The sequence below is a fragment of the Amycolatopsis thailandensis genome (assembly GCF_042723255.1).
In the GTDB taxonomy this organism is placed as follows: Bacteria; Actinomycetota; Actinomycetes; order Mycobacteriales; family Pseudonocardiaceae; genus Amycolatopsis; species Amycolatopsis thailandensis.
Window position 1 is genome coordinate 1 of the sequence record NZ_JBHXJK010000058.1, and the last position, 52,409, is coordinate 52,409.

Annotated in this window: 53 protein-coding genes and 2 riboswitches; of the genes, 26 read left to right on the top strand and 27 right to left on the bottom strand. The window is 69.9% G+C overall.

Annotation, left to right across the window (positions count from 1 at the left end):
- Positions 1–395: 395 nt before the first annotated feature.
- The 3 genes from ACFWMR_RS23100 to ACFWMR_RS23110 form a co-directional block, all read right to left on the bottom strand.
- Positions 396–989, bottom strand: a complete 594-nt coding sequence (locus ACFWMR_RS23100) for a helix-turn-helix transcriptional regulator (RefSeq protein WP_378379840.1) — start codon at positions 987–989, stop codon at positions 396–398.
- Positions 986–3,514 carry a hypothetical protein gene (locus tag ACFWMR_RS23105; protein WP_378379841.1) on the bottom strand — a complete coding sequence of 843 codons (2,529 nt, stop codon included), beginning with the start codon at positions 3,512–3,514 and terminating at the stop codon, positions 986–988. Before ACFWMR_RS23105 ends, ACFWMR_RS23100 begins: the two co-directional genes overlap by 4 nt.
- 93 nt (positions 3,515–3,607) lie before the next feature.
- Positions 3,608–4,135: an EF-hand domain-containing protein gene (locus ACFWMR_RS23110; protein WP_208636109.1), complete on the bottom strand. Its 528-nt coding sequence runs from the start codon at positions 4,133–4,135 to the stop codon at positions 3,608–3,610.
- A 121-nt stretch (positions 4,136–4,256) separates the two neighbouring features.
- On the opposite strand from ACFWMR_RS23110, the gene ACFWMR_RS23115 reads away from it, so the two are divergent.
- Positions 4,257–4,739 (top strand): GNAT family N-acetyltransferase, encoded by a 483-nt coding sequence (locus tag ACFWMR_RS23115; protein ID WP_378379842.1) that lies wholly within the window; start codon positions 4,257–4,259, stop codon positions 4,737–4,739.
- Between the two features lie 57 nt (positions 4,740–4,796).
- Here the strand turns inward: ACFWMR_RS23115 and ACFWMR_RS23120 are convergent, their stop codons facing one another.
- The 8 genes from ACFWMR_RS23120 to ACFWMR_RS23155 form a co-directional block, all read right to left on the bottom strand.
- A complete protein-coding gene (locus ACFWMR_RS23120) occupies positions 4,797–5,372 on the bottom strand; it encodes an LppA family lipoprotein (RefSeq protein ID WP_378379843.1) in 576 nt (191 codons plus the stop codon).
- A gap of 54 nt (positions 5,373–5,426) precedes the next feature.
- On the bottom strand, positions 5,427–7,163 hold the full coding sequence (locus ACFWMR_RS23125; RefSeq protein ID WP_378379844.1) for an alpha/beta hydrolase: 1,737 nt from the start codon (positions 7,161–7,163) through the stop codon (positions 5,427–5,429).
- The gene (locus ACFWMR_RS23130) at positions 7,163–7,480 is read right to left on the bottom strand and encodes a hypothetical protein (RefSeq protein ID WP_378379845.1); all 318 of its coding nucleotides are present in this window, start codon (positions 7,478–7,480) and stop codon (positions 7,163–7,165) included. The genes ACFWMR_RS23125 and ACFWMR_RS23130 overlap by 1 nt, the downstream gene beginning before the upstream one ends.
- A 105-nt stretch (positions 7,481–7,585) precedes the next feature.
- Positions 7,586–8,140 (bottom strand): HPP family protein, encoded by a 555-nt coding sequence (locus ACFWMR_RS23135; protein ID WP_378379846.1) that lies wholly within the window; start codon positions 8,138–8,140, stop codon positions 7,586–7,588.
- Positions 8,137–8,862: a respiratory nitrate reductase subunit gamma gene (gene narI, locus ACFWMR_RS23140; protein WP_378379847.1), complete on the bottom strand. Its 726-nt coding sequence runs from the start codon at positions 8,860–8,862 to the stop codon at positions 8,137–8,139. Before narI ends, ACFWMR_RS23135 begins: the two co-directional genes overlap by 4 nt.
- Positions 8,859–9,476 (bottom strand): nitrate reductase molybdenum cofactor assembly chaperone, encoded by a 618-nt coding sequence (gene narJ, locus ACFWMR_RS23145; RefSeq protein WP_378379848.1) that lies wholly within the window; start codon positions 9,474–9,476, stop codon positions 8,859–8,861. The genes narI and narJ overlap by 4 nt, the downstream gene beginning before the upstream one ends.
- A complete protein-coding gene (gene narH, locus ACFWMR_RS23150; RefSeq protein WP_378379849.1) occupies positions 9,473–11,038 on the bottom strand; it encodes a nitrate reductase subunit beta in 1,566 nt (521 codons plus the stop codon). The genes narJ and narH overlap by 4 nt, the downstream gene beginning before the upstream one ends.
- Positions 11,038–14,727 (bottom strand): nitrate reductase subunit alpha, encoded by a 3,690-nt coding sequence (locus ACFWMR_RS23155; RefSeq protein WP_378379850.1) that lies wholly within the window; start codon positions 14,725–14,727, stop codon positions 11,038–11,040. Before ACFWMR_RS23155 ends, narH begins: the two co-directional genes overlap by 1 nt.
- A gap of 374 nt (positions 14,728–15,101) precedes the next feature.
- On the opposite strand from ACFWMR_RS23155, the gene ACFWMR_RS23160 reads away from it, so the two are divergent.
- The 3 genes from ACFWMR_RS23160 to ACFWMR_RS23170 all read left to right on the top strand — a co-directional run bounded on the left by ACFWMR_RS23160 (position 15,102) and on the right by ACFWMR_RS23170 (position 16,058).
- The gene (locus ACFWMR_RS23160; protein ID WP_378379851.1) at positions 15,102–15,308 is read left to right on the top strand and encodes a hypothetical protein; all 207 of its coding nucleotides are present in this window, start codon (positions 15,102–15,104) and stop codon (positions 15,306–15,308) included.
- An 84-nt stretch (positions 15,309–15,392) separates the two neighbouring features.
- Positions 15,393–15,848 (top strand): ATP-binding protein, encoded by a 456-nt coding sequence (locus ACFWMR_RS23165; RefSeq protein ID WP_378379852.1) that lies wholly within the window; start codon positions 15,393–15,395, stop codon positions 15,846–15,848.
- A gap of 33 nt (positions 15,849–15,881) precedes the next feature.
- Positions 15,882–16,058, top strand: coding sequence for a CsbD family protein (locus ACFWMR_RS23170; RefSeq protein ID WP_093938376.1), 177 nt, complete (start codon positions 15,882–15,884; stop codon positions 16,056–16,058).
- A 45-nt stretch (positions 16,059–16,103) separates the two neighbouring features.
- On the opposite strand, the gene ACFWMR_RS23175 is transcribed toward ACFWMR_RS23170, so the two are convergent.
- Genes ACFWMR_RS23175 through ACFWMR_RS23190 form a run of 4 tightly spaced genes read right to left on the bottom strand, consistent with a single transcriptional unit; the run spans position 16,104 to position 19,504 of the window.
- Positions 16,104–17,135 (bottom strand): cobalamin B12-binding domain-containing protein, encoded by a 1,032-nt coding sequence (locus ACFWMR_RS23175; protein WP_378379853.1) that lies wholly within the window; start codon positions 17,133–17,135, stop codon positions 16,104–16,106.
- The gene (locus tag ACFWMR_RS23180; RefSeq protein ID WP_378379855.1) at positions 17,132–18,715 is read right to left on the bottom strand and encodes a PP2C family protein-serine/threonine phosphatase; all 1,584 of its coding nucleotides are present in this window, start codon (positions 18,713–18,715) and stop codon (positions 17,132–17,134) included. The genes ACFWMR_RS23175 and ACFWMR_RS23180 overlap by 4 nt, the downstream gene beginning before the upstream one ends.
- A complete protein-coding gene (locus tag ACFWMR_RS23185) occupies positions 18,708–19,118 on the bottom strand; it encodes an ATP-binding protein (RefSeq protein ID WP_378379856.1) in 411 nt (136 codons plus the stop codon). Before ACFWMR_RS23185 ends, ACFWMR_RS23180 begins: the two co-directional genes overlap by 8 nt.
- Positions 19,115–19,504 (bottom strand): STAS domain-containing protein, encoded by a 390-nt coding sequence (locus ACFWMR_RS23190; protein ID WP_378379857.1) that lies wholly within the window; start codon positions 19,502–19,504, stop codon positions 19,115–19,117. The genes ACFWMR_RS23185 and ACFWMR_RS23190 overlap by 4 nt, the downstream gene beginning before the upstream one ends.
- Positions 19,505–20,186: 682 nt before the next feature.
- Here ACFWMR_RS23190 and ACFWMR_RS23195 point away from each other — a divergent pair.
- The gene (locus ACFWMR_RS23195) at positions 20,187–20,846 is read left to right on the top strand and encodes a pentapeptide repeat-containing protein (RefSeq protein ID WP_378379858.1); all 660 of its coding nucleotides are present in this window, start codon (positions 20,187–20,189) and stop codon (positions 20,844–20,846) included.
- A gap of 7 nt (positions 20,847–20,853) precedes the next feature.
- Here the strand turns inward: ACFWMR_RS23195 and ACFWMR_RS23200 are convergent, their stop codons facing one another.
- Positions 20,854–21,189, bottom strand: coding sequence for a cupin domain-containing protein (locus ACFWMR_RS23200; RefSeq protein ID WP_378379859.1), 336 nt, complete (start codon positions 21,187–21,189; stop codon positions 20,854–20,856).
- A gap of 71 nt (positions 21,190–21,260) precedes the next feature.
- Between ACFWMR_RS23200 and ACFWMR_RS23205 the strand changes: the two genes are divergently transcribed.
- Together ACFWMR_RS23205 and ACFWMR_RS23210 are read left to right on the top strand one after the other, a co-directional pair.
- A complete protein-coding gene (locus tag ACFWMR_RS23205) occupies positions 21,261–22,199 on the top strand; it encodes a helix-turn-helix domain-containing protein (RefSeq protein WP_378379860.1) in 939 nt (312 codons plus the stop codon).
- Between the two features lie 45 nt (positions 22,200–22,244).
- The gene (locus ACFWMR_RS23210) at positions 22,245–22,592 is read left to right on the top strand and encodes a helix-turn-helix domain-containing protein (protein WP_093938349.1); all 348 of its coding nucleotides are present in this window, start codon (positions 22,245–22,247) and stop codon (positions 22,590–22,592) included.
- A 24-nt stretch (positions 22,593–22,616) separates the two neighbouring features.
- Here ACFWMR_RS23210 and ACFWMR_RS23215 read toward each other — a convergent pair whose 3' ends face one another.
- Genes ACFWMR_RS23215 through ACFWMR_RS23225 form a run of 3 tightly spaced genes read right to left on the bottom strand, consistent with a single transcriptional unit; the run spans position 22,617 to position 25,116 of the window.
- Entirely contained in the window at positions 22,617–23,207 is a 591-nt protein-coding gene (locus ACFWMR_RS23215) for a ClpP family protease (protein ID WP_378379861.1), read from the bottom strand.
- Positions 23,204–23,830 (bottom strand): ClpP family protease, encoded by a 627-nt coding sequence (locus ACFWMR_RS23220; protein WP_378379862.1) that lies wholly within the window; start codon positions 23,828–23,830, stop codon positions 23,204–23,206. The genes ACFWMR_RS23215 and ACFWMR_RS23220 overlap by 4 nt, the downstream gene beginning before the upstream one ends.
- Positions 23,831–23,886: 56 nt before the next feature.
- Positions 23,887–25,116 (bottom strand): serine/threonine-protein kinase, encoded by a 1,230-nt coding sequence (locus ACFWMR_RS23225; protein WP_378379863.1) that lies wholly within the window; start codon positions 25,114–25,116, stop codon positions 23,887–23,889.
- Between the two features lie 118 nt (positions 25,117–25,234).
- Between ACFWMR_RS23225 and ACFWMR_RS23230 the strand changes: the two genes are divergently transcribed.
- A complete protein-coding gene (locus ACFWMR_RS23230; protein WP_378379864.1) occupies positions 25,235–26,797 on the top strand; it encodes a PucR family transcriptional regulator in 1,563 nt (520 codons plus the stop codon).
- On the opposite strand, the gene ACFWMR_RS23235 is transcribed toward ACFWMR_RS23230, so the two are convergent.
- From ACFWMR_RS23235 to ACFWMR_RS23245, 3 genes are read right to left on the bottom strand one after another with little or no spacing between them, the layout of a single operon-like run.
- A complete protein-coding gene (locus ACFWMR_RS23235) occupies positions 26,785–27,654 on the bottom strand; it encodes a polysaccharide deacetylase family protein (RefSeq protein WP_093938354.1) in 870 nt (289 codons plus the stop codon). The genes ACFWMR_RS23230 and ACFWMR_RS23235 overlap by 13 nt on opposite strands.
- On the bottom strand, positions 27,651–28,778 hold the full coding sequence (locus tag ACFWMR_RS23240; RefSeq protein ID WP_378379865.1) for an oxidoreductase: 1,128 nt from the start codon (positions 28,776–28,778) through the stop codon (positions 27,651–27,653). Before ACFWMR_RS23240 ends, ACFWMR_RS23235 begins: the two co-directional genes overlap by 4 nt.
- Positions 28,775–29,389 carry a DUF1989 domain-containing protein gene (locus tag ACFWMR_RS23245; RefSeq protein WP_378379866.1) on the bottom strand — a complete coding sequence of 205 codons (615 nt, stop codon included), beginning with the start codon at positions 29,387–29,389 and terminating at the stop codon, positions 28,775–28,777. The genes ACFWMR_RS23240 and ACFWMR_RS23245 overlap by 4 nt, the downstream gene beginning before the upstream one ends.
- A gap of 501 nt (positions 29,390–29,890) precedes the next feature.
- Between ACFWMR_RS23245 and ACFWMR_RS23250 the strand changes: the two genes are divergently transcribed.
- The 4 genes from ACFWMR_RS23250 (at position 29,891) to ACFWMR_RS23265 (ending at position 33,185) form a co-directional block, all read left to right on the top strand.
- Positions 29,891–30,424, top strand: a complete 534-nt coding sequence (locus ACFWMR_RS23250; RefSeq protein ID WP_093938357.1) for a MarR family winged helix-turn-helix transcriptional regulator — start codon at positions 29,891–29,893, stop codon at positions 30,422–30,424.
- An 80-nt stretch (positions 30,425–30,504) separates the two neighbouring features.
- Positions 30,505–31,347, top strand: coding sequence for a hypothetical protein (locus ACFWMR_RS23255; RefSeq protein WP_378280001.1), 843 nt, complete (start codon positions 30,505–30,507; stop codon positions 31,345–31,347).
- Complete coding sequence (gene fahA, locus ACFWMR_RS23260; RefSeq protein WP_093938359.1) at positions 31,344–32,519, top strand: fumarylacetoacetase; 1,176 nt, start codon at positions 31,344–31,346, stop codon at positions 32,517–32,519. Before ACFWMR_RS23255 ends, fahA begins: the two co-directional genes overlap by 4 nt.
- A 69-nt stretch (positions 32,520–32,588) precedes the next feature.
- Positions 32,589–33,185 carry a QsdR family transcriptional regulator gene (locus ACFWMR_RS23265; protein ID WP_093938360.1) on the top strand — a complete coding sequence of 199 codons (597 nt, stop codon included), beginning with the start codon at positions 32,589–32,591 and terminating at the stop codon, positions 33,183–33,185.
- Between the two features lie 56 nt (positions 33,186–33,241).
- Here the strand turns inward: ACFWMR_RS23265 and ACFWMR_RS23270 are convergent, their stop codons facing one another.
- The gene (locus tag ACFWMR_RS23270; RefSeq protein ID WP_378379867.1) at positions 33,242–34,249 is read right to left on the bottom strand and encodes a prenyltransferase/squalene oxidase repeat-containing protein; all 1,008 of its coding nucleotides are present in this window, start codon (positions 34,247–34,249) and stop codon (positions 33,242–33,244) included.
- Between the two features lie 32 nt (positions 34,250–34,281).
- A riboswitch (cobalamin riboswitch) is annotated at positions 34,282–34,408 on the bottom strand.
- Between the two features lie 110 nt (positions 34,409–34,518).
- Positions 34,519–34,633: riboswitch (cobalamin riboswitch) on the top strand.
- An 81-nt stretch (positions 34,634–34,714) separates the two neighbouring features.
- Between ACFWMR_RS23270 and ACFWMR_RS23275 the strand changes: the two genes are divergently transcribed.
- Genes ACFWMR_RS23275 through ACFWMR_RS23300 form a run of 6 tightly spaced genes read left to right on the top strand, consistent with a single transcriptional unit; the run spans position 34,715 to position 42,473 of the window.
- Positions 34,715–37,450 (top strand): hypothetical protein, encoded by a 2,736-nt coding sequence (locus tag ACFWMR_RS23275; RefSeq protein ID WP_378379868.1) that lies wholly within the window; start codon positions 34,715–34,717, stop codon positions 37,448–37,450.
- Positions 37,447–38,025 carry a flagellar hook-length control protein FliK gene (locus ACFWMR_RS23280; protein WP_378379869.1) on the top strand — a complete coding sequence of 193 codons (579 nt, stop codon included), beginning with the start codon at positions 37,447–37,449 and terminating at the stop codon, positions 38,023–38,025. Before ACFWMR_RS23275 ends, ACFWMR_RS23280 begins: the two co-directional genes overlap by 4 nt.
- Positions 38,022–38,954, top strand: a complete 933-nt coding sequence (locus ACFWMR_RS23285; RefSeq protein ID WP_378379870.1) for an ABC transporter substrate-binding protein — start codon at positions 38,022–38,024, stop codon at positions 38,952–38,954. Before ACFWMR_RS23280 ends, ACFWMR_RS23285 begins: the two co-directional genes overlap by 4 nt.
- Positions 38,954–40,066: an energy-coupling factor transporter transmembrane component T gene (locus tag ACFWMR_RS23290; RefSeq protein WP_378379871.1), complete on the top strand. Its 1,113-nt coding sequence runs from the start codon at positions 38,954–38,956 to the stop codon at positions 40,064–40,066. Before ACFWMR_RS23285 ends, ACFWMR_RS23290 begins: the two co-directional genes overlap by 1 nt.
- A complete protein-coding gene (locus tag ACFWMR_RS23295; protein ID WP_378379872.1) occupies positions 40,063–41,658 on the top strand; it encodes an ABC transporter ATP-binding protein in 1,596 nt (531 codons plus the stop codon). Before ACFWMR_RS23290 ends, ACFWMR_RS23295 begins: the two co-directional genes overlap by 4 nt.
- On the top strand, positions 41,655–42,473 hold the full coding sequence (locus ACFWMR_RS23300) for an ECF transporter S component (RefSeq protein WP_378379873.1): 819 nt from the start codon (positions 41,655–41,657) through the stop codon (positions 42,471–42,473). Before ACFWMR_RS23295 ends, ACFWMR_RS23300 begins: the two co-directional genes overlap by 4 nt.
- On the opposite strand, the gene ACFWMR_RS23305 is transcribed toward ACFWMR_RS23300, so the two are convergent.
- Both ACFWMR_RS23305 and ACFWMR_RS23310 read right to left on the bottom strand, forming a co-directional pair.
- On the bottom strand, positions 42,463–42,825 hold the full coding sequence (locus tag ACFWMR_RS23305) for a hypothetical protein (protein ID WP_378379874.1): 363 nt from the start codon (positions 42,823–42,825) through the stop codon (positions 42,463–42,465). The two genes, ACFWMR_RS23300 and ACFWMR_RS23305, sit on opposite strands and share 11 nt — an antisense overlap.
- 29 nt (positions 42,826–42,854) lie before the next feature.
- On the bottom strand, positions 42,855–43,469 hold the full coding sequence (locus tag ACFWMR_RS23310; protein ID WP_378379875.1) for an SRPBCC family protein: 615 nt from the start codon (positions 43,467–43,469) through the stop codon (positions 42,855–42,857).
- Positions 43,470–43,582: 113 nt separating this feature from the next.
- On the opposite strand from ACFWMR_RS23310, the gene ACFWMR_RS23315 reads away from it, so the two are divergent.
- The 5 genes from ACFWMR_RS23315 (at position 43,583) to ACFWMR_RS23335 (ending at position 48,800) form a co-directional block, all read left to right on the top strand.
- On the top strand, positions 43,583–44,248 hold the full coding sequence (locus ACFWMR_RS23315; RefSeq protein ID WP_378379876.1) for a TetR/AcrR family transcriptional regulator: 666 nt from the start codon (positions 43,583–43,585) through the stop codon (positions 44,246–44,248).
- Positions 44,249–44,647: 399 nt separating this feature from the next.
- On the top strand, positions 44,648–45,229 hold the full coding sequence (locus tag ACFWMR_RS23320; RefSeq protein WP_378379882.1) for a hypothetical protein: 582 nt from the start codon (positions 44,648–44,650) through the stop codon (positions 45,227–45,229).
- A gap of 115 nt (positions 45,230–45,344) precedes the next feature.
- Positions 45,345–45,674 (top strand): hypothetical protein, encoded by a 330-nt coding sequence (locus ACFWMR_RS23325; RefSeq protein WP_093938371.1) that lies wholly within the window; start codon positions 45,345–45,347, stop codon positions 45,672–45,674.
- Positions 45,675–45,969: 295 nt separating this feature from the next.
- Positions 45,970–47,202, top strand: coding sequence for a sodium:proton exchanger (locus ACFWMR_RS23330; protein WP_378379877.1), 1,233 nt, complete (start codon positions 45,970–45,972; stop codon positions 47,200–47,202).
- A gap of 41 nt (positions 47,203–47,243) precedes the next feature.
- Entirely contained in the window at positions 47,244–48,800 is a 1,557-nt protein-coding gene (locus ACFWMR_RS23335; protein WP_378379878.1) for an alpha/beta hydrolase, read from the top strand.
- On the opposite strand, the gene ACFWMR_RS23340 is transcribed toward ACFWMR_RS23335, so the two are convergent.
- Both ACFWMR_RS23340 and ACFWMR_RS23345 read right to left on the bottom strand, forming a co-directional pair.
- Entirely contained in the window at positions 48,764–49,426 is a 663-nt protein-coding gene (locus ACFWMR_RS23340; protein WP_378379879.1) for a response regulator, read from the bottom strand. The genes ACFWMR_RS23335 and ACFWMR_RS23340 overlap by 37 nt on opposite strands.
- Positions 49,423–50,142 carry a sensor histidine kinase gene (locus tag ACFWMR_RS23345; RefSeq protein ID WP_378379880.1) on the bottom strand — a complete coding sequence of 240 codons (720 nt, stop codon included), beginning with the start codon at positions 50,140–50,142 and terminating at the stop codon, positions 49,423–49,425. Before ACFWMR_RS23345 ends, ACFWMR_RS23340 begins: the two co-directional genes overlap by 4 nt.
- A gap of 182 nt (positions 50,143–50,324) precedes the next feature.
- On the opposite strand from ACFWMR_RS23345, the gene ACFWMR_RS23350 reads away from it, so the two are divergent.
- The 3 genes from ACFWMR_RS23350 (at position 50,325) to ACFWMR_RS23360 (ending at position 52,259) form a co-directional block, all read left to right on the top strand.
- Entirely contained in the window at positions 50,325–50,558 is a 234-nt protein-coding gene (locus tag ACFWMR_RS23350) for a hypothetical protein (protein ID WP_378379881.1), read from the top strand.
- 150 nt (positions 50,559–50,708) lie between these two features.
- Positions 50,709–51,542 carry a hypothetical protein gene (locus ACFWMR_RS23355; RefSeq protein WP_244199608.1) on the top strand — a complete coding sequence of 278 codons (834 nt, stop codon included), beginning with the start codon at positions 50,709–50,711 and terminating at the stop codon, positions 51,540–51,542.
- A gap of 15 nt (positions 51,543–51,557) precedes the next feature.
- Positions 51,558–52,259, top strand: coding sequence for a hypothetical protein (locus ACFWMR_RS23360; RefSeq protein ID WP_093933402.1), 702 nt, complete (start codon positions 51,558–51,560; stop codon positions 52,257–52,259).
- Positions 52,260–52,409 lie beyond the last annotated feature (150 nt).

Consider the following 52,409-nt stretch of genomic DNA (forward strand, 5'->3'; position numbering starts at 1 on the left):
TCATCTAGCTTTCCCGGGCCACAGGCGCTTCCTGTCCGCTTGCCAGTACATGATGGCCCCCTTCCTTGCGCTAGGCGTAAGGAAGGGGGCCTTCATGTACTGGGGAAGGTGTGAAGGGCGGGTTTCCTCGGCTGAGCCGCGTGAAGGGGGCCTTCACGCGCGGCCGCTGTGGTTGCTGGTGCGTCTGGGGTGAAAGTGGTGATCACAAGGTCCGTGAAGGCCTCCTTCACTACCTTCAGGGTAGGCAAGGAGGCCTTCACGGACCTCGCAGATCGCCTCAGGTGCGCCGGTAACCACAGCAGTCACGGGGCGTATGTGAAGGCTCCCTTCCTCGCCTCAGCCGAGGAACTCGACCTTCACACCTTCCGCTGTCCGTGAAGGACCTCCTGCCACGCTCAGATCAACCCCGCCCGGATGGCTTCGGCGACGGCTTGCGCCCGGTTCCGCAGCGCCAGCCGCCGCTGCGCGTGGTGCAGGATGTTCTTGATGGTGCGCTGGGAGTAGCCCATCGCCGCGCCGATCTCCGCGGTGTCCTTGCCCTCCGCGATCAGCCGCAGCACACGGATCTCGCGGTCGTGGAACCGCGACGACCGCGCCGGGCAGTCCACCAGCGAGTCGTATCCGGCGGCCAGCAGCCCGGCGGAGGTCTCGGCCGAAGACCGCGCGGCCACGACCTCCGCGATCAGCCGCTCCGGCCGGACGGCTTGATGCGGCAGCAGGCTGCGCACCCCGGAGGTCGCGGCCGAGCGATGCCCGGACGGCGGGAGCGGCCCGGCGATCAGGACGCCGGGCAGGGCGCCTTGTTCGGCGACCGCCAGCCGGAGCACCGGGAGTTCGTGGTCGACCGGGTCTTCGGCGGCCACCAGCACGTCCGCGCCCCGGCCACCGGGCGGCACCACGTCGAGGGCCTGCGCCAGCATGCCGACCAGGCCCGCCCGGGTCAGCGGATCGGCCGCGTAGACGGCCACCCGGGGATCAGGTTCGTTCACGAGGCGTATCGGCCGTTCAGCAGCGCCGTGGCCAGTTCGATCCGGGAGCGGTAGCCGGTCCGTGTGAACAGCAGGCTCAACCGCCCCTCGACACTCTTCTGACTCGTCTGCAACGCCGTCGCCAGCTGTTCGTTCGTCAGTCCTTCGCCTGCCAGGAGCGCCAGCAGGTGCTCGTTCTCGGCGACCGTTTCCTCCTGGCCGCCGGGGATCTCGATCCCGTTCTTCCGCATCAGGCTGCGCACCCGGGCGCGGTGCAGCAGCGCGTCGAGCGAACCGAGCACCTCGTACACCTCGGTGAGCACCTTGGGATCCGTCGCTCCGTGGCGGACCAGGCGTTCGGCCGCGACCGCCAGTTCGTGCGGCTGGTCGCGTTCGCGGGCCAGCCAGAGGGTCTCACCGGCGGGTTCCTGGCCGAGGCAGGCCCGGACCAGGTGGCGATACAGCAGCACCCGTCCGGTCGGCATCGCGGAAGCGAGGTCCTCCAGCGCGTCGAGTGCCTTCTTCGCCCCGGCCCGGTCGTTCCTCCGCAACGCCAGTTCGGCGAGATCCGCCCAGGCGATCTCCGTGCCGACGGCGAGTCCGCAGGTGGCCGCGTGCAGGCGCCGGGCGGCGCGGTCGGTCTCGCCGAGCGCCATGTCGACCCGGGCCTCGGCGATGTCGAGCAGATGCGCCAGCATCGGCGCCGTGGCGCGGGCGGCGGTCAGCAGTTCCCGTGCCGCGCTGAACCGGCCTTGTGACAGCAGGACCGACACGGTCACCAGGTGCATCGCGGCCGAGCCGGTGTCGTAGCCGCGCCGGGACCGGTCGGCGACGCTGCGGTGGGCGAAGTCGACGGCGCGCGAGGGGTCGCCGCGCATCGCCGCGAGCATCGACCGTTCGCCGTCGCGCAGGCCGGTCTCGGGGAAGGACTCGTCGGCGAGCAGCTTTTCCGCGCGTGCCCGTTCGCCCAGCACCAGCAACGCGGTGACGTACGAGGTGATCTGGTCGTTCCGGTGCCGTCTCGCCGTCCTCAACGGCCATCGCTCGCGTTCGGTCAGGTTCGCCCCGAACCGCGCGGAGCGGCCGGCCCAGAGTTCGGCGAGGCCGCCGAAGAGTTCGCCCAGCATCGCGGAAACCGTCGACTCGGTGCGCCAGGAATCGTTCTCCGCCAGGAGTTCGGCCGCTTCCGCCCACCGGTCGAGCAGGCTCAGCGCGATCGCGCTCGACGCCACCGACCATTCCGGCGGGTTCATGGCGATCCTCGCCAGTTCGGCCGTGTTGCCGGAGTTGTGCAGCGCGCAGACGGCGATCGACTGCGCCTCCTGCGCCGCGTCGGCGGAAAGGCGGTCGGGGAATTCCTCCAGCAACCGCCGCGTCCCCGCGAGACTTTGTTCGTGGTCGCCGTTCAGATGGCTCCACATGGTGTGGAGGAGGGTCACCCGCGCCCGCTGCGGCCGGTCTTCGGTCAGTTCGACGGAGGCACGCAGCCACCGCGCGCCGCGGGTGGTCTGGTCGTCGGGCAGGAACGCCGCGTTGTCGAGTAGTTCGGCGAGCGCGCGCCGCGGGTCGATCAGCTTGCCCGCTTCGGCGATCCGGTCGGGAAGGTAGTACGGGGCGGAGGTGTGCGCGGTCCCGTTCCACAACGCGGTGACGGCGGCCGCGGAGAAGCGCCGTCGCTCGAAGGGCCCGAGTTCGGCGATCAGCGCGTAGGCCACCACCGGCACGGTGAACCGCCAGCCGCCACCGCGGTGCAGTACGCCGTCGGCGCGCAGATTCTCCAGTGTCGCAAGGGTTTCCGCGAGATCCTGCGCCAGCAGTTCGCTGATCAGCGACGGCATCGCCTCGCCGAGCGGATGCAGGACGGCGGCCGCCTTCGCGACCGCGAGCCGCTCGGGGTCCAGGTGCATGGACCGCAGTGGCACCATGGTGCCGGGGACGAGGTACGCGCGCCGGTCGACGATCCGGATCGCGCTCTGCGCGCGCAGCAGGTCCAACGCCTGGCGCAGCGCGGCGGGCACCCCTCGGCTCAGCTCGTGCAACCGGTCTCGCAGCGGAGTGCTCGGAACGGCGCCGATCGCCTCGACGACCGCCCCGGTGATCTCTTCGGCCTTCAAGGGCAGCAGCCGCATCGGCTCCACGAGACCGTCGGACCGCAGCCGCCGTACGGTGGCGACTCTTCCGGCCGCGTCCCGGACCGGGGTGCGGGTCGCGCAGATCACCCGCGTCGACGTCCCGCCCAGACGGCGGATCGACGCCTCCAGGACGGCGAGGGAATCGGAGCCCATCCACTGGGTGTCGTCGATCATCAGGACGTGCCCGTCGTCCGTCGCGAGTGAGGGCCACGGATCGACGCCGGGCGCGAGGTCCCCGTCCGGCGTGAAGCGGACGATCGAAATCCCCCGCCCCGAAGCGGAAAGCCGCTCGGACAACCGGGCGAGCAGCGTGGTCCGGCCGACGCCCGCCGGCCCGGTCACCCAGACGCAGGGCGCGCCCGCGCCGGTGACACGCTCCAGGATCCGCTCGGTCACCTCGTCCACGCCTGCCATCCTGTGCCGGGCAGGGTGGCCGCGAGGTCATACTCGGCGCGGTATGGCCCGTATGGCCGCCGGGTCGGCCCGAAAGCCGCGACCGGACGCGCGTCAGGCGGCGAGGGGCCCGAAGACGAGGGTGCCCGGCGCTTCGGCGTCGTCGCCCGCCCAGAACTCCAGCCACAGCGCGGCGAATTCGTCCCGGGACAGCATTCCGTCGCCATCGGAGTCCAGCAGCGGGAAAGTGGCGTCGGTGTCGGTGGGGCGGCCGTTCCAGACCTCGATCAACTGCCGGTACTCCGCCGCGGAGATCAGGCCGTCCCCGTTCTCGTCGATCGCTTCGAACATCGCGTCGGCGGTCGCGGTCACGGCTTCGGGCATGCCCGGCAGCTTGTCCACCACCAACAGGACCTCGTCGAGGGTGACCTTGTCATCGCGGTCGAGATCCGACGCCGCCAGCAACGTCGTCCACCAGCTGAGCATGATCCCGGTCAGGGACTTGGCGTTCGCCGGGCCGCGCCGCCGCGCCCAGCGCTCGGCCAGTTCCTGGAAGTCGTTCTCCTGAAGGAAACCGTCACCGTCGACGTCCATCGCGGCGAAAACCCCCGAGATCTTGCGCCGCTGCAAGTCGCTTGCCATGCGTCCGAACGATAGAACCGGACGCCGGGGCCGGATAGCGGCCATTCAGGGCGGTGGCGAACCACGATCGGGGGACGGCCGCTCACGGGGAGGCGCGAAGGGATCGGGCAGGATGGTCGCCATGGTGGAGATCAGCTTCCTGGACGCATCCGACCGTGCCCAATGGGAAGTGCTGGCCCGCGGCCACGACGCCTACGGCGGGGTCGAGCGCGGCGACGAGGCCTACGAACGGACCTGGCGGCGACTGCTCGACGGCGGGGAACAGGCCATCGGGATCGCCGCACGGCTGGACGGGACCATGGTCGGGATCGCGCATTACGTTTTCCACGCGGGTGTCTGGGGAAACGCGAGGTGTTATCTGGCGGACCTGTTCGTGGACGCGGAAGTCAGGCGGCGAGGGGTCGCGACCGCGATGATCGAGTGGGTGGCGCGAGACGCCGAGCGGAACGGTTTTCCTCGGCTCTACTGGAACACGCTGGTCGATTCCCCGGCTCGCGCGTTGTACGACAAGGTGGCCAAGTTCAGCGAGGGGCTTGTCGTCTATACCTATCGGCGTGAGGCCACGGGAGATCTCGCGTCCGCCAGGAAACGCCACCAGGGGTAGGGGACGCCGAACAGCTTGCCGAGGAGTGCGCCGGAGCTAACGGATTCGTTGTAACCACTAGCTTCCGCTAGGCCGCGGTGTTCCCCGCGTATGTGCTTCTGCCGACAGGTGACAGCCGGTCTTCAGCGTCAGCATGGTGCTGGTGCCGGTTGTCGTGCCGGTTGCGGTCGAGAGTGTCAGGTCGGCGCCGAAGTTGTCGAGGAGATGGAACTCCCGGAACTGGGGCTGATTCACTTCGAAGCCCTTCTTCGTGAAGCCGTGTTTGCCCGCGGCTTCGGTGAGCGCCTGCGTTGTCTTCGCCCAGCTGGCTTCCGGAATGACGTCTGGCAGGCCCCACGTCGTGTAGGCGGTGTACACGTCGTGGACATCGACCGCGCGGAAGGCGTTGCAACCGGGTGACACCTCGGCCACGGTGCCTTGCTGCCACGTGGAGAAGCCAGAGGCCTCCGTGATCTTGGCACGCAGGTCTGCGAGCGCCTGGTCGTACGTTGCCTGGGCTTGCTTGGCGTCCGGCCGCTTGAGGAGTTCGGTGAACTGCTGCTGGGTCGACATGCCGTCCTTGCTGTGGTCGTTGTCGAGGTAGTCCGGGCTGCTGTCGCACGCCGTGCCGGTGAACAGGACGGCGACCGCCATCCCGGCGATCCAGCTGGTGGTTCGAGCAGCGTGCTTCATGTGTTTCACCTGGGCTTACTTCGAGATGGTCAGGTCAGGACGGCCTGCTACGACCGCCGCCATGTTGTACTTGCTGGTGCTGTCGGTGCCATCCGGCGTGGTCAGGGTGTACTCGCTGTGCCCCGAAGAAGGTGCCAGCGGCCGACCGTCGAGCAGCGACGTCGCTCCGTGAGTCGACAGCTGCTTCATACCCTCCATGCTGCCGGGGTCTTCACCGAATCGCCCATGCGTGATGTTGCCTACGTCGGCTACCACGTCACCATCCGCCTCGAGCGTGTAGGCGTGGCCCTCGGGAACATGCAGCCGGTCGATCGAACGGCTCCCGATGCCGTCTCCGTACGGTTGGTCGGAGATGCCGGGTGAGCCGAAGAACACGGCGTCGTCGACACCGGTGTCACTCTGCAGCGCGATGCCGGTGGTCAGCGAGCCGTACGAGTGACCGAGGGCAGTGAGATGCGGGTCATCCGGACGGGACATGTTGATCCCTTGGTCGAAACGGGCCAGCTTCTCGGCGCCTTCCTGCGCGGCGCCGCCGCTGAGGACGTCGACGTAGTCGCCGAGTTTGTCGGTAGCGGGCGGCTCGTAGCCGAGCCACGTCACCGTCGCGACCGACTTGCCGCTGAGATCACCGACCGTGCGGTTGGCACTCTCGCGCACGGTTTGCATGTCGTTCACATAGCCGTCGAGGTTGGTCTCGACCGCCGAGTTCATGCCCGGAGTGAAGACCGCGACATGCTTGGCCTTGTCGACGTCGCCGTTGGCCACCGCGGCCTTCACCTTGTCGCCGCTCATATCGAGCGACATGAGCTGCCGGTTCGGTAGCGGCTTACCGTCCGGGCCCATCGTGAGGCCTTCGACCTTGCCCAGAGCAGCGAGCCGTTCGTCCAGTTTGCCGAGCTTTTCCTGGTAGTCGCGGACAAGCGGCCTATCGCGGCCGAGGTCATCAGGGGCGTGGCGCATGAGTTCGGTGCGCTCGTCGAGCAGCTTCTGCTTCTCGTCCGCCAAGAGCGCGATGTTCGCCGTGCTCCTGGCCCACGCCGCCACACCGTCCCGGTTGCCGACCAAGCCGGGGTGATCCTCGGTCAGGCGTCTTTGCTGCTGTTCCGACAGGGAATCCCACCAGGCGGCGTTGGCCGCGGGGCCCGCGTCGACCGGTGGCGGGGCAGGGATCGACAAGGAGCCAAGGGCCTCGCCGGCGTTCCCTGCCGCGGCAAGACTGGTGCCCTCGCCACTGGCGTCGATGGTGTGCCCGTTGATCGCCGGGTCGAGCACGGCGCAGAAATCGTTGTCGACGTCCTCGGCGGAGAGCAGCGTCTGCTTCACGCGCTCGCCCAGCTCCGAAGCAACGACTTTCCGCTCTCGCTCGACATCCTCGCGCTGCTCTTCCGGGATGTCCGGCGGCAGGCCATGGTCGGTGATGGCGCCGTTGTCCCCGATGGAGAAGTTGTGGGCGCGTGCCAGCTCTTCTGCCTCTTTGAGGCCGGCCAGTACACCGGTGGCGGCATCCGCGACGTCGCCACTTGCTCGGCGGATAGCCGCGATCTCGGCCGCCCACTCCTTGCCCTCTTCGATCAGCCGCCTCGATGCTCCGGCCGCCGCGGTAGCCGCTGTGCCTGACCAACCGCTCGGCATCGCGGCGTCCTCGAAATCTTCGGAGCAGGTGAGCAGCTGCAAGTATTTGCCGTTGAGCGCGGCCGACATGGTCGAAAGGACACTGGGGTTCCAGCGTCGAAGATCGCCCCAGGAGACCATCAGCCAGCCTTCGGCCCGCCGTGGGAAACCATGACATGCAGGTCTCGCTGGGCAGCTGCCTCGTTGGCGCGATAGCTCGCCACGGCCTTGCCCAAGTCGCCGGCGTACGTCTCCCAGGCCCCGGCCCACCGCTGGCCTTTGCCGGACCAGGCGGACTTCAACGCGGCCAGTTTGCCTGCCGATCGCGTGCCGGGAAGTCCGGCATCGCCCTCTGGAACAACACCGGCGGCATCGAGCCCGCGGGCGTCGTCTACCAGCCTCCCCGCGGCCTTGCCCGCTTCGTCGATCTCTCCGAGCACCGCTTCATATCCAGCCATCTGCCACACCCCTCCCAAGGTGACGCGTGTGCTGTCTCCGTGACCCTACGACAGCAATCGGTCACCTGTGAACCACATCCGCCCAGGTCGGGGATTCGTACGCACTTATCGGGGAGTAGATCTACTCATCCGCGGAGAGTCAGTCGGTGCGGGGATCGGAGCCAAAAAACGCCACCAGGGGTAGGGCACGCCGAACAGCTTGTTGATCAGCACCGCCAGCAAGGCGATGAGGACGACGCCCACCAGGACAGCGACGATCTGCGGAGTGGTGTGCAGCAGGCCGAGCGCGATGATCAAGGTGGTGGCACCGGCCGGCGGGTGAGGGATGTCCAGCGCGGCCATCGCGGCGCACGTGAGACCCAGCGCGATCGCGGCCGCCCCGATCCTGGGCCAGGACGGATGCGTCAGGTCCGGGGCGGCGTTGAGCAGCCCGGTGACGGCGAGGCCGGTGAGCCCCGCGACGATACCGGCCAGGTGACCGAAAACGGTGTTCCGCGGGCTCGCGCCGGGTGCCTGCGGGGTGGCGAAGACCAGGAACGCGGTGGGCCCGAGCGAAGGGAACAGCAGCGGAGCGCCGGACAGGATCGCGCAGAGACCGATGAACACGATGCAGCAGAACGAACTCAGCGCGACGTAGGCGGTGCGGCGGGCGCGGGTCATTCCCAGCCACGGCGCGGGTCTCGGGTGCCGACGCTGCCCGGGGCGCGGCGCCGGTAGACCACGTACGGGCGGAGCAGGTACCGCACCGGCGCGCTGAAAGCGTGCACCAGGCGCGAAAACGGCCACAGCGCGAACAACACCATGGCCAGCGCGGTGTGCAGCCGGTAGTCCAGCGGAGCCGAGGCCATCAGCTCCGGCTGGGGATCGAGGAGCAGGATGCCGCGAAACCAGGGCGCGACCGTCTCGCGGTAGTCGTATCCGCCGCGGAGTCCGTTGTCCACCAAGGTGTTCGTGAGCCCGGCGAGCATCACCAGCACGAGCACCACGTACATGTACTTGTCGCTGATCGAGGTGGCGCCCCGGACCGCCGGCACCCGGATCCGCCGCCACAGCAGGAGACCGAGCCCGCCGATCGCGACCAGTCCGGCGACACTGCCCATCACCAGCGAGATCAGGTGGTAGCCGTGTTCGTCGAGCCCGGCGAACTCGGTGACACCCTTCGGCACGAACAGGCCGAGCACGTGCCCGCCGATCACCATCAGCAGCCCGATGTGGAACACGGGGCTGGCCACGCGCAAGAGCCGGGATTCGTGGAGCTGACTCGACCGGGTCGTCCAGCCGAACTTGTCGTGGCGATACCGCCAGATCGTGCCGAAGACCAGCAGCGCGATCGACGCGTAGGGCGCGGCGCCCCACAGCAGCAGGTCCAGTCCGGAACTCATCGGCCACCTCCGGCGCCGGTGGGGAAGGGATCGAGGCCGACCAGCTCGGCCGGGGGTTCGGCGGGAAGCGGCGCGGGGGTGGCGGGCAGGGTCGCCAGCACCGCGGTGACGGCGTCGCGATACGGGGTGTCCATAGTGGACAGATTGCGGTGCAGGAGATCCAGTGCCGGATGGAAACGGGCGAGCACCTGCCCGGCCGCGTCGGCGCCGGCCGCGGCGGCGAACTCGAGGATCACCGGCAGGAAGTCCGGCAGTTCGTTCTCGGCCGGCGCGAATCCGTGGGTGCGGTAGAACCGGCGCAACGCGGCCAGTGTCTCGCCGCGGCGGCGGGTGTCGCCGTCGAGGAACCAGCTCAGATGCAGTGTCCGGCGGGGTTTCCGGTCGAAGACCTCGATGTAGTGCGATGCCAGTTCTCCGGGATCGCCCTGTTCGAGATAGGCCACCGTGCGGGTGAGCTCGTCGTGGCCGGGGCCGGTGGTCTCGTCGAGGCAGGCGCGCAGCAGACCGACCTTGCCGAGGACGGCTTCGTCGGGATATTGCAGGCACCAGCCGGCGATCTGGCGCAACGCCGCGTGATCCGGGACCGGGATCGCCCGGGGGCGGAAGAGTTTCACCGGCTCCGCCCTCGCAGCGTCGGGAAGAGCGCGTCCGGGCGGGCTCCGTCGTCCCAGCTGACCAGGTCCACTGTGGACTCCCCGCCGCCCATGCCGGGACCGCCGTCGACGTCGAGGCTGCACCGGGTGGCGATGCCCTCCAGATCGTGGGCCTGCCCGACGCCCGCCGTGGGGATGACGTAGCGCTCGTCGTACTTGGCCAGCGCGAGCAGCCGGTGCATGGCGAAGATCTGCTCGCCGGTGAGACCCACGGAGGCCGGGATGTCCTCGTCCGTCTCCTGCCCGAGGTTCACCGCCCGCATGTACGACCGCATCGCCGCCAGCCGTCGCAGAGACTGCCGGACCGGCACGGTGTCCCCGGCGGTGAACAGTTCGGCCAGGTACTCGACCGGGATCCGCAGGGCGTCGATGGCCCCGAACAGGTTGTCGCGGTGTTCCCCGTCGTGACCGCTGCCGCTGACCGCGTCGACCACCGGCGACAACGGCGGGATGTACCAGACCATCGGCATCGTGCGGTACTCCGGATGCAGCGGCAGTGCCAGCCGGTAGTCGTGGATCAACTGGTACACCGGCGAACGCCGAGCCGCGGTGAGCCAGTCGTGCGGGATGCCCGCCGCTTCGGCCGCCCGGATCACGGCGGGGTCTTGCGGATCGAGCAGCAGGTCGAGTTGCGCGGGATAGAGGTCGTGCTCGTCGGCGACGGACGCGGCCTCGGTGACCTTGTCGGCGTCGTAGAGCAGGACACCGATGTAGCGCAGCCGTCCGACGCAGGTTTCCGCGCACACCGTCGGCTGCCCGGCTTCCACCCGCGGGTAGCAGAAGGTGCACTTCTCGGCCTTGCCGGTCTTGTGGTTGAAGTAGACCTTCTTGTACGGGCAGCCGGTGACGCACATCCGCCAGCCGCGGCACTGGTCCTGGTCGACCAGCACGATGCCGTCCTCCTCGCGTTTGTACATCGCGCCGGACGGGCAACTGGCCACACAGGACGGATTGAGACAGTGCTCGCAGATCCGCGGCAGGTAGAACATGAAGCTCTGTTCGAACTCGAATTTGATCTTGATCCCGAGTTCGTCACGCAGTTTCTCGGCGATCGGGTCCTTGACGCCGTGTTCGGTGGAGCCGCCGAGGTCGTCGTCCCAGTTCGGCCCCCAGGTGGGCTGGGTGGCCTCGCCGGTGATGGCCGACCGGGGCGCGGCGGTGGGCACGTCGTCGCCGAGCGGGGCCTCGATGAGGGTGGCGTAGTCGTAGGTCCACGGCTCGTAGTAGTCCGCGATCTCCGGCAGTTCCGGGTTCGCGAACAGCTTCGCGAGCTTGGTCAGCCGTCCGCCCGCGCGTAGCCGCAGCCGGCCTTTCGACGTCCGCTCCCAGCCGCCCTTCCAGCGTTCCTGATCCTCGTAACGGCGCGGATATCCTTGCCCCGGACGGGTTTCCACGTTGTTGAACCACGCGTACTCGGTACCCGTCCGGTTGGTCCAGGCCTGCTTGCAGGTCACCGAACACGTGTGGCAGCCGATGCACTTGTCGAGGTTCATCACCATGGCCAGCTGTGCCATGACCCGCATCAGTAACGCACCTCCTGGGAACGGCGGCGGATCACGGTGACCTCGTCGCGCTGGTTGCCGGTGGGGCCCAGGTAGTTGAAACCGAAGGAGAGCTGGGCGTAGCCGCCGATGAGATGGGTGGGTTTGAGCAGCAGCCGGGTCAGCGAGTTGTGCGTGCCGCCGCGTTTCCCGGTGGCCTCGCTGCGCGGCACGTTCACCGCGCGATCCTGGGCGTGGTAAAGGAAAACGGTGCCCGTGGGCATCCGGTGGGAGACGATCGCGCGGGCCACCACGACACCGTTGCGGTTCACCGCCTCGATCCAGTCGTTGTCTTTCGCGCCGATGGCTTCGGCGTCGGCCGGGCTCATCCAGATCCCCTGCCCGCCGCGGGACAGCGTGAGCATGTGCAGGTTGTCCTGGTAGGTCGAGTGGATCGACCATTTGCTGTGCGGGGTCAGGTAGCGCACGGTGACCTCCGCGGAGTCCCCCGGACCGCCGGAGAGGTGCTGCGAGCCCAACGGTGGCCGGTAGACCGGCAGCGCCTCGCCGAGTTCGTGCATCCAGTCGTGGTCGAGGAAGAAATGCTGACGGCCGGTGAGGGTGTGCCACGGCTTGGCGTGTTCGACGTTGATCACGAACGCCGAGTAGCGGCGGCCGCCGCTCTCACTGCCGGACCACTCCGGGCTGGTGATCACCGGCGCCGGACGTGACCGGGTGTCGGCGAAGGTGATCTTCTTGCCTTCGTGTTCGGCGGAAAGATGGGCCAGCTCCGTGCCGACGCGCTTCTCGAGTTCGCGGAAACCCTGGGTTGCCAGCCGTCCGTTCGTGGTGCCGGACAGCGCGAGCACGGCGTCCGCGGCCTTGATGTCGGTGTCGATCAGCGCCTGGCCCTGGGCGGCCCCTGTCGTCGCGACGCCGTTCTTCGCGCGCAGCCAGTTCACCTCCTCGCCGACGTCGTAGGTCAGGCCCTTGCTGGTGGCGCCCAGCTTTTCCAGCAACGGGCCGAGGGTGGCCAGTTTCGCCGCCACGGCGGGATAGTCGCGTTCGACGACGGTCAGCTTCGGCATGGTGACACCCGGGATCGGCTCGACCTCGCCGTCACGCCAGTCACGGACGACCCCGCCCGGCTGCGCCGTCTCACTGGGCGTGTCATGCGTCATCGGCGTGGCGACGAGGTCCTTGCGCACCCCGAGATGCCGTTCGGCGAGTTCGCTGAACCGTTTCGCGATCGTGTGGAACGCCTCGAAATCGGTCCGGGTCTGCCACGGCGGATCGACGGCGGCGTTGAACGAATGCACGAAGGGATGCATGTCCGTCGACGACAGATCGTGCTTCTCGTACCAGGTGGCGGCGGGCAGCACGAGATCCGCGAACAAGGTGGTGCTGGTCATGCGGTAATCGATTGCCAGCATAAGGTCCAATTTGCCGACGGGGGCGGTGTCGTGCCATTTCACGGTTTTCGGCCGCGCGTCCGGCGGCGCTTCCTCGCCGCGCAGGTTCGCGTCGGTGCCGAGAAGGTGGCGCAGGAAGTACTCGTGCCCCTTCGCCGAAGAGCCGAGCAGGTTGGACCGCCACACGGTGAGCACCCGCGGCCAGTTTCCGGGCGCGTCCGGATCGTCGGCGGCGAACCCCAGCTTGCCTTCGCGGAGCTGCTCGGTGGCATGGCGGACGGGGTCGAGCCCGGCTTCGTCGGCCTCGTCGACCAGGTCGAGCGGATTGCGGTCGAAGGTGGGGAACGAAGGCATCCAGCCCAGCCTCGCCGACTGCGCGAGCGTGTCCGCGGCGCTGGTCCCGGCGAGTTTGCCCGCCGCCAGCGGCGAGGCCAGTTCGTCGTTGCGCAGCGCGTCGTAGCGCCATTGGCCGGTGTGCAGGTACCAGTAGGCGGTCCCGATCATCTGCCGCGCCGGGCGCATCCAGTCCATCGCGCCGGCCAGGGTCTGGTGCCCGGTCAGCGGCCGCACCTTCTCCTGTCCGACGTAGTGCGCCCAGCCGCCGCCGTTGCGGCCCTGGCAGCCGGTCATCGTCAGCAGCGCCAGGAAGGACCGATAGATGGTGTCGGAGTGGAACCAGTGGTTGGTGCCCGCGCCCATCAGGATCATGCAGCGGCCGCGGGATGCCTCCGCGGTCTCGGCGAACTCCCTCGCGATCCGGCCGACCCGCTCGGCCGGGACCGAGGTGATCTCCTCCTGCCACGCCGGGGTGCACGGCTCCGCCGGATCGTCGTAGCCGGACGGCCACCGGCCGGGCAATTCGCCGCGCCGTACGCCGTACTGCGCCATCAGCAGGTCGAACACGGTGGTGACCAGCTGCCCGCCCTGCCGGACGGCGGGTACCCCGCGCCGCAGGACACCGTCCGCGTCGAAGCGCGGCAAGAGCACCTCGACGCCTTCGTGACCGGGGTCGGCGAGCAGGCTCAGCCGCGGGACGACCTCGCCGAGGTCGAGGTTCCAGCGGCCCTGGTCGTGCTCGTTCCAGCGGAAGCCGACCGAACCGTTGGGCACGACCGGTTCCCCGGTGCGGTCGTCGACCAGGACGGTCTTCCACTGGGTCTCGGCTCCCTCGTCGCCGAGGTCGGCGGCGGTGAGGAACTTCGACGGGACGTACGCGCCGTCCCGTTCGGTGAGCGTGACCAGGAAGGGAAGGTCGGTGAAGCGGCGGACGTAGTCGGTGAAGTACGGCACCTGCCGTTCGGCGAAGAACTCGGTGAGGATGACGTGTCCCATGGCCATCGCCAGCGCGGCGTCCGTGCCGGGATGCGGGGCCAGCCACTCGTCGGCGAACTTGGTGTTGTCGGCGTAGTCGGGGGAGACCACGACGACCTTCTGACCGCGGTACCGGGCTTCGGCCATCCAGTGCGCGTCCGGCGTCCTGGTCACGGGGACGTTCGAACCCCACATCATCAGATACGCGGCGTCCCACCAGTCCGCGGATTCCGGGACGTCGGTCTGGTCGCCGAACACCTGCGGCGAGGCCACCGGAAGATCGGCGTACCAATCGTAGAAGGAGAGCATCGGGGCGCCGATCAGCGCCATGAACCGGGACCCGATCGCGTGCGAGACCATGGACATCGCCGGAATCGGGGAAAACCCGGCGATCCTGTCCGGGCCGTATCGGGAAATGGCGTGCACATGCGCGGCGGCGGCGATTTCCGATGCCTCGTCCCAGCTGACCCGGACCAATCCACCCTTTCCGCGTGCGCGCTGATAGGCCATTCTCTTCATCGGGTCGTCCATCACCGAAGCCCAGGCGACGACCGGATCACCGTACTTTCCGAGGGCCTCCCGGTACATTTCGACCAGTACGCCGCGCGCGTACGGAAAACGTACCCGGGTCGGAGAATAGGAATACCACGAAAAAGAGGCGCCACGCGGACATCCTCGCGGCTCGTACTCCGGCTTGTCGGGCCCGACGGAGGGATAGTCCGGGTCTTGGCTCTCCCAGGTGATGATCCCGTCGGAGACGTACACGTTCCAGCGGCACGAACCCGTGCAGTTCACGCCGTGGGTCGACGGGACGACCTTGTCGTGGCTCCAGCGGTCCCGGTAGAAAGCGTCGCCCTCCCGGCCGCCGGTGAGATGGACCGAGTGCAGATCCGCCGAACTCTCCGCGCGGGTCAAATAGCGGCCGAGGCGCAGTAGAGCAGTGGTCGCCGCGCCTTCGTCGTGGTGGTTTTCGATGCCGTTTCCGTTGGCTTTTCGTGGCGAGCGCACGCTCGCGACCTCCCGACTGAAGTCGTGAATGAGGCAGACAGCGCGAACTGGACGTGCCGAGTCTGTCCGGGAACGTTCGCAATGCTAGCGGCACCGCGTGCCACCTGTCTTTGTCCGAAGGTGATCATGAGTGCCGATCACTCGAAAAGACCAGTAAGTAAAGGCATTGGTAATGGCGAAGTAATTGTCATGAGAAAAGCGATTAATCCATTCTGTCGGACGATCGAAATATGCGTGGATGCGAATCGGCCCGACCGGCGGTCTCGGTGACACGCGGATTCGGGGCCGGGTAAACCGGAAAACGCGGAACAAGTAACGCCGTACGCTGAACAGGGGCGAAAGTATGTATAACGGCCTACACGCGGAGGCGAAGGATGACAGCCGAAATCGAGCGGGCGGCGCACGCCTACTGCCCCGTCTGCAACCCGGACCCCGGACTCGGTGACCCGGTCACCGCGCTCTGCGGGGCCACCCATCCCTTCTGGGGCCGTCGTGAGCGGCCGGTGAACAACTGCCCGGGGTGTGAAGCCGTTGTCGCGAAAACGGCCTACCCCTGTGGCCATACGGGTGGCGAGCGGTGACAGGTTGCTCGTTAAAGTTCGTGGCATTCGGGGTACTAGCTCCACGCGAGCCCGCGAAGGGCCGTCGAGAACATGGAGGTCCCCGTGCCCACCGATCAGGCCGCGCCCGCCGGTCGAAAGGTCGAAGTCCTGGCCCTCGACGTGGGCTGTGACCTGGGCGAACTGGCCCGGGTCCGTGCTTGGGCGCGTGCGGGACTGGACGACGTCGCCGAAGCAGCCCTCACGGACACGATCCTGGTGCTGGACGAGCTGGTGTCCAACGCCCTGCGGCACGGGGAGCGGCCCCGGCAGGTACGCCTGCTACGGCGGCCTGGCCGTCTGCGCATCGAGGTCGACGACGCCGGCAAGACACCCGCCACCCCGCGTCCGCCCTCGGAGACCGGTGGCCGGGGCCTGGCCCTGATCGGCGCCTGCGCCGCGGCATGGGGCCAGGAGCACCGCGACGGCGGCAAGACCGTGTGGGCGGAACTCGACCTGGCTGAGTCAAACGTGTCGGGTGACACAACGGATCCGCCGTTTCCGGGCCGCCGGACCGGGTAACCGGAGGGCAGCGGACAAGGAATGGAGGCCCTGATGAACGACAAAGCCGAGAACAAGCTCGACGAACTCAAGGGCAAGGCCAAGGAAGCCGTCGGGAACGCCACGGACAACGAGCAGTGGCAGGCCGAAGGCAAGGCCGAGCAGGGCAAGGCCAACGTCAAGCAGGCCGGCGAGAAGATCAAGGACGCTGTGAAGGGCGTTCGCGACTGACGCCGTGAGCCACAAAGGGGTCCGCCTTCGGGGCGGGCCCCTTTTTCACGGGGTGAGAGTGTCGCTCAACCGCGTGTGCGCGGCGTCGAGTATCGCCTGCGAACGCGGGAAGTCGCGCAGCTGCCCGCGCAGGAGTTCCAGCGCGGGCAACAGGGAACCGGGCGGTACGTGGCGGGCCGACAGGATGTCCGCGGTCCAGGCCAGGAAACCGGTGAACAGGTCTTCGTCGCCCACGTACAGCGAGACCGCCAGGTACTCGACGATGTGGGCGATGTCCTCTGCGGCGTGCTGGCGCTGGCGGAGGGTGTACTCGCGCATCGCCGGGACGCGGTCTTCCAAACCCTTCATGACGGACTTCACCAGCCTGCTGGAAGTCCGGGAAACCAGGGTGTACTCCTGATCGGCCAGATGGGGGAGGTCGTCGAGGGGCTGATGCCCGGCCCGGGGGCGGGGCAGGGGCGCGGCCAGGAGATCCGCCGCCGCGCGTGCGTCCGGGGCCCAGGCGTCCGCCCCGAGCAGCCGCGCGTACCGGCCGTCCGGCCCGAACGCCGCTCCGCCCGCGATGACCGGGGTCGCGGCCGCCTGACAGGCCGTGATCGTGGCGTGCGCGGCGGGCAGGCGAGTGGCCAGCGAAGCCGAAAGCGCCACCACGTCGGGCCCGGTGCGGTGCAGATGGGCGACCAGATGCGGGGCGGGCACCTGGGCACCGAGGTAGTCGACACGGAAACCGCGGAACTTCAGCACTTCGGCCAGCAGCCGGGCGGGCATGGCGTGCCATTCGCCGTCGACGCACGCCACCGTGACACGGCCCCGGTGCGCGCGTGGCCGGGGAAGCGCGTAGCCGAAACCGGCGAGCACCCGGTCGTTGATCGCGGTCGCCGCGTGTTCCTGCGCCACGGTGAACCGGTTCGCCGCCCATTCCTGGCCGACTTTGCGCTGCACGCCGCCGATCACGTCCAGCAGCACGCTCTCCGTGTCGATACCCGCGCCGAGCGCCGAGACCACGACATCTCCGGCGGCGTACTCGTCCCCGGCGGTCACCGCCTGCCACAGCCGTTCGAAGTACTCCGTGGTCACGGGGTCTCGGGCCTCCGTGGGGTCCGCGGTGCGCTGATCACCAGCACCGCCATGTCGTCGTGCGGCCGACGGCCGACCCAGTGCGCGGCCAGCATCTGGACGTGTTCGGCGACCGCGTCGGCCGCCATGTCCGCGCATTCGGACAGCGCCGTGTGCAGCCGTTCCTCGCCGAACATCTCGTCGCCTAGCGGGCCGCCCTTGGCCTCCACGATACCGTCCGTGTACAGCAGGCAGCTCTCTCCGGGCGCGAGGAGGATCTCCGCCGTCGTCGTCCGGATCTCGGGGAGCACGCCGATCAGATTGCCGCCGGTGTCCACCTCTTCGACGACGCCGCCGGAGCGGACGACCAGCGGCGGCGGATGCCCGGCGCAGGTGACGCGCAGCCGTACCGCGTCGCCCTCGCGGCGGGCGGAGGCCAGCGCGAGCGTGACGAACCGGCCGTCCTCATGGCTCGTCAGCGACGTGTTCAGCAGGCTGAGCAGCCGATGGTGGTCTTCGGCCATCGGCAGCAGCGCGCGCAGCGTCGTCCGGATCTTCCCGGTCAGGACGGCGGCGTCGAGCCCCTTCCCGCAGACGTCGCCGAGCACCGCCAGCGACTCGTTCCCGGCGGTGTCGACGGCGGAATGGACGTCGTAGAAGTCGCCGCCGATCAGGTCCTCGTCCTGCGCGGGCCGGTAACGCCCGGCGAACTCGACGCCGCCGAGCTGCTCCAGTCGCGGCGGAAGCAGCTCGCGCATGAGCGTCTCGGTCGTCGACGCCTGGTGGGCGAACATCCGCGCCGCCGAGATCGCGGCACCCGCACGGGCCGCGAACAGCCGCGCGAAGATCTCTTCCTGCTCGGTGAAGGCCGCCTGGTCGCCGGTGCGCAAGAGGACCAGCGCCCCGGCGGGCACGCCGTGTCCCGGCAGCGGCGTGACGACGATCGACGTCGCCGGGCCGAAACCGGCGGGCAGGATCCAGGACGGCGCGGCGCCCGGATCGAGCCAGCGTGAGGGCACCGGCGGGAAACCGCGCAGCGCCTCGTCCAGTCCCGGCAGGTCGGCGGGGTCGATGGTCAGCCTGGACAGCGTCACGGCCTCGCCGCGGACACACGAAGCCGCCGGATGACCGCCCTGGACCGGCGGGGCCAGCACCACCGCCGCGGCGGCCAGATGTTCGGCCGCCAGCCGCGCGGCCACTTCGATGCAGCGTTCGACGTTGAGCGAACTCAGCAGCGCCGCCGAGGCATCCGTGAGGAACGCGACGCGCTGCCGTTCCTGCCGCAGCAGGTCGTGCGCTGCTTCCGCGTCGGTCTCGTCGGCCAGCCACCAGGTGACGACGCCGTCGTGCGGTACCGGGGCCGCGGCCCAGGAGCGGTCGCCGGCGACGCCGCGGACGATCTCGTCCGCGCCCGCGTCCGCCAGCCAAGGGGGTGTCCCGTGCCGCAGCGGGAGGCCCGGCCGCGCCTCGGGGAACAAGGCGCGGGCGGCGCCGTTGAGGTCCCGCACGACTCCGTCTCCGTCGACGACCAGGGCGGGTGAGGGCGCGGTGTCCCAGCTCCGCCCGGTCGTCACCGGATCGGCGATCACCGGCTCAGCCATCGGCGTCCGCGACTTCGAACTCCGCCCACACCGTCTTGCCGTCCGGGCGGGCTGTCTGGCCCCAAGCCGTCGTGGCCAGGGCGACGAGCGTGAGTCCGTGGCCACCGGTGCCGGTCGGCGGACCGGGCCTGGCCGGTGTGCCGGACGCGCCGTCCTCGACCTCGACGCGCAGGTTGTCCCCGGTGCGCCGCAGCCGGACCAGGTACGGGGCCTGGCCGTGCCGGAGTGCGTTCGAGCTGAGTTCGTCCACGACCATCACGACGTCCGCGATCGTGTCGGCGGGCAACCCGTCCAGCGTGGTCCGCGTCCAGGCGCGCACCTCGGCGAGGCCGTGGAGGTCCTCGGCCATGGAGAACTCGCTGACCTGGGTGTCCTGGCGGACCGTGGCGTCGGACGAGGTCATGAGCGGGACGCCAGTGCGGTGCGCGCGGCTTCGACGGTCGGGTGGACCGGCATGAGTTCTTCGAGGCGCAGCAGCGTGAGTGGCCGGACGACGGCGTGGACCGACGTGGCGACGGCGAACCGGCCGTCACTCTCGCGCAGTAGCTGGGCCAGGCGGAGGAGGACTTGCAGACAGCTCGAATCGCAGAACCGGACCTCGGTCATGTCCGCGACGGCCAGGCCGGACGACGGCGGGCGCTCTTCGATCACCTGACGGAGCTTGGCGGACACGGCGAAATCGAACTCGCCGGTCATCGCGTACACGGTGAATCCGTCGGAGTCGTAGGTCTCCAGCGTCCAACCGTCTCCGGAAGAGCGGTGGAGGGGCCGCGCGACATCGGTCGTCATCAATGCTCCTGCTCGGGGTGCTGCCAACGAGGGCTGGCGGCTCAACCCCTGTACCGGAATCTACCAGCGTCGCCCCCGGCGGACCGGCTGACCGACAGGGTTCGCGGGCCGAGCTGGTCGTGAGTGGGGATTCGGGTTCTTTAGGGGTAAGGCGCAGATGGCGAGTTCGGCCGCTCGGGTGTTCGGCGGGGCAAGGACCGGGAACAGGCGCCCCGCCAGGCCACGCACCTCGGCTCGGTGCGGTCTGACGGGTCGGCGGTGTCGCGAAAGCCACTTTCACAACGTTGAAGGTTGCGAAAGCCACTTTCGCAACCTTCCAAGCAGACAAGACGGCAAGCGAACAGGACACTTTTCCTCCCCTCGATGACCAGAGTCGCCACTCACGATCCACCCGGGTCGAGCCGGTCCTTCGCTTGCCCGAACGGACGGCACGTGTGTCCAGGCGGACGACACGGGTGATCAGACGGACGGCACGTGTGTCCAGGGGGACGACACTCGGCGACGGCCGAGTCCACCGTGTGCCGTCCGTCTGATCACGCGCGCCGTCCGTCTGATCACGCGTGCCGTCCCATCGGTCACGCGAAACCGCTCGACCCGTAGGTACGCAAGACACGGTTGGCCCTGACCCGAAACGCCACTCACGATCACCTGGGCCGAGTCGCCCTGAGGTAGCGTCCGGATCATGGAGTTCCGGGATTTCGACGGCATCAAGGTGCGGCGCCCCTCGGTCGGGCGGGACGACCTCACCGCCGAACCCGCCGTGTTCGAGGGCTACTTCGATTTCGACTCCGTCCATCTCGACGGCGGCGAGCAGGACGGCGTCCGCGGCGGCGGGGAGATCGTGCGTTCCCTCGTCTCGGAAGTGAGCCTGGCCAACGCCCGCCTCGACAGGCTGACACTGTCCGACGTCGTCCTCGAAGGCGTCGATCTCTCCAACGCGGCCATCCGCGAACTCTCCGCGCGACGCGTCGAAATCCTTCGCTGCCGCGCGATCGGGCTGGGCGTTTCGATCGCGTCGGCTTCCGATCTGTACGTCGAGAACGCGCGGTTCGACTACGCGTCGCTGGCCGTCGAGCGGGCCAAGGGTCCGGTCGTGTTCTCCGGGTCTTCGTTCCGGGAGACGGTGTTCTCCGGCGACCTGTCCCGACTGACCTTTGTGGACTGTGACTTCACCGAAACGGAGTTCGCGGCGACCGGCGCGGCGGACTGCGACCTGCGCGGCTCCCGGTTGTCCGGAGTCCGGGGGCTGCTCACCTTGCGCGGCGCGAAGATCACCGCCGAGCAGGCTGTTTCGATCGCGGGGATCCTCGCGGCCGAGAGCGGGTTGCGGGTCGTCGGGTGACTCCGGATCAGCCTTCGGGGTAGAAGACGAAGAGCGTGCACCCGGTCGCGGACGCCGGCACGTGCCACGAACCGGCCGGGGCGTGCAGGAAGGTCCCCGCCGGATAGTCGCGCGCGCCGTCGTTGAAGGTGCCGGAGACGACGTACACCTCCTCGGCTCCCGGCTCGTGGACGTCGCGATGCGGCCACGAGGTGCCGGGATCCATCTCCAGTACGTTGGCGTGCGCGCCGTCCGGACCTGTCCACAGTGGACGAAGCCGGATCCCGGGGAAGAGTTCGCGGACCGGGGATTCCTTGACGGAGACGGAAGTGTAGCCCGCTTGGGCGAGGATCTCGGGGTGCATGGACTCATCGTGCCGCGATCACCGGGCCGTCGGACAGTGTCCGGGAAGACATCATGGGGTACTTTCTTGCCATGCATCGCGTGATGGCCCTGGTGCGGCCGGTGCAGTCGACGTTCGAGCTCGGGATCGCCGCCGAGGTCTTCGGCACGGAGCGGGCCGGGGTGCCGCGGTACTACGAGTTCGACGTCTGCACGGAGAAACCCGGCCCGGTCCCGACCACCGCCGGGTACGCGATGTCCGTGACCCGGGGCCTTTCCGCGCTGTCGGACGCGGACACCGTGCTCATCCCGGGCTGGTCCCCGGTGGAAGCCCCGCTCCCGGCACCCGTGCGCCGGGCGCTGCTCCGCGCGCACGCCGGGGGAGCGCGGCTGGTCACGATCTGTTCCGGCGTTTTCGCGCTGGCCCGCACCGGACTGCTCGACGGCAGGACGGCGACCACGCACTGGGCCCGCGCCGCCCGGCTGCGCGAGGAATTCCCGCGGATACGGGTGGAACCGGACGTGCTCTACGTCGACCATGGCGACGTCGCGACGAGCGCCGGGGCGGGCGCGGGGATCGACCTCTGCCTGCACCTCGTCCGGCGGGACCACGGGGCCGCGCACGCCGCTTTGGTCGCCCGGCACATGGTGATGCCGCCGCATCGCGACGGCGGTCAAGCACAGTTCGTCCCGGCTCCGCCGCCCGAGGACGAACTGGACGGCCTCCTCGCCTGGGCGGGCGAACGGCTCGGGGCACCGTTGTCGGTGGGTGACTTGGCCGCGCACCTCAACGTCTCACAGCGCACGCTGGCCCGGCGTTTCGCCGATCGGCTCGGCACCACGCCGGGCGCGTGGCTGCTGGCCCGGCGGGTGACCGAGGCGCGCACCCTCCTGGAGGAGACCGGCCTGCCGGTCGAGGTGATCGCGACCCGCGTCGGTCTCGCCTCGGCCGTCAACCTCCGCCGCCGTTTCCGCGACCAGGTCGGGACGACGCCGGGCGCGTACCGGCGCGCGTTCCGGGTTTCGCCTTGAGCGGAACGGGGCACACGGGTCCCGCCCCGATGTCACGATGAGCGTATGGCGGACATCCTCCCTTTCCACCAGAAGCGTGCCTCCACTTCGGACCGCGAGCCCGAACCGCTGTGGCGTGACGTGCTGGGCAAGAGCCTGCGCGCGGCGAGGGAGGAACAAGGCGGCCGTCTCGTCGACATCGCGGAACGCGCCGGGATCTCGCCGCAGTACCTGTCGGAGATCGAGCGCGGCCGCAAGGAGCCGTCCAGCGAGATGATCGCCGCGGTCACGGGCGCGCTCGGGATCGACTTCGCGGATCTCCTGTTCGGTATCGCGGGCACGGTCCGGCGGGGCGGCAGCACGGGCCTCGCGGTCGGCCGCCGCCCGTCCGGGCCCTTGCTCATGGCCGCTTAGCCGCATCGCCAGAGACCACAGCGCCTAGGCCCGGGCGTCGAGCACCCGGTCCGCGAGTCCGTAGGCGACGGCGCCCGCCGCGTCGAACACGCGGTCCCGGTCGGTGTCGTGCCGCAGATCCGAGACGGCCCGGCCGGTGTGCGAGGACAGGATCTCCTCCAGCTGCGTCCGCACCCGCACGACCTCGTCGGCCTGGAGGATGAGGTCCGGGATCGTGCCGCGGCCCTTCGCCGCGGGCTGGTGCAGCACGACGCGGGTGTGGGGCAGCACGAACCGGTGCCCGGCCTCGCCCGCGGCGAGCAGGATCGCGCCCGCCGCGACGGCCTGGCCGACGCAGGTCGTCGCCACCGGCGCCTTGATGAAACGCATGGTGTCGTACAGCGCGAGCATCGCCGACGGGTCGCCGCCCTCGGTGTTGATGTAGAGGTTGATCTCCTGCTCCGGGTTGTCCGCCTCCAGGTACAGCAGCTGGGTGATCAGCGCGTTCGCCACGCCGGAGTCGATCGCGGTGCCGAGATAGATGATCCGCTCCGACAGCAGATGCGAGTAGACGTCCATGATCCGCTCGCCGCCGGGACTGCGGGAGATGACGTTGGGGATGGTGTAGGTGCTCATGCGCCGGCACCCCTTTCCGAGCCGAGGCCGAGTTTGTGGGAGCGGACGGGGACGACCTGGTCGAGGCTTTCGACGATGTGGTCGATGAAGCCGTATTCCCGCGCCTGTCCGGTGGTGAACCAGCGGTCGTGGAGGGAGTCGGCGAAGATCCGGTCGATCGGCTGCCCGGTGTCGTCGGAGATGATGCCGAGCACCGTGTCGCGCGTGTAGCGCAGATCGTCCGCCTGCACCTCCACCTCGACGGCCGAGCCGCCGATGCCCGCCGAACCCTGGTGCATCAGGATCCGCGCGTGCGGCAGGGCGAACCGTTTGCCCGGTGTGCCCGCGGAAAGCAGGAACTGCCCGGCGCTGCACGCCAGCCCCAGCGCGAGCGTGGCGACGTCGCACGGCACGAGCCGCATCACATCGCGGATCGCCAGCATCGACGGGACCGAGCCGCCCGGCGAGTGGATCCACAACGCGATGTCCTTGCGGGGATCCTCGCTCGCCAGTGACAGCAGCTGGGTGGTGAGCACCGTCCCGTTGTCGTCGTCGAGCGCGCCGTCGAGGACCAGCACACGCTTGCTGAAGAACTGTTCCCGGAGCCGTTGGTCGAAGAGTGGCTGCTTCTCGTAGTCGGTCATGCCCCGACGATGCCGCCGGGGCACGGCCTTTCGCCGGTTTCTCTGCTGTGAGCGGATCAGCCCACAGCAGGGCGTTCGGCCGGGACGAACCACACGGCGACAGTCAGGGCGATGGCGAAGAGGAGGAGCAGGAGATCGATGGTGAAACCCGGCTGGATCGCGAGGCCGAGGTGGATCCGGTCCTCACCGATGACGGTCAGCAGACCGAACGAGAGCAGCGTCAGCAGCGCGGAGACACTGAGCATGATCTGCCCCGCCCGGACCCTGGCGAGCAGGCTCGCGCCGCCCGCCACCGCGGCCACCCCGGCGACGATCGAGCTGAAATCCCCCACGATGATCGACAGATCCGAGAAGTCGAAGAAGTAGTACGCCTGGTGCATCACCATCGCGTTCGTGAGCAGCGCGAACCCGAGCACCATGCCCGCCACTCCCGCCAGGATCGCGGACACCGACGGCGTGCTCACCCCGGGACGCGGCGGCGCGGGGAGGACCGGCACCGGGGCTTCGGCGCCGTTCGCGGCCAGCGCCAGCATCGGGATCGCGTGATCCGGCAGCATCCGCGCGTGCGGCGCCTTCGCCAGCAGGCCGCGGAGGACGTCCGCCAGTGTTCCGTGCGTCCGGCTGAAGACCGGCTGGTCGTTGACGACGGCGTACAGCGTGGCCGCGACGTTCCCGCGCAGGAAGGGATTCGCGCCCTCGGCCGCGCCGAGCAGGGTCACGCCGAGCGACCAGAGATCGGCGTGAGGAGTGTCTTCGTGTCCCGCGATCCTTTCCGGGGCGAGGAAAGCCGGTGAACCTGCCGGGTCGAGGGCCTGGCCGACCCCGAAGCCGGTCAGCCTCGCGGTGCCGTCGGAGGACACCGAGATGTTCGCGGGCCGCACGTCTCCATGCACGGCGCCCTTCGCGTGGGCGGCCGCGAGTGCGCCGAGTACCTGCCTGCCGATGTCGGCCACCAACCGCGGCGGGAGCGGCCCCGAGGACGCCAGGTCCTCCAGCGTCCGCCCGTCCACCGGGTCCATCACGACGAACGGCGTCCCGTCCGCCACCACGACCTCGTGGACGGGCACCACCGACGGGTGCTCCGCCACGACACCGGCCTCACGCCGGAGCCGTTCGACGACGGCCGCGCGGGCGGATTCGTCGAGCGCGGGCAGCAGCAGCTCCTTGATCGCGACCTGGCGCCCTTCCTGCCCGTCCTCGCCACGCCACAGCACGGCCGTCCCGTCGCCGCCCAGCTTCTCGAGCAGGGTGTAGCGCTCGGCGATCGTGCGCGAAACTGCCGTCACGGTGGTTCTCCTCGAATCACGAAGTGTCTTCGCGGGGACGCTAACCAGGCATCATGAAAAACCGATGAAATGGCCGATCGTCCATAAAGGCCGCCGATGGCTGGATATATTCACAGTCATGCTGACCTTGGCGGCGCTGGTCGCGGACCCGGATCTCGAACTGCGGGTGGTCGTCCCCGGCCGAGACGGGGCGATGGCCGGGCAGGTGCTGTGGGTGCACAACACCGAGCTGCCCGACCCCGGGCCGTACGTGCGCGAGCACGAGGTCGTGCTGACCAACGGCCTGTGGCTGGACCGCACCGACCCGGCGGACTTCGTCGCGCGGGTGGTCCGCGCGGGAGCGGCCGGGATCATCTTCGGGCTGCGCGTCGAACGACGTGACACCCCTCCGGCGCTCGCCGAGGCGTGCCGCGAAGCCGGGCTGCCGCTGCTGGAGATCTCGGTGGCGGTGCCCTTCACGGCCGTCACCCGCGCGGCGGCGGCGATCCAGGCCGCGGACCGGCAGAGCGCGCTGATGTCGTTGGTGCGAAGGGGAGACGAGCTGACCTCGGCGCTTTCGCGAGGCGCGGGCGCCTCCGGGGTGCTGGAGGTCCTGCGCCGTGAGCACGAGCTGCCCCTCGCGGTCGTCGATCGGATGGGCCGGGAGCTGGCGTCCGCCGGGGCGGGCCTGGACGCCGGGCAGACACGCGCCGCGGCGGAGGCCCTGACCCGGCATCCGCCGCCGCTGGAGGCGGATCTCGGCGCGGGGACGCGGGCGGCGCTGTTCCCGGTCGGCGCGATCGGCGACGCGGACGCCGCGCTGCTGTGCCTGCGTCCCGTGGCCGGGCTGACGCGGGACGAGCGGGACGCGCTGGAGCAGACCGCCCGCTACCTCAGCCTCGAAGTGGCCCGGCACCAGGCGGTGCAGGCCATCGAGATGCGGTTCGCCGTCGAACTGCTGGACATGGTGCTCTCCGGCGCGCAGCGGGTCGCGGAGGTGCCCGGCAGGCTGCGCGCGTTCGGGGTCGACCCGGACGGTCCGCTGGCCGTGATCGCGCTGGCGTTCGCCGGCGACGACGCCACCGCGACCCTGCCGGGGATGGCGGAGGCCGTCACGGACTTCCTGCTGGCGGACGGGTTGCCCGCGGTCGTGGCGGCGGGCAGCCGGGACGTCGTGGCGGTACTGCCGTTCCGCTCGGGAAGACAATCGCCCGCCGCGTTCGCGCCCCGGCTGGCGGCGGCCGTTTCGCACCGGTTCTCCGGCGGGCGCGTGGTCGTCGGGCTGGCCGATCCCGTGTCCGGCGCGGCCGGGCTGCGCGAACCGTTGTCGCGCAGCCGCGAAGCCTGCCGCGTGCTCCGGGGCAGGCGTGGCGGGCCGGTGGCGGCGAGTTTCGCCGAACTGGGCAGCTACCGGCTCCTGCTGGAGTCGCACGACGAGCAGTGGCGGCACACGTTCGCCGACGTCCTGCTCGGCCCGCTGCGCGAGCACGACCGTGCCCGCGACGGCGACCTGGAGACGACCTTGCGGGCGTTCCTCGACCACGACGGCCAGTGGGCGGCCACCGCCGCGGCCCTGTTCGTGCACGTCAACACCTTGCGCAACCGGCTGGCCAAGGTCACCGAGCTGACCGGCCGCGACGTCGGGCGCACCGCGGACCGGGTCGACCTCTTCCTGGCGCTGGAGGCCGCTCAGTCCGGGTAGACCGCCGGGTCGATTTCCAGGCGCCGCAAGGGTTCGGCGGGTAATGCTGGGTCGGCCAGCGCCGCGGCCGCCACGTCGCGGCACCGCGCGAACCGGACGTCGCCGAGGCCGAGCCCGAACTCGATGAGCGCCCGCACCGCCTCCAGTCGCCCCGGCCTGCCCGACAGGAACGGGTGCAGGCACAGGTTGAACAGGCATCGGTACCGGCGCATCGCGTCGAGCTCCGCGCGCCACATCTCCAGTACCCGGACCGGGGAGGTGATCACCGAACCGATCTGCGGCGAGGGAAGGAACGCGTACTGCTCCCAGTCGTCGAGCGACCAGTGCACCGGCAGCTCGGCGATCCGGCCCGCCCCGGTCTCGATCAGATAGGGCCGGTCGTCGGCCATCAGCGACGAGTCGTAGCTCAGCCCGTGTTCCGCCACCAGCGCCGGAGTGTCCCAAGTGGACTCCCAGCCCGCCGCGCGATGCCCGCTGATCTCGATGCCCTGGCGCGCGAAGACCTCCATGCCTCGTTCGAAATCGGCTCGCTGCCCGGCGGCGGTCATCGTGGTCGGCGGCCGGTGGCTGTAGGAGTGATGCGCCACCTCGTGTCCCCGTTCCACGATCGAGGCGGCGAGGCCGGGCCGCTGTTCGGCGACCCAGCCCGGCACGAAGAACGTCGCGGGCACGGCCAGTTCACCGAGCAAGTCGAGGATGCGCGGCACCCCGACCTTCGGCCCGTACGCCTGATGGGACATGGTCGACAGATGCCCGGCGTAACCCCGTCCGTGCGCGAGGATCGGGGATTCCGCGTCCACGTCGAAGGTCAGGGTCGCCACCGCGGCCGCGCCGCCGTGCCAGCTTGTTTCGGTCACGCTTGCCGACTCTCCCGCCAGCGGCGCGAGTTCGCCACCGTGACCGTCGGGGAGACCATCGCGCGGTCGAACTCGGCCAGGGGTTCCGCCGCGGCGACACGGGCGGGCAGATCGGGATTGGCCAGCGCGCCGTGCCCGATCGAGAGCAGGTCGGCGTGCTCGCCTTCGAGTACCTCTTTCGCCTGGGTGAGGTCGTGCATCCCGCCGTTGGCGATCACCGGCAGCCCGGTGACCTTCCTGGCGAGGGCGGTGATGGTGCCGCCGTCGGCCAGCTTCGCCGTTTCGAGCCAGTTCCGGCCTTCGCTGGCGATGTGGAGGTAGTCCGCGCCCGCCTCGGCGACCGCGGCGAAGATCACCTCGGCGTCGTCACGGCCGCCGGGCCAGCGGTAGGTGAAGTCGTTGACCTTCGTCTGCGACAGCCGCACACCGGTCACCAGCTCCGGCACGGCCTCGGCGACGGCGGTGACGACGCGGGCGGTCAGCCGGATCCGGTCGGCGACCGATCCGCCGTAGGAATCGGTGCGCCGGTTGGTGTAGTCGGTGAGGAACTGGTCGAGCAGGTACCCGTTGGCCGCGTGCACTTCGACGCCGTCGAACCCGGCCTCGCGGGCACGCCGGGCCGCCGCGGCGAAACCGTCGACGATGTCGTCGATCCCGGCGGTGGTCAGTTCCCGGGGCGCGGCCCACGGCCCGGAACCGCCGTACGCGGGCATCATCTCCCCGCGCGGCTGGACGGCGGAGGGGCCGACGGTGTGGTCCCGGTGCGGATTCCCCTGGGAGATCGCGCCGGCGTGCATGAGCTGCGCGATCATCCGGCCGCCCGCCGCGCGCACTCCGGCGGTGACCACGCGCCAGCCCGCGACGTGTTCGTCCCGTGCGAGGCCGGGCTGGTTGAGGTATCCCTGGCTGGCCGCCGTGTCCGGGTAGGTGCCCTCGCTGAACACGAGCCCGAACCCGCCGCGGGCAAATTCGGCGTAGTAGTCGGCCATTTCGCCGGTCGGCGTGCCGTCGGGCGCGGCCGAGACCCGGGTCATGGGGGCGACGGCGTAGCGGTTGCGCAGCGCGAGACCGCCGAGGGTGGCCGGGGCCAGCGCGGGGTGGGCGTGGCCGACGGTGGTGGTCATGATCGTGTTCCTCCATTGTGGACTGTTTCGATGGCGAGCGGGGAGAGTCCGGCGTCGCTGATCCGGACGAGGTCCTGCGGGCAGGCGGAAACCACGACGACGCAATCCAGTTCGGCCCGCAGCGTGACGGCGTCGCCGGGCCGCGAGGTCGCGGTCAGCCAGCTCAGCCTGCCGTCCGCGCCGACCGGGATGCGCATGAAGACGTTGATCGGCTGCGGGGCCGGGCCCGTGAAGCTCAGCCCGAGCTCGCTCAGCGCCTCGCGCAGGTTCGTGGCGCAGGACCGGTGACCCGGCGCTCCCAGCGCGGCATACCGGGCCGGGTCGCAGGCCGGGATCAGCATGTCGTGCTCGCCGGGCGAGGTGTCCTCGGCCAAGGTCAGGATCGGGCGGCGCCGGTCGGTCACGAAGGCCTCGCCGACGGCGGGGAACAGTCTGTCGGTCGCGGCGCGGGTGTGCGCCGCGCTGTGGTGCTCGGCCAGGTCGGCCCCGCTGTCGGTGAACGCGAACACGTCGCCGACCTGGCCGCCCTCGACGTCGATCACCCGGATCAGGTCTCCCGCGGCCACCCGGACGGCTTTCGCGGTCCCCGGTGGCACTTCCGTTCTGCTCATGCCTTCAGCAAACCCGGTGTGGGGGTCTGCCCGCCATGGAGGAACCTCCATGTTTGCGGATCTCTGCTGGAGGAACCTCCAGGAGGCGAGTCGGGTAGTTGGGTGATGCGAGTGGAGGATTCGGGACTTTCAGCGTCCCGAATCCTCCACGCTCGACCCCAGCGGGCAGGCGAGGCGAACCCAAGCCCAGCGGGTGAACAAACACCGGTCCGTTCCAACCCGGATCGCCACTCACGACCACGGTGACCAAGCTCGGAACTTTCGCGTGACGGGGTGGACGACACGTGTGATCAGATGGACGACACGCGTGACCAGACGGACGGCACTCTCGCGGCCGAGGTTCCAGGCCCGTGTCGTCCGTCCAGTCACGCGTGTCGTCCATCTGGACACGGGTGTCGTCCCCCTCGGCACGGCACGAGCGCCACGCTAGAGACGAACAGCGTCCTCCCCGAGATAGTTCAGGTTTTGACCATTTTCGAGACGTCGGGTTAGTGTTCGGCGATGGAAGACGTGGACGCGGCCGGGCTGGACTTCTGGTCGTTCGTGGCGCTGGCGAACCGGCGGCTCGCGCAGGAGTACGGCTTCCGGCACCAGCTGGCGACCGAGGTGCTGCTGACCCTCAACCGCGCCTCCGACCTGGTGACCTACGACCTCGAAGCCGCGGTGCACCGGCCGCGTGGTCGGTCGTGGTCGGCGTTCCGGCTGCTGTTCGTGGTCTGGCTCGCCGGACCGCTCGAACCGACGAGCGCCGCCCGGCTGACCGGGATGAGCCGGGCGGCGGTGTCGAACCTGGTCAAGACGCTGGTCGCGGAGGGAATGCTCGACCGGGTCCCGGACGAGCGGGACGGCCGTTCGGTGCAGCTGTCGCTGACCGAGGCGGGGCACGAAGAGATGGTCTCGGTCTTCCGCGAGCACAACGAACGCGAATTCGGCTGGACGAACGCGCTGACCGAGACCGAACAGCGCATCCTCGTGATGCTGCTGGGCAAGCTGATCACGAGTCGCGCCGAGTTCGGCACCCGGAGCCGCAAGTAGCCCTTCCCGTCGCCCGGAAGACCGGACTATCCTGCCCAACGGATAGTCAAAGTGTGAACTAAATCGGGGAGGAGGAGACCATGGTGGACGGCGGACGGATTCCCGCGCTCTTCGCCGGGCTGTGCGACGACGCCGCGGTGTTCCCACCGGGGCTGGCCCCGCTGCCGGACGCCGTCGCGGCACACGACGAACACGTCTCCGCCTGGTACGCGGGCCTCGTCGGACCGCTGGTGGTCGCCGCCACCGCGCTCGGCGAGCTCGCCGAGGTGCTGGGCGACCGGGAAGCCCCGCTGCCGATCGCGGTCACCCTGCCCGGCGGGCCCGCGCAGCTCGACGGCGCGCTCAAGGCCGTCGCCACGCTGCCGGTGAAACTCGACGCGCTCGAGATCGCCGTCCCGGACGAGATGGGGCCGGACGAGGTGGTCGACGCGATTTCCGTCGCCACCGCACCGGTTTTCGTCGAGATCCCGCGTGACGGCCGGCGGCTTCGGATGCTGGCCGCCCTGTCCGGCACCGGCCACCGCGCGAAGTTCCGCACCGGTGGCGTCCGGGCCGAGCTGTACCCGGACGAGGCCGAACTCGCGGCCGCGGTCCGGGCGGCCGTCGAGGCGGGTGTCCCGTTCAAGGCCACCGCCGGGCTGCACCACGCGCTCCGCAACACCGACCCGGCGACCGGCTTCGAACAGCACGGTTTCCTGAACCTGATGCTCGCCACCGACGCCGTCCTCACCGGCGGCGACGCGGAAGCCGCGCTCGCCGAACGAGACGGCGCCGCTCTCGCCGGGCGACTGCGGGCGCTGGAGCCGGATCGCGCCGTCGCGGTCCGCGCGGGCTTCACGTCGTTCGGCACTTGCAGCATCACCGACCCCCTGACCGAACTGGCCGGACTCGGCCTGCTCGAGGCGCCCCGAGGAGAGGCATGACCACGATCGACATCCCCGCAGGCTCCCTGTTCGGGATCGACAACCTGCCGTACGGCGTGTTCTCCGTCGACGGCGGTTCCCCGCGCGTCGGCGTGCGTGTCGGGGACTCCGTCCTCGACCTGGCCGCGGCGCTCGGCGACGACGTGTTCGCCGCGCCGTCGCTGAACCCGTTCATGGCGCAGGGCTACGACCGCTGGGTGGCGGTCCGGGCGCGGATCCGTGACCTGGTCACCGGCGAAATCCCCGACGGCGCGGTCCATCCCGTCGGGCGGGTGAGCATGCACCTGCCGATCGAGGTCGCGGACTACGTCGACTTCTACGCTTCCGAACACCACGCTTCGAACGTCGGCAGGCTGTTCCGCCCGGACGCGGAACCGTTGCTGCCCAACTGGAAGCATCTCCCGGTCGGCTATCACGGGCGGTCCGGCACGGTCCTGGTCTCCGGTACGGACATCGTGCGCCCGAGCGGTCAGCGCAAGGCCCCGGCCGAGGCGGCGCCGGTGTTCGGGCCGAGTGTGCGGCTGGACATCGAAGCGGAGCTGGGCTTCGTCGTCGGCACCGGGACCCCGCTGAACACCCCGATCACCCCGGACGCCTTCCCCCGCCACGTTTTCGGCGCGGTCCTGCTCAACGACTGGTCTGCCCGCGACATCCAGGCGTGGGAATACGTCCCGCTGGGCCCGCATCTCGGCAAGAGCTTCGCGACCTCGATCTCCCCTTGGGTGGTACCGATCCTGGCGCTGGAGGCCGCGCGGATCCCGCTGCCGGGCCAGATCGATCCGCAGCCGTTGCCGTACCTGCGGGAAAGCTCGCCGTGGGGGCTCGACATCGATCTGGTCGTCGAATGGAACGGCGAGGAGGTCAGCCGCCCGCCCTTCCGCGAGATGTACTGGTCGCCCGCCCAGATGCTCGCGCACCTGACGATCAACGGCGCGTCCTCGCGCACAGGAGACCTGTACGGCTCCGGCACGATCTCCGGACCGGAGAAGAACCAGCGCGGCGCGTTCCTCGAATTGTCCTGGGGCGGAAGGGAACCGCTCACGGTCAAGGGGGAGGAGCGCACCTTCCTGCTGGACGGCGACGAGGTCGTCATCACCGGGACCGCGCCCGGCGCGAACGGCGCGCGGATCGGGTTCGGTGAGGTGCGGGGCCGCGTGCTGCCCGCCGGCTGAAGTACGTGAAGGGCCCCTTGCTCACGCCAGGCGCGAGCGAGGGGCCACGTTCTCGTACGATCTGCGGTCGTGAACCCCTCTGCCGAGGACATAATCCGCAGCGCGGCGCGGTGGATCGAGCGCGGTGTCCGCGTCGACACCTCCGCCTTCGCGCAGGACCTGGGCATCTCCCGCAGTACGTTGTTCCGCCGCGCCGGGAACCGGGAAGACCTGCTGGGCGACGCTCTCCACTACCTGTCCGAACGCACCTTGGCGGCCGCGACGCGCACCTGGCAGCGCGAACAAGGCGACGTGGTGCGCAACGCGGCAGGCGAGCTGCGCTGTCTCGCGATCATGCGCGAGTACCGATCCGTGCTCGCGGCGAGCGCCGGGTTCCGCCGTTTCCTCGACGACGAGCCGGTCTTGGCGATCCGCCTGCTCACCGATCCGCACGGCCGCGTCCAGCCGAGGGTGATCGCGGCGCACGTCGACCTGCTGCGCCGCGACGTCGACGACGGCGGTTTCGTCCCCTCGGTCGGCCTGGACAGCCTCTGTTACGCGATCGTCCGGCTGGGGGAGGCGTTCCTGTACTCGGACGTGCTCGCCTCCCGGGCACCCGATCTGGACGCGGCGTCGACTCTGCTCGGCGCGCTCGTGGAAGGACGCGAGCCGCTCCGCGCCGGCTGACTGCCGGTACGGGTGGTTTCCGTCGGTGGCAAGCGGAAACCACCCGAAGGCTCACATCACGGGCAGGCGAGCACCGGGGCCTGCGGACGGCCACCGCCCTGCAGGTCGCTCAGCGGAACCCTGGCCAGGCCGAGGATCGCCTGCGCGGTCGCGCGCGGGGCGGTCGCCGGGTTCAGCCCGGTGGCGTCGTAGGCGATCGCGCCGCGGTCCGCCTCGGCGCCGGTGCAGCCGGTCTGCAGCGACCGCAGGAACTCCCGCGCCTTGACCGCGGCGGCGGGACGGTGCCCGGCCAGCGCTTCGGCGGCGAGGCCGGTGCTGTTGGAGTTCGGCGCGTTCGCGCCGACGCCGAAGCCGCCGTTCGCGTGCTGCTTGGTGACCAGCCAGGACGTGCCTTCGCGGGCGTTCACCGCGTCACCGGTGGCGCGCAAGGCCTGCACGACCATCGCGGTCGCGTCGACGTCGCTGGTGCAGGTGGCTTCGCCGAAGTTCAGCGGGAATCCGCCGTCCGCGCACTGGGCGCCCGCCAGGAACGTCACGGCCGACGCGGGCGCGCCCGCCGGAGTGCGGTCCAGCGCCAGCAGCGCGAGCGACTGCGAGAAGGCGTTGGAGTAGTCGCCGTATTCGGAGCGGTCGGAGAACCGGCCGGACGGCGTGAGCAGCGAGAGCAGGCCCGTCTTCAGGTCGACGCCGCCGAACGACGCCGGGTTCTTGCCCCGGATCTGCGCGGCGAGCAGGAGTTTGGCGTGCGCGCCCGCGTAGGCCTCGGTGCCGCTGCCGACGTAGCCGGTGGTGATCTCCGGCTTCGCCAGCCAGGTGATCGCTTTGCCCGCGTTCGTGTCGGACACACCGGCGGCGGCGAACGCGAAGATCGCGTCGATCGTCAAGCCCTGGTCGGGGAACTTCTGGCCGCCGAAATCGGCCTCGAACCTTTCCCCGTCGGTCATCTGCCTGGCGAGCCAGCCCGCGGCGGCGTCCGCCTTGTTCGGGGTGGCGGCGTTCGCCGCCGGAGCGGCGACCAGCCCGATGCCGCACAGCATGGCGACAGCGAAGACCAAACGTCTCATGAGAACCCTTTCCCGCATTTCCTCGACAGGAGTCGGTGACACCGCGCGACGTGGGTGACCGGGCTCGCCTGGAGGGCATACCGTTGCGGGACAGCGCCGGACTCTCACCGGACTTCCCCCACGACCGCGCTGAATCGGACGACCCGAAGAGTGTCATGCCGGTCAAGCGCGGGGGTACCGCCGGGCGCGAGTAACGCTGTGATCCTGGCAACCGACCTGCTCAGCGGTGCCTGCCGGAGGTAATCGGGTGTTAACCTCGGCGGGCTCGACAACCCAATACCGCCGCCCGTGACGGGGAAGCCGGTCGAAATCCGGCGCTGTCGCGCAACCGTGGGCCCTTCACCAGGGCGAGCCGGGGTACCGCACGGGCGGATGAACCAACCAGAAGTCCGAACCACTGTCGCGATAAACAGGGGTGACTGCGGCGTCCCGCGCCTGTCCTCCGCCATGCCGCAAGGAGGAGTCATGCGCCGCGGGTCCCTGGCCGCCCTGGCCTTCGCCGTCAGCGTCGGCGTGGTCGCCGCGCTGCTCACCGGAACGGCGACAGCAGCGAACGATCCTGACGCGGCGAAGTCGAACTCCCGCTGGCTCGCGACGAAGCTGCAGCCGGACGGCACGCTCGAGAACCCCAACGGCGGCTCACTGCCGGACCACGGCTTGATGCTCGACGTCCTGTTCTCGATGTACGCGTCGGGCGATGCCGCGAAGGCCGAGCCGATCGTCAAGTTCCTCGACGACCAGGGCCACGCCACCGACTACTTCACCTGGGACGGATTCATCCCCGGCGCCGGGTTCGACAACGTCATCGTCGGTGGAGCCACGGCCAAGACCCTCGTCGCCGCTGAGGTCTCCGGCCGGAATCCGCGGAACTTCGACGGCTACGACCTGGTCGCCGAGACCCAGAACGCGATCATGCGCGGCGGGCCCGACAAGGGCCGGGTCAGCGACTACACGAAGAAGCCCGACGTCACCGGCGACGTGATCAACAACGCCAACATGTTCGGCCAGGCGCTCGGCGTGATCGGGCTCGCCGCGGCGGGCGAGAACGACCAGCTCGCCATCGACAAGCTGCTGACCCAGCAGTGTTCCGAGGGCTACTTCCGCGTCATGTTCGCCTACATCCCGACGAAGGAGACCGGCGACCACGTCACCCCGGACGGGCACAAGGTCTCGACCTGCGACGAGGGCAAACCGCTCGACCTCTCGCCGACCGACGGCGACGCCACCGGCATCGCGCTTTCGGCGATGCTGGCCGCCAAGAAGGCGGGCGCGGCCGGGCTCGACACCCCGATCGCCAAGGCCGTCGCGTGGCTCAAAGCGAACCAGGCCGCCGGCGGCGGCTGGGGCGGTGGCGTCGGCACCGAAGCGCCGAACACCAACAGCACCGGCCTGATCCTTCAGGGACTGGCCGAGGCGGGTGGCGCGGACGCGGCGGTGGACAAGGGCGTGCGGTACCTCAAGTCCGCGCAAGCGAACGCCGCGGCCGACTCCGGCAACAGGCTCGCGGGAGACCTCGGCGCGATCGCCTACAACCCCGCTTCCTACGAGGCCGCGCGCGCCTCGGGGATCAGCGGCCTCGACACCTGGATCCGCGCGAGCGCCCAGGCTTCGCTCGGGTTGTCGCAGGTCGGCTTCTCCTCGCTCACGAAGGGCGGTGGGCAGCCGCCGACCAGCAGCGTCTCGGAAACGCCGACCACGCCCACGACGACGTCGTCCTCCGGGACGGGGTCGCCCACGAGCACGCCGACCTCGACCACGAGCGAACCGGCGCCGAGCACCACCACGACAACGACCACCACGACCACCACGACGACGACCACCACCACCACCACCACGACCTCGGTCACGCCGACGCCGGGCACGTCCTCGTCCCCGTCGGCCAGTCCGCCCGCGCCGAGCACGGTCACCGTCACGAGCACTCCGCCCGCGGCCAAACCCGCCCCGCAGGCCCCCGCGCCGAAGACGACGGCACCGAAACCCCAGAAGAAGACCGTCACGCCGAGGGCGTCGACCGGCGCCCGCGTCCCGCCACCGACCGCGATCTCCACGCCGGTCGCGATCGCGGGCACGGCCCCCGCGACGTCCCGGCTCGGCGCGTACCTGACGAACCGGCTCGTCGGCGGCGACCACGTCGAGGTCACCGAGGACGGCAAGACCTACGTCGACTACGACGCCACCGCCGATCTGGTGCTCGCCTTGCGGGCACTGGACGAGCAGCCGGACACGGTCGACCGCGCGTCGAAGTTCCTGCTCACGCCGGAAGCCGTGCAGGCCTACGCCCACGGCGCGCCGTACGAGCAGAGCGGCGCCTCCTACGCCGAACCGCTCGCGAAGCTCGTGCTCGTCGCCGAGTTCGCCAAGGCGGACGCCGGGCAGTTGCGCGCCGATCTGGTGAAGCTGCGGGGCGCGGACGGCAAGTTCACCGACGTCGGCTCCTTCGCCGATGCCGACGAGACGGTCGAGCGGCACGCGTGGGCGGTGCTCGCGACCGCCGCCGACCCCGGCCCCGCGGTCGAACTGCTCCTCTCGCGCCAGTGCGCCGACGGAACCTTCCCGAAGCACCTCGACACCGCGGAGTGCGGCTCCGGTGACCTGGGCGCGACGGCCGCCGCGGTCACCGCGCTGGCGGCACGCCCGCACACCGACGCCGCGCCGTCGACCAAACGCCCCGACGGCTGGACCGAGCGGCGCGTGTCGGCGTTCGTCTCCGCGGTGGGCGCGCTCGGCGTCCGGCCGACCGGCGAGGGCATGGTGACCGGCGAGGCGGGCGAGCCGGATGTCGTGCTCAGCGCCGCCGTCGCCGCCGCGCGGCAGACCGCCGGCCTCGACGCGAGCGGAACCGCGCGGTCGCTGGGCAAACTGGTCCAGGCCGACGGCGGTTTCGCCAAGGGTTCCGTCGCGGCGAGCGACGGGAAGACCGACTTCCCGACGAGCCTGGCCGCCGCGCAAGGGGTCGCGGGCCGGTCTTGGCTCACCGCCGCGGATTCGCCGCTGTCGCCCGCGATCCGGCTGCCGCTCACGGAGGCGAACTCCGCCGACGCCGTCTCCGGGACACAGCTGCAAGCGGCCGCCGCCCAGACCACCCAGCCCGCGTGGCTGATCTGGGGATTCGTCGGTCTGGCCACGATCCTCCTGGCCGCCGCGATCGTCCTTCTGTTCCTGCTTCGCCGGTTCATCAAGACAAAGGGGGCTACACCATGAGAAAACTGCTCACCGTCACGACCGTCCTCATCGGACTGATCGGGCTTTCCGCCGCACCCGCGAACGCGGTCGATCCCACCAAGGGCTACGACGGGATCTGCACCGGCTCCGACGCGCTCACCGGTACGACCGTCGTCGTCGACTTCCAGGAGCTGGACGGCAACGGCGGGACAGCCGCGCCGACGATCACCCGCTGCTCGCCCAACGCGAGCCCGGGCACCGCCCGCTCGGGTATCAAGGCGTTGCAGGACGCGGGGATCGCGGTCGCCGGAACCGCCCGCTGGGGCCTTGGTTTCGTCTGCCGCCTGGAAGGCCGCCCGGCCGCGACGGAGACCATCCCGCTGTCGAGCAACCCGAGCTACAAGGAGCCGTGCGTCAACACGCCGCCCGCCGGCGCGTACTGGGGTTACTGGCACGCCGACGGTTCCGGGACCACCTGGACCTACAGCAACTACGGCGCGCTCAACCGCAACGTCGTCCCCGGCGGTTTCGAAGGCTGGTCGTTCTCGCTGAACAAGTCGGCGACGACCAATCCGGTTCCCGGTGTCACGCCGAGGAACCCGGCCATCCCGTGAAAAGGGTCCTCGGACTGGTGGCGGCGATCTTCCTGATCGCCGCCACGGCGCCGTCCGCGCACGCGGTCGACCAGGGCAAGGGGTATCCCGGGTTCTGCAAGGACGCCACCGGGGTCACCGTCGTCGTCGACTTCCAGAAACTCGGCGGCACGACCATCGTGCGCTGTAATCCCCAGACCACCCGCGGTACCGGCCTGGACGCGCTGAAGGGCGCCGGTTTCCAGATCGCCGGGGTGCAGCGCTGGGGCGAGTCGTTCATCTGCCGGGTCGAGAACCGCCCGTCGGCGACCGAGAACATCCCGATCGCCGGCCGCGAGAAGTACCGCGAGCTGTGTGTCGACACGCCCCCGGCGCAGGCCTACTGGTCCTATTGGCACGCCTCGAACAACTGCGCGTGGGACTACAGCCAGTGGGGCGTCAAGAACCGCGACTTCATCCCCGGCGGGTTCGAGGGCTGGTCGTTCTCCCTGAACGCGACCGCCCAGAGCAACCCGGTGCCGCGGGTCTCCGCGGTGCGGCCGGGCACCGAGAACGTCCCGTGCGTACCGCGTGAGGAAGCCAAGCCCGTCACCAACGATCCCGGTGAACAGCAACAGCGACCGCAGGCGGGGACCGGGCAGCAGCCCGGCGGCGCTCCTCAGGCCACAGAGGAGGCCGCCCCCGGCGAAGCGCCGGTCGCGGGCCCGAGTTCCGGAGCGCTGCCGCCGCCCAAGCCGCGTCCGAGCGCGTCGGCGAGGCCGAAAGCGCAGGACCCGTCGATGAACGTCGCGTTCACCGGCGGCGAGAACGCCGAGGACGTCAACGCGGTGATCGAGCGCGAGTCCGGAGCCAGTGACTGGGCGCCCTGGGCTGCCGGTGGCGCGGTGCTGGCGTTGTGCGTGGCAGGATTCCTGATGGCACGCAGACGCAAACGCGCACAAGGAGCTTGATGACGTCCTACTTCCTGCCGCGCGACCTGCATCCGGCCGCCTGGTGGGTGTGGGCGCTGGGGCTCGCCGTCGCGGCGACCCGCACGACGAACCCGTGGCTGCTGCTGACCATCGTGGCTGTCGCGGGTTACGTCGTCGTGGCCCGGCGATCCGAGGCGCCGTGGGCGCTGGCGTTCCGGCTCTACCTTTACCTCGGCGCGTTCATCGTCGCGATCCGCGTGTTCTTCCGCGTCGTGTTCGGCGGTGCCGAGGGTTCGACGATCATCCTGCGGCTGCCCGAGATCCCGCTGCCGGAATGGGCGGCGGGCATCCGGCTCTTCGGCGACGTGTCCGCGGAATCGTTGCTGGGCGGGCTCTACGACGGGATGCGGCTGGCGACGATGGTGATCTGCCTCGGCGCGGCCAACGCGCTGGCGAACCCGAAACGGCTGCTCAAGGCGATGCCGCCGGCGTTGTACGAAGTGGGCACCGCGGTGATCGTCGCGCTGTCGGTGTTCCCTCAGCTGGCCGAAAGCGTGCTGCGGGTCCGGCGGGCCCGCAAACTGCGCGGCGGATCGGGAAAGAAGAAGGTGAAAGCCCTCCACACCGTCCTCATCCCGGTGCTGGAGGACGCGCTTTCCCGTTCGCTGCAACTCGCCGCGTCCATGGACTCGCGGGGTTACGGCCGCGCGGGGTTGGTCGAGGCGCGTGCGCGGCTGATCACGGGAACGCTGATGATCGTCGGCCTGATCGGCGTCTGTGTCGGCGTTTACGCCACTTTGGACGGTTCGACGCCCCGATACCTGGCCGCACCGGTGCTTTCGGTGGGGCTCGTGGTCGGGCTGGTCGGGTTCTGGTCGGCGGGCAAACGGGTCCAGCGCACCCGCTACCGGCCCGACCGCTGGCAGCTGCCGGAGATCGTCGTCGCCGTGAGCGGGATCGCCGTCGCGGCCATCCTGTTCACGACGTCGGAAGTGAACCCGATGAACATGAACCCGTCGCTGATCGACCTGTCCTGGCCGTCGCTTTCGTGGGCGCCGTTGCTCGGGGTGCTGGTCGGCGTCCTGCCCGCCTTCCTGACCCCGATCCCCGAACCTCCTTACGCCGCACTCGAAGAAGAAGTCAACGCATGATCGAACTCGACCACGTTTCCTTCACCTACCACGGCCGGTCCGAGCCCGTTCTGTCCGACGTGACGCTGTCCATCGGTGAGGGCGAACTCGTGCTGTTCGCGGGCCAGACCGGCGCGGGCAAGTCGACGCTGCTCGGCACGATCAACGGTCTCGTCCCGCATTTCACCGGCGGTCATCTCGAAGGGACCGTCTCGGTCGACGGCGTCACGACGAGGTCCCGGCCGCCGCGCGAGTTCGCACATCTGGTCGGCGTCGTCGGCCAGGACCCGCTCGCGGGCTTCGTCACCGACACGGTCGAGGACGAACTCGCGTACGGCATGGAACAGCTCGGCCTGAGTCCGCAGGTGATGCGCCGCCGGGTGGAGGAGACCCTCGACCTGCTCGGGATCGCGGAGCTGCGCAGGCGGGCGTTGCGGACGCTGTCCGGCGGGCAGCAGCAACGGGTGGCCATCGGCTCGGTGCTCACCACCCATCCGAAGGTGCTCGTGCTGGACGAACCGACCTCGGCGCTGGACCCGACCGCCGCCGAGGAGGTGCTGGCGACGCTGGCGCGGCTGGTGGAGGACCTCGGCACGACGGTGCTGATGGCCGAGCACCGGATGGAACGGGTGATCCCGTTCGCGGACCGGATGATCTTCGTGCCGGGCACCGGGGTAGTGGTCGACGGGACCCCGCCGGAAGTGTTGAAGGACATGCCCATCGCGCCACCGATCGTCCACTTGGGACGGTTGGCTGGCTGGGCGCCGCTGCCGATGACGGTCCGCGACGCCCGGCGGCGCGCTTCTTCGCTGATGCTGGGGACTCCGCCCGTGCGGAACACGACCGCGGGCGAGGAGCTGCTGACCGCGTCCGGGGTCGTCGTGCGGTACGGGCCGAAGGTCGCGGTGCGCGAGGTCGACCTGACCCTTCGCGCCGGCGAAGTGCTGGCGATGATGGGGCGCAACGGTTCCGGCAAATCGTCGCTGCTGTGGGCGGTGCAGGGATCCGGTCCCCGCCAGGGTGGCAAGGTCACCGTCGAGGGCAAGGATCCGAAGACGCTGGGCAGCGCCGCGGCGCGGAAGCTCGTCGGGATGGTGCCGCAGACCGCGAGCGACCTGCTGTATCTCCAGACCGTCGCCGCCGAATGCGAGGCCGCCGACGCGGAATCGGGGGCGGAGCCCGGCTACAGCCGTGGACTGCTCGACAGGCTCGCTCCCGGCATCGATCCCGCGTCGCATCCGCGCGACCTTTCGGAGGGACAGCGGCTCGCACTCGTGCTCGCGGTCCAGCTCTCGGCCGCCCCGCGGATCATGCTGCTGGACGAACCGACCCGCGGCCTCGACTACACCGCGAAGGCCGCGCTGGCGCAGATGGTCGCGTCGCTGACCGCCGAGGGCAGGGCGGTCGTCGTGGCCACCCACGACGTCGAATTCGTCGCGACGATCGCGCACCGCGTACTCGTGATGGCGGAAGGGGAGGTCGTCTCGGACGGCCCGACCGGTGAGGTGCTCGGCGGCTCCCCGGCGTTCGCCACCCAGGTCGCGAAGATCCTCGGGGAACCGTGGCTCACCGTCGACGACGTCCGCTCGGCGTTGCCGCAGGAGGTCCCGTGAGCACGGCCCCCGCGGTCCGGCTGGGCCCGCGTTCGGCGGCCGTGCTCGGCCTCGCGTCGCTCGCGGGACTGATGATGTTCATCTGGCCGCTCCTGGTCCGCGTCGAACCGCAGTCGATGCAGCACGGGCCGGACGCGCCGTTCGTGTTCATCGGGATCCTGCCGATCCTAATCGTCATCGTGCTGGCCGAGATGTCCGAAGGGGGAATGGATTCCAAGGCCCTCGCGATGCTCGGCGTCCTCTCGGCGGTCAACGCCGCGATGCGCCCGCTCGGCGCGGGGACCGCGGGCATCGAGACCGTGTTCTTCCTGCTGGTGCTGGCGGGCCGCGTACTCGGGCCCGGATTCGGTTTCGTGCTGGGCTGTACGTCGCTGTTCGCTTCGGCGCTGCTGACCGCCGGCGTGGGGCCGTGGCTGCCGTTCCAGATGATGTGCTCGGCGTGGATCGGGATGGGCGCGGGACTCCTGCCGCGCCGCGTCACCGGCAAGGCCGAGATCGCGATGCTGGTGGGCTACGGGATCTTCGTCGCGTACGTGTTCGGGTTCCTGATGAACCTGTGGTTCTGGCCGTTCATCACCGACGCCGAAGTGCCGTACCACGACGGGCACATCTCCTACGTTCCCGGCGCTCCGCTGCTGGAGAACCTGCACCGGTTCGCCGTCTTCACGCTGCTCACGTCGACGGCGGGATGGGACACCGGTCGCGCGATCACCAACGCGGTGGCGATCCTGGTACTGGGGCCCGCCGTGCTCGCGACGTTGCGCCGCGCTTCACGGAAGGCCTCCTACGGCGTGATCCCCTCGTTCACCGACTGAGCGCTGTCTTCCGGCGAAGCACGTGGTAGGCGACGGCGAACGCCACGCCCACGGCGACGATGATCGCGGCGAACACGGGATGCATGTCCTTGGACAGGCTCTGCGCGCGTTCGGGACCGATCGCCCAGAGCGCCAAGGGCGTGGCGTAGGCCGCGGTGAGGGCGATCGCGCCCCAGTGGAGCGCTCTGAGCCGGGCGTCGCGCAGGGTGCCGATCAGCACCAGGGCGACCGGGACGACGGCGAGCATCGCGAACTGGCCGAGGACCATGATCGGGACGGCCCAGGCCGAGATGATGACGGAGCGCGGGGCGCGGCGGACGGTGGTTTCGCGGTCGAGAGTCCGGGTCGACATCGGATTTCCTCCTGGGGTTTCGGATTCGGTCAGCAGTGGGCTTCGGCGGTGGTCTTGAGGTCCTTCAGCCAGGCTTCGAGGCCCATGCCGAGGAACCGCGTCGAGGTCGGTACATCCGCCTCGACTTGGGCGCCGGACCAGTTCTCCTCGGTGCGGACGAGGACGCCGCCCTTCACCTCGGTGAAGTTCCAGACGTGGACGCCGTTGTCGATGCGGAGGCCGTCGCCGATCGCGGGCCCGCTCCAGCGGACGCACTGACCGCGCTGGATCTGATGGACCGTCGAGGTGATCGACAGCGTGGTGGCGGGGGTCGCGGCCGTGGCGGGCACCGGGGTGGTCCAGCGGAACCGCGAGTTCTTCCGGAGCGGGCCCCAATCCAGTCGCTCGTTGGTCAGCACCGGCTTCTGCCAGGACGGCCAGCGCTCGACGTCGGTCTGCAAGCGCCAGATCTTGCTCAGGGGCGCGTTGATCAAGGTCTCGGTCCGGTAGTGGATCGGGGCCTTCGTGTCGATGGTCTTGCCTTGGCAGGACAGCGGCGCGCTCGCGGTGGCGGCTTGTGCGGGCGTCACGGCGCCGCCCAGCAGGCCGAGGGCCAGCGGGAGGGCGAGCACGGCGGTGCGTCGGCGGGGCTTGGTGTTCGTCATCGTCCTACTCCTTGGCTAGCGCTTATTGCGATAGTTAGAAGCTATAACTCCGATGGGGTGAGTGTCAATAGGAAAAGTGATAGCCTCTAACTTCCGGGCCGAGGGGAGTGGCGATGGATGCGGACGGGAAGACCTCGCGTGAGCGCTACCGGGCTCAGGTGTGCGCGGAGATCAAGCGGTACGCGTGGGAGCAGCTGGCCACGACGGGCGTGTCCGCGTTGTCCCTCAACGCGATCGCCAAGCACGTGGGCATGAGCGGCCCCGCGCTGTACCGGTACTTCCCCAGCCGCGACGACCTGATCACGGACCTCATCCGGGACGCCTACCGGAGCCTCGCCGACGTCGTGCAAGCCGCCGCGCCGGGTGGCGTTTTCGCGGTCGCCCACGCCATCAGGGACTGGGCGCTGGCGGATCCGCAGCGCTACCTGTTCGTCTACGGCACGCCGATCCCCGGCTACCGTGCGCCGGACGACACCACGCGGATCTCGAACGAGATCATGACCGTGCTTTTGGAGGTCCACGCCGCTTTTTCGGACGACGGACCGGCCACGCCGTTCGAGGCGCATCTCGACGAACACCGCGAGTGGGCGGGCGGGCTGCCGGTGTCGGCCGCGGTGCTGCGCCGAGCCGTGACATTCTGGACGCGGCTCCACGGCGTGCTGTCCCTCGAACTGGCCGGGCACTTCGCCGGCATGGGGTTCGATCCCGCCTTGCTGTTCGAGGCTGAACTGGACGCCCTGCTGACCGACGGCGCGCGTCGGTCGGTCGCAAGTCCGTGAAGGCCTCTTTTCCTACTCTGAAGGTCAGGGTCTCGGCGAAGTCGCCTCTCCGCTGGTCAGGGAGGTTGTGAAAGCCACTTTCGCAACGTTGAAGGTTGCGAAAGTGGCTTTCGCGTCACGACCGCCTCGACCCAGTGGTCCCGGCGGCATCGAGCGTCGCGAAAGCCACTTTCGGGACACTGGGCGTCACTCTGAAGGTAGGGAAGGAGGCCTTCACGGGCTTGCGTGGCGAGGGCGGTGGACCACTTCGGCCACTGGTATTACTCCACAAAGGACAGTTTCCGCTGAGTGGGGCATAGTGTTGTACTTTCCCGCTGTGCGAAGGTTTTCCGGTGATCGTTGTGCTAGCTTCCGGGAATGCGCGGAGGATCCAGAGTCCCCTTCAGTCGTACGCTCGCGGTGATCGCGTCGGTGCTCCTGGCCTCGCTGATCGGCCCCGGCGCCGTCGCGAACGCGGCCCCGTCGCGGCATGTCTGCGAATGTGCCACCCCGTCGATAGACCGGTTGCAGCAATGGCTCGCGTCCGGTGAGGGCACCACGGTCCCGGCGACCGGCAGCCTGCTCGTCCGCGAACGTGGCGGGTATGCGGCGAAGGTGGCCTTCCTCAAAGCGGAGTGGCACGTGGTCGTCGTCTGGCTGGGGAACAAGTTCGAGGCGCAGGCCGATCTCTCGAAGTCCGCCGGTTTCTGGATGACCTACAGCGCGACCGACGACCTCTATGTCCAGCTTCGCCCGGCCTCGCACTGGAGCGGCGGCGACAAATGGCTGACCAAGGTGCCGTCGACGGGCGGGAAAATGGTCAAGAAGTTCTTCAGCTTCGCTCCCGACGCGTGGACGACGCTGCCTGAGCTGGGCAAGCCCGACTACTCCTTCGCCTCGGCGCTCACCGAGGCGCGAGGCCTGGTCTTCGTCGGCAAGACGCCCAACAAGATCGACTTCCGCGGCCTCGCGATCGATCGCTATCAGCCGCCCTGTCTCTGAGCACTTCTCGGTAGTTCACCTGTCCGGAGTGACCGCGATTGCGCACCGTGCCCGATTTGTCCTGTACGGTGAACTTTCAGCCGCCTCCGCACGACCGATCCGAGGAGTACCCCTGATGAGCCTGTTCGACTCGCTGAAGGAAAAGGCCGCCGAGCTGCTGGGTGGTGCGGGCGACAAGGTCAGCGAACTGACCGGGGTCGACCTTTCCGGCGCCGCCGACCAGGTCACCCAGTCCGCCGGCGACGTGGCCGAGACCGGACAGGGGCTCGCCGAGAACGCCACTGCCGCGGGACAAGGCGCCGTCGACTCGGCCACCGCCGCGGGACAAGGTGCCGTCGACTCCGCCACCGCGGCCGGTCAGGGTGCCGTCGACTCCGCCGGTGCCTTCGGCGACGCCGCCACCGGACTGGCCGGCGGTGTGATCGACCCGAACGCCCGGGGCTGACCGCCCCCGGAATCCCCCGGTATCCGCGGATGCCGGGGGATTCCGTCATTTCGGGTGAAGGTGATCAGTGACACTGTCCGGGCCGGAGGGCCTGGACGCCGGCCGGTCGAGCGCGACGCCATCCCGGCCCGCGTGCCGGGCGTCGGAGCAGATCAGCCCGGGTACTCCGGCGGGACGACCTCCGGATTTCGGCATGGCGATCTTCCTTTTTCCTTGCCCCGCAAGGGAATTCTCGCCGGACAGGGGAAGAGGGAAACGGTTGTGGTAACCCGGTCGCCGCCGGGAATCTCGGTCCGTGATCGTCAAACGACTGAGGCCGATCGGCCTGTGCGCCGCGCTCACCCTGCCCGCGCTCGTCCTGCGGTTCTCAGGTGCCGAACCGGGGGCGGTGGTGGGTCTGCTGCTCTTCGGTCTGGCCGTCGTCGCGGCGTCGTTCCTGCTGGCCTGGGCGGCGGAAGCCGCGCAGGTGGACATCTCCGGCGGCCTCGCGATCGCCGTGCTGGCCGTCATCGCGGTGCTCCCCGAGTACGCGGTGGACCTGTACTTCGCCTACACGGCGGGTTCGAATCCCGAGTACGTCGCCTACGCCGCGGCGAACATGACCGGCTCCAACCGGTTGCTGCTCGGCCTCGGCTGGTCGACCGTCGTGCTGATCGGCCTCGCCGTCGCGAAGAAACGCAGTGGCGCCACCGTGCGGGAGCTGGTCCTCGATTCGCCGTACCGGGTCGAGCTCGGATTCCTCGCGATCGCCTCGATCGTCGCTTTCGTCATCCCCGGGACCGGGCAGATCTCGCTGGTCCTCGGCTTCGCGCTGCTCGGGTTCTTCGTGTTCTACCTCTGGAAGGTCTCCCGCGCCGAGCCTGGCGAACCCGAGCTGGTGGGCCCCGCCGCCACCCTCGGCGGGCTGTCCAAGCGGCCTCGCCGGATCCTGGTGATCACGCTGTTCGTCTTCGCCGCCGTGGTGATCCTCGCCAGTGCGGAACCGTTCGCGCACAACCTGATCGCCGTCGGGACGGAACTCGGCATCGACCGGTTCCTGCTCGTGCAATGGCTCGCGCCGCTGGCGTCGGAAGCGCCGGAGTTCATCGTGGCGATCCTGTTCGCGCTCCGCGGCAAGGGTGACGCGGCGATCGGCACGCTGCTTTCCAGCAAGGTCAACCAATGGACGCTGCTCGTCGGCAGCCTGCCGATCGCCTACGTCTTCGGCGGCGGAGGGACCGCGTTGCGGCTGGACGCCCGGCAGATCGAGGAATTCCTCCTCACCGCCACCCAGACCCTGCTCGGCGTGGCCGCCCTGCTCGCGTTGCGTTTCCCTCGCTGGGCCGCCTGGACCCTGCTCGGCCTGTTCGCGGTGCAGTTCGCGCTGCCCGGCCAGACCGCGCGCTACGTCCTCTGCGGTGTCTACGCGGTCATCGCGCTCGCCGCCCTGATCCACAACCGCCGCCACATCCTGCCGACCCTGGCCGCCCCTTTCCGCCGGGCACCCTATGCCTCCGGGAGCAGCCGCGAGGAGCGGATTTCGGCCTGAGGGCAGAGGTTTTCGCGAGTTTCCGCGCTTAGCGTCCAGGGATGACCAAACGAAGGAAAATACTCGCCGCGGGTATCGCGATCGCGCTACTGGCGAGCGCCGGGCAACCGGTCGCGGCTTCCCCGGCACAGCGGATCGACTGGCACGACTGCCGGTCCGGGCCGGACGACGAGACGGGGGAACGGCTCGCGGCGGCCGGGGCGAGCTGTGGTGAGGTCACCGTTCCGCTGGACCACGCCGATCCGGGCGGCCGCACCCTTTCGGTGGCCGTCGCCCGCCGTGCCGCGACCGACCCCGCGCGCCGTCTGGGCACCCTGATGGTCAACACCGGCGGTCCCGGCCCGTCCCGCGACGGCGTGGCCTTGCTGGCACAAGGTCTGCCACCGGAAGTCCCGTCCGGGGCGCCGTCGCTCGCCGCGCGGTACGACCTGGTCGGGATCGATCCGCGGTTCTTCGGGCTCAGCGCGCCGCTGGAATGCGGCTGGCCCACCGGGCGGTACCTGCACAGCGCCCAGCTGGCGAGTCCGGACCGCGTCTCCTTCGAACGCGGTGTGGCGGTCGCGCGGGATCTCGCGGCGCGGTGCGCGGACCGGGGCGACCTCCTCGCGCACGCGTCCACCCGCGACATCGCGCGTGATCTGGACGTCGTGCGGGCCGCCCTCGGGGAGGCGAAGATCTCCTACCTGGGCTGGTCTTTCGGCAGCCACCTCGGCGCGGTCTACCGAGGGCTCTTTCCCCAGCGCGTCGAGCGGATGGTGCTCGACAGCGCCGCCGCTCCCGGAGCCGCCGGTCCCGCCCTCACCCGGGAAACCGCTCCGGCGGACGCCGCGGCCCTACGCGAATGGGCGAAGTGGGCGGCCCGCCGGGACGGGCGCTATCACCTCGGCGCCACCGCCGGCGAGGTACTGGCCACGGTCGGCCGGATCGCCCGCGCCGCCTCCCGCGAACCGTTGCGCGTCGGCGGTCACCGGATCGACGCCGCGATGATCCCCGGACTGCTGCTCACCGTCGACGACAGCGACGCTTTCTACGCGGAGTTCAGCGCCCAGGTCGTCGTACTGCGCGACGCCTCCCGCGGCCTCGCCGTCACACCGACACCCACGCAGGAGTGGAAGCTCTCCCTGTACACCGACCCGGACGTCGAGCCGTCGTTCGGGTTCAGCGCCACGGTCGCGAACCAGTGCGCGGACCGTGCCGCGTCCCGCGATCCCGAAAGCTACTACCGGGACATCCAGGCACACCTGGCCGCCGAGCCGCTGTTCGGCCCGCTGGCGCGGCACATCACGCCCTGCGCGTTCTGGCCCGTCTCGCCCACCGAAGCGCCCGTCCCGATCGGCGACGACCGCCCCGCGCTGCTCGTGGGCGCCTCGGGGGATCCGGTCACGCCGTATGCCGGGCAGCTGGCCCTGCGCCGAGCCTTGAGCGGATCACGCATGGTCACGCTGGACGGCGCCTTCCGGCACGGCGTCTACCTCTTCGACCGGACGCCCTGCGTCACCGAAACGGTCGAGTCGTATTTGCTCGGCGGAGCCCTGCCCCGGACCGACGTGACCTGTGCCCGTCACCGCTCGCCAGGCCGGACCACACCCGCTTCGTAGGCGAGCACCACCGCCTGGACGCGATCCCGCACCCGCAGCTTGGCCAGGATGTTGCCCACGTGGGTCTTCACCGTTCCCGGCGCGACCACCAGCCGCTCGGCGATCTCGGCGTTGGACCAGCCGCGGGCCATCCCGGCCAGCACCTCCCGTTCGCGCCCGGTCAGCGTCGCCGCCGATCGGGCCGCGCCGGGGTCGAGCGGGGGCGCCAGCCGGTCCAGCAACCGGCGGGTGGTGGTGGGGGCGATCACCGCGTCCCCGGCGTGCACCGTCCGGATCGCGGCCAGGAGTTCCTCCGGGGTGGCGTCCTTGAGCAGGAAGCCGCTCGCCCCGGCCCGGATCGCGGCGAGCGCGTGCTCGTCGAGGTCGTACGTCGTGAGCATGAGGACCTTCGGCGCGCGGGCCAGCGCGAGCACCCGCCGGGTGGCCTCGATGCCGTCGAGCACCGGCATCCGTACGTCCATCAGCACCAGATCGGGGTTCAGGCGCAGGGCCTGCTCCAGCGCGGCGAGACCGTCGCCCGCCTCGCCGACCACGGTCAGGTCCTCCTGCGATTCGATGACCATCCGGAAGCCCGCCCGGACCAGCGCCTGGTCGTCGGCCAGCAGGACCCGGACCGGGGCGGTCATGCCCGACCGTCCCGCAGGACGCCGAGCACCCGCCGGAGATCGCCCAGTGCTTGACGGGCGCATTCGCCGATCGTGACCAGCGCGGACCGGCCGGCCTCGGGGGAAGCCGCGTACCGGCCACCGTCGGCCTGCGCGATCACGACCGCGAGCGAATGGGCGACGATGTCGTGCATTTCGCGGGCGATGCGGTTGCGTTCCGCGAGGACGGCGAGCCTCGCCTCTTGCTCGCGCTGGGAAAGCCGCACCCGGCGCAACGTCCCGGTCGCCCAGGCGGCCACCACCGTGCTGGCCAGGAAGGCGCCGACGAGCAGATGCGCGGTCGCCGTCGACGGCAGCATCGGCCAGCTCAGCCCGCCCAGCACGGCGCCGGCGAGGCCGAGCGCGAGCGCGGCGCCACCCGCCTGCCGCGGTCCGTACGCCGCCGCGGCGTGCACCGCCAGCGGTACCGCGAGGTCGGCGGGCAGGGCGCCGACGTCGTTCCGGATCGCGAGCCACTGGACGCCGGCGGTTCCCAGCACCAAGGCCGCGCACACCGCGGGGTTGCGCCGCCGGAAGGCCAGCGGGAGCGAAAGGAGCAGGGAGAACAGGAAATACGCGGCCTCCGCCCGGACGAAGAGTCCTAAAAGGACACAGCAGGCCGCGAGCAGCAGCGCGATCAGGGCGTCGACGAGCGGCCCGTGTCCGCGCAGCCAGGAATCGAGTCGTTCACCGAGCACGTCGTCACCTTATGGCGGCGGGTGCCGCCGTCGCCTCGTCGCGTGGGCTGAACCCGGCTACGCCCGCCGGGCTAGCCCGAACGGAGCAAGAAAGCGGCGGGCGCGGCGGCGGAAATCCCGTGTCCCGGCATCTCGCGCCGCGCTAACCTGAAGAAAACGACTTCATCTGCGGGGGAGCGGACATGGTCGGAATATGGATAGCGCTCGGGGTGCTGCTGATGGTGATCGGCATCGCCGTGCTCACCGATCTGCGCGATCGGAGCCGGGGCGGGACACGCAAGATCATGCTGCCGGGCTGGGCCTCCCGGCGGGCGGACTACACGGAGAACGACCTCGTTCACGGGCGCTGGGTGGAGAAGGCGCCGCGTGAGCAGGACGAAGAACTCCAGCGCAGGTACAAGTCGGGCGACGATTGAGGACTTTCACCGCGGATTCCCGCGCCCGGTTCCGTGGTTTTCGGGGATTCCGTGGGAAAAGCACCGTTGCGCCAAGCCGGTGACCCCGATCACAGTGACCTCTCGGATCGTGAGAACATGAGGCACAGGCTGCCGGATCCCGGAGGGTGAATGCTCCGCAGAATGCGTCGTTGGCTCGAATTGCTCAGTCTCGGCGGGTTGGCGGTGGTCGGCTTCGTGGTCGGGATCGCGGAAGCGCTCGGCTGGCTGGACAAAGTCGCGCCGAAGGGCATCACCACCCTGACCCTGATCATGGTCAGCGGGGTGGTCGTGGTGCTGCTCGTCGAGCTGACCCCGTTGCGTGCCTTGGAAGACATCCGCGACCGCCTCGCCGGTCTCGACATCGACACCATCGCCTCGAGCCTCCGCCGCACCCACTACGGCGGCGTGGTCGAAGTGCACAAACGTTTTCCGGACGACGCGTTCGCGGCCCGGGTCGCGAAGGCCAAACAGGTGACGATCCTGAACACCTGGATCCCGAACCTGGAATTGCTGGAACACGAACTGGAAACCGCCATCGTCGAGCGCCGGGCCGAAGTGCGGATCATGTTGCTGCATCCGAACTCGATGCTGGTGGGATTGCGTGAAGCGGCGCTGGGCCGGTCCGACGGGGCGGGCAACGCCTTCGTGAGCACGGGGATCGCGAGCTGCCTGGACACGCTTTCCCGGCTGCACCGGCGGCTGGCGAAACGGCAGGGCAACCTGAAGGTGCGGGTGTTCAACTCGCAGGCTTCGGTTTCGGTGTACCGGGCCGACGGGCGCTACCTGGTCAGCATGTTCCTGCACGGCCAGCTGGCGATCAATTCGCCGCAGTTCGAAATCGAGGGCACGCACGACACCGTGCTCGGCGAGCAGATCCAGCGCGAGCTCGACACGTTGTGGGACATCGGCCGCGACGTCGATCTCGGCGACTGGAACCGCAGTATCGACATGATCCGTTTCTGAGCAAGAGGTGTAGTGATGCGAGACCTTGACGAGTTCGAAGACGGTTTGATCGAGCGGTTCCGGAATCACCCGGTGCTGCGGGACGCCGTCGATCTTTCGCCGGAGGACCTGGGGACGGTCCTGACGCAGCGCCGTTTCCTGTCGCTGGCTTTCACCATGGCGTACGACCTGGCGATCGACCTGCTCACCGACGAACAGTCCGTCAGGATCGCCCGCGTCATCATCCGCGAGGAATACCCGGACAACTCTTCGCCCGGCAGCACGCCTTCGCACCGCGAAGACCTGATGACGGACATCCTCGCCCTCGGCTTCCCGCGTGAAGAGCTGGTGCGGTCCCGGCGGTCGCTGGCCACGACGGCCTGCCTCGACACCACCATGGAGCTGATCTCCTCGGCGGGCGACTCGAAGCACTCCGACGTCGAACTGCTGACGATCCTGCGGTTCTGGGGCGAGGTGCTGGTCTCCGTCGAGTACGGCGAGCTGTGGCGCCGGATCGGCCCGGTGCTCGGCGACAAGTCCGTCTTCTACTACCCGCACCACGTGCACGACGCGAAGTCCCGCCCGCTGGCTGCCGCGTCCCCGCTCTCGCTGACCCACTCCGACCAGCTCGGACTGCGTCTCGTGCAGCTGATCGACTCGGACGGGGCACGGGAACGGTTCCGGGAGACGGAGAAGGCCGTCGTCGCGATCAAGACCGCGTTCTACGACCAGTTCTAGGGCCTCGGCCGCGAGCGTGTCGTCCGTCCGATCCTGTCCTATGTACCTACTGATCCGAAGTCCGTGAAGGCCTCCTTGAGGGACCCAGGGTCCCTCAAGGAGGCCTTCACGGACTGGGCACACAGGCGCGGCGTGAGTGGAGGCGTGACT

What these genes read in the sequence shown, in the direction of transcription:
- ACFWMR_RS23105 (WP_378379841.1), bottom strand. Translation starts at nt 3,514, where the DNA reads ATGGCAGGCGTGGACGAGGTGACCGAGCGGATCCTGGAGCGTGTCACC.
- ACFWMR_RS23110 (WP_208636109.1), bottom strand. Translation starts at nt 4,135, where the DNA reads ATGGCAAGCGACTTGCAGCGGCGCAAGATCTCGGGGGTTTTCGCCGCG.
- ACFWMR_RS23115 (WP_378379842.1), top strand. Translation starts at nt 4,257, where the DNA reads ATGGTGGAGATCAGCTTCCTGGACGCATCCGACCGTGCCCAATGGGAA.
- ACFWMR_RS23120 (WP_378379843.1), bottom strand. Translation starts at nt 5,372, where the DNA reads ATGGCGGTCGCCGTCCTGTTCACCGGCACGGCGTGCGACAGCAGCCCG.
- ACFWMR_RS23125 (WP_378379844.1), bottom strand. Translation starts at nt 7,163, where the DNA reads ATGGTCTCCTGGGGCGATCTTCGACGCTGGAACCCCAGTGTCCTTTCG.
- ACFWMR_RS23130 (WP_378379845.1), bottom strand. Translation starts at nt 7,480, where the DNA reads ATGGCTGGATATGAAGCGGTGCTCGGAGAGATCGACGAAGCGGGCAAG.
- ACFWMR_RS23135 (WP_378379846.1), bottom strand. Translation starts at nt 8,140, where the DNA reads ATGACCCGCGCCCGCCGCACCGCCTACGTCGCGCTGAGTTCGTTCTGC.
- narI (WP_378379847.1), bottom strand. Translation starts at nt 8,862, where the DNA reads ATGAGTTCCGGACTGGACCTGCTGCTGTGGGGCGCCGCGCCCTACGCG.
- narH (WP_378379849.1), bottom strand. Translation starts at nt 11,038, where the DNA reads ATGCGGGTCATGGCACAGCTGGCCATGGTGATGAACCTCGACAAGTGC.
- ACFWMR_RS23160 (WP_378379851.1), top strand. Translation starts at nt 15,102, where the DNA reads ATGACAGCCGAAATCGAGCGGGCGGCGCACGCCTACTGCCCCGTCTGC.
- ACFWMR_RS23170 (WP_093938376.1), top strand. Translation starts at nt 15,882, where the DNA reads ATGAACGACAAAGCCGAGAACAAGCTCGACGAACTCAAGGGCAAGGCC.
- ACFWMR_RS23180 (WP_378379855.1), bottom strand. Translation starts at nt 18,715, where the DNA reads ATGGCTGAGCCGGTGATCGCCGATCCGGTGACGACCGGGCGGAGCTGG.
- ACFWMR_RS23185 (WP_378379856.1), bottom strand. Translation starts at nt 19,118, where the DNA reads ATGACCTCGTCCGACGCCACGGTCCGCCAGGACACCCAGGTCAGCGAG.
- ACFWMR_RS23190 (WP_378379857.1), bottom strand. Translation starts at nt 19,504, where the DNA reads ATGACGACCGATGTCGCGCGGCCCCTCCACCGCTCTTCCGGAGACGGT.
- ACFWMR_RS23195 (WP_378379858.1), top strand. Translation starts at nt 20,187, where the DNA reads ATGGAGTTCCGGGATTTCGACGGCATCAAGGTGCGGCGCCCCTCGGTC.
- ACFWMR_RS23200 (WP_378379859.1), bottom strand. Translation starts at nt 21,189, where the DNA reads ATGCACCCCGAGATCCTCGCCCAAGCGGGCTACACTTCCGTCTCCGTC.
- ACFWMR_RS23205 (WP_378379860.1), top strand. Translation starts at nt 21,261, where the DNA reads ATGCATCGCGTGATGGCCCTGGTGCGGCCGGTGCAGTCGACGTTCGAG.
- ACFWMR_RS23210 (WP_093938349.1), top strand. Translation starts at nt 22,245, where the DNA reads ATGGCGGACATCCTCCCTTTCCACCAGAAGCGTGCCTCCACTTCGGAC.
- ACFWMR_RS23215 (WP_378379861.1), bottom strand. Translation starts at nt 23,207, where the DNA reads ATGAGCACCTACACCATCCCCAACGTCATCTCCCGCAGTCCCGGCGGC.
- ACFWMR_RS23220 (WP_378379862.1), bottom strand. Translation starts at nt 23,830, where the DNA reads ATGACCGACTACGAGAAGCAGCCACTCTTCGACCAACGGCTCCGGGAA.
- ACFWMR_RS23230 (WP_378379864.1), top strand. Translation starts at nt 25,235, where the DNA reads ATGCTGACCTTGGCGGCGCTGGTCGCGGACCCGGATCTCGAACTGCGG.
- ACFWMR_RS23240 (WP_378379865.1), bottom strand. Translation starts at nt 28,778, where the DNA reads ATGACCACCACCGTCGGCCACGCCCACCCCGCGCTGGCCCCGGCCACC.
- ACFWMR_RS23245 (WP_378379866.1), bottom strand. Translation starts at nt 29,389, where the DNA reads ATGAGCAGAACGGAAGTGCCACCGGGGACCGCGAAAGCCGTCCGGGTG.
- ACFWMR_RS23250 (WP_093938357.1), top strand. Translation starts at nt 29,891, where the DNA reads ATGGAAGACGTGGACGCGGCCGGGCTGGACTTCTGGTCGTTCGTGGCG.
- ACFWMR_RS23255 (WP_378280001.1), top strand. Translation starts at nt 30,505, where the DNA reads ATGGTGGACGGCGGACGGATTCCCGCGCTCTTCGCCGGGCTGTGCGAC.
- fahA (WP_093938359.1), top strand. Translation starts at nt 31,344, where the DNA reads ATGACCACGATCGACATCCCCGCAGGCTCCCTGTTCGGGATCGACAAC.
- ACFWMR_RS23270 (WP_378379867.1), bottom strand. Translation starts at nt 34,249, where the DNA reads ATGAGACGTTTGGTCTTCGCTGTCGCCATGCTGTGCGGCATCGGGCTG.
- ACFWMR_RS23275 (WP_378379868.1), top strand. Translation starts at nt 34,715, where the DNA reads ATGCGCCGCGGGTCCCTGGCCGCCCTGGCCTTCGCCGTCAGCGTCGGC.
- ACFWMR_RS23280 (WP_378379869.1), top strand. Translation starts at nt 37,447, where the DNA reads ATGAGAAAACTGCTCACCGTCACGACCGTCCTCATCGGACTGATCGGG.
- ACFWMR_RS23290 (WP_378379871.1), top strand. Translation starts at nt 38,954, where the DNA reads ATGACGTCCTACTTCCTGCCGCGCGACCTGCATCCGGCCGCCTGGTGG.
- ACFWMR_RS23295 (WP_378379872.1), top strand. Translation starts at nt 40,063, where the DNA reads ATGATCGAACTCGACCACGTTTCCTTCACCTACCACGGCCGGTCCGAG.
- ACFWMR_RS23305 (WP_378379874.1), bottom strand. Translation starts at nt 42,825, where the DNA reads ATGTCGACCCGGACTCTCGACCGCGAAACCACCGTCCGCCGCGCCCCG.
- ACFWMR_RS23310 (WP_378379875.1), bottom strand. Translation starts at nt 43,469, where the DNA reads ATGACGAACACCAAGCCCCGCCGACGCACCGCCGTGCTCGCCCTCCCG.
- ACFWMR_RS23315 (WP_378379876.1), top strand. Translation starts at nt 43,583, where the DNA reads ATGGATGCGGACGGGAAGACCTCGCGTGAGCGCTACCGGGCTCAGGTG.
- ACFWMR_RS23325 (WP_093938371.1), top strand. Translation starts at nt 45,345, where the DNA reads ATGAGCCTGTTCGACTCGCTGAAGGAAAAGGCCGCCGAGCTGCTGGGT.
- ACFWMR_RS23335 (WP_378379878.1), top strand. Translation starts at nt 47,244, where the DNA reads ATGACCAAACGAAGGAAAATACTCGCCGCGGGTATCGCGATCGCGCTA.
- ACFWMR_RS23340 (WP_378379879.1), bottom strand. Translation starts at nt 49,426, where the DNA reads ATGACCGCCCCGGTCCGGGTCCTGCTGGCCGACGACCAGGCGCTGGTC.
- ACFWMR_RS23350 (WP_378379881.1), top strand. Translation starts at nt 50,325, where the DNA reads ATGGTCGGAATATGGATAGCGCTCGGGGTGCTGCTGATGGTGATCGGC.
- ACFWMR_RS23355 (WP_244199608.1), top strand. Translation starts at nt 50,709, where the DNA reads ATGCTCCGCAGAATGCGTCGTTGGCTCGAATTGCTCAGTCTCGGCGGG.
- ACFWMR_RS23360 (WP_093933402.1), top strand. Translation starts at nt 51,558, where the DNA reads ATGCGAGACCTTGACGAGTTCGAAGACGGTTTGATCGAGCGGTTCCGG.